General features: G+C 66.6%; 50 protein-coding genes. 47 read left to right on the top strand and 3 right to left on the bottom strand.

The genetic code is table 11. The annotated features are described in order from the left end of the window. Positions 1-518 precede the first annotated feature (518 nt). The 29 genes from rpsJ (at position 519) to B1991_RS12795 (ending at position 16,720) form a co-directional block, all read left to right on the top strand. Positions 519-830, top strand: a complete 312-nt coding sequence (gene rpsJ, locus B1991_RS12935; protein WP_007082173.1) for a 30S ribosomal protein S10 — start codon at positions 519-521, stop codon at positions 828-830. Between the two features lie 20 nt (positions 831-850). Next, a complete protein-coding gene (gene rplC, locus B1991_RS12930) occupies positions 851-1,492 on the top strand; it encodes a 50S ribosomal protein L3 (protein ID WP_136259093.1) in 642 nt (213 codons plus the stop codon). An 11-nt stretch (positions 1,493-1,503) separates the two neighbouring features. After that, positions 1,504-2,106 carry a 50S ribosomal protein L4 gene (gene rplD / locus B1991_RS12925; RefSeq protein WP_136259092.1) on the top strand — a complete coding sequence of 201 codons (603 nt, stop codon included), beginning with the start codon at positions 1,504-1,506 and terminating at the stop codon, positions 2,104-2,106. Next, complete coding sequence (gene rplW / locus B1991_RS12920) at positions 2,103-2,396, top strand: 50S ribosomal protein L23 (RefSeq protein ID WP_136259091.1); 294 nt, start codon at positions 2,103-2,105, stop codon at positions 2,394-2,396. Before rplD ends, rplW begins: the two co-directional genes overlap by 4 nt. A 17-nt stretch (positions 2,397-2,413) precedes the next feature. Next, a complete protein-coding gene (gene rplB / locus B1991_RS12915; RefSeq protein WP_136259090.1) occupies positions 2,414-3,238 on the top strand; it encodes a 50S ribosomal protein L2 in 825 nt (274 codons plus the stop codon). Between the two features lie 12 nt (positions 3,239-3,250). Then, positions 3,251-3,523, top strand: a complete 273-nt coding sequence (gene rpsS, locus B1991_RS12910) for a 30S ribosomal protein S19 (protein ID WP_108473256.1) — start codon at positions 3,251-3,253, stop codon at positions 3,521-3,523. Beyond that, positions 3,523-3,858 carry a 50S ribosomal protein L22 gene (gene rplV, locus B1991_RS12905; protein ID WP_007082179.1) on the top strand — a complete coding sequence of 112 codons (336 nt, stop codon included), beginning with the start codon at positions 3,523-3,525 and terminating at the stop codon, positions 3,856-3,858. The genes rpsS and rplV overlap by 1 nt, the downstream gene beginning before the upstream one ends. A 15-nt stretch (positions 3,859-3,873) precedes the next feature. Continuing rightward, positions 3,874-4,626: a 30S ribosomal protein S3 gene (rpsC, locus tag B1991_RS12900; protein ID WP_136259089.1), complete on the top strand. Its 753-nt coding sequence runs from the start codon at positions 3,874-3,876 to the stop codon at positions 4,624-4,626. A 12-nt stretch (positions 4,627-4,638) separates the two neighbouring features. Beyond that, on the top strand, positions 4,639-5,052 hold the full coding sequence (gene rplP / locus B1991_RS12895) for a 50S ribosomal protein L16 (RefSeq protein ID WP_136259088.1): 414 nt from the start codon (positions 4,639-4,641) through the stop codon (positions 5,050-5,052). Beyond that, complete coding sequence (gene rpmC / locus B1991_RS12890) at positions 5,052-5,237, top strand: 50S ribosomal protein L29 (RefSeq protein ID WP_136259087.1); 186 nt, start codon at positions 5,052-5,054, stop codon at positions 5,235-5,237. The genes rplP and rpmC overlap by 1 nt, the downstream gene beginning before the upstream one ends. 12 nt (positions 5,238-5,249) lie before the next feature. Continuing rightward, entirely contained in the window at positions 5,250-5,510 is a 261-nt protein-coding gene (gene rpsQ, locus B1991_RS12885; RefSeq protein ID WP_136259086.1) for a 30S ribosomal protein S17, read from the top strand. Positions 5,511-5,523: 13 nt separating this feature from the next. After that, positions 5,524-5,892: a 50S ribosomal protein L14 gene (gene rplN, locus B1991_RS12880; protein WP_136259085.1), complete on the top strand. Its 369-nt coding sequence runs from the start codon at positions 5,524-5,526 to the stop codon at positions 5,890-5,892. Between the two features lie 15 nt (positions 5,893-5,907). Continuing rightward, positions 5,908-6,222 (top strand): 50S ribosomal protein L24, encoded by a 315-nt coding sequence (gene rplX, locus B1991_RS12875; RefSeq protein WP_136259084.1) that lies wholly within the window; start codon positions 5,908-5,910, stop codon positions 6,220-6,222. An 8-nt stretch (positions 6,223-6,230) separates the two neighbouring features. Continuing rightward, on the top strand, positions 6,231-6,773 hold the full coding sequence (rplE, locus tag B1991_RS12870; RefSeq protein WP_210772131.1) for a 50S ribosomal protein L5: 543 nt from the start codon (positions 6,231-6,233) through the stop codon (positions 6,771-6,773). Positions 6,774-6,836: 63 nt separating this feature from the next. Continuing rightward, positions 6,837-7,142, top strand: a complete 306-nt coding sequence (gene rpsN, locus B1991_RS12865) for a 30S ribosomal protein S14 (RefSeq protein WP_136259082.1) — start codon at positions 6,837-6,839, stop codon at positions 7,140-7,142. A gap of 224 nt (positions 7,143-7,366) precedes the next feature. Next, a complete protein-coding gene (rpsH, locus tag B1991_RS12860; protein WP_136259081.1) occupies positions 7,367-7,762 on the top strand; it encodes a 30S ribosomal protein S8 in 396 nt (131 codons plus the stop codon). 11 nt (positions 7,763-7,773) lie between these two features. Then, positions 7,774-8,301, top strand: coding sequence for a 50S ribosomal protein L6 (gene rplF, locus B1991_RS12855; RefSeq protein ID WP_136259080.1), 528 nt, complete (start codon positions 7,774-7,776; stop codon positions 8,299-8,301). A 102-nt stretch (positions 8,302-8,403) separates the two neighbouring features. Next, positions 8,404-8,757 (top strand): 50S ribosomal protein L18, encoded by a 354-nt coding sequence (rplR, locus tag B1991_RS12850; RefSeq protein WP_136259079.1) that lies wholly within the window; start codon positions 8,404-8,406, stop codon positions 8,755-8,757. A 151-nt stretch (positions 8,758-8,908) separates the two neighbouring features. Beyond that, the gene (gene rpsE, locus B1991_RS12845; RefSeq protein ID WP_136259078.1) at positions 8,909-9,418 is read left to right on the top strand and encodes a 30S ribosomal protein S5; all 510 of its coding nucleotides are present in this window, start codon (positions 8,909-8,911) and stop codon (positions 9,416-9,418) included. Further along, on the top strand, positions 9,411-9,608 hold the full coding sequence (rpmD, locus tag B1991_RS12840; protein ID WP_136259077.1) for a 50S ribosomal protein L30: 198 nt from the start codon (positions 9,411-9,413) through the stop codon (positions 9,606-9,608). Before rpsE ends, rpmD begins: the two co-directional genes overlap by 8 nt. Continuing rightward, positions 9,608-10,045, top strand: a complete 438-nt coding sequence (gene rplO, locus B1991_RS12835) for a 50S ribosomal protein L15 (RefSeq protein WP_210772130.1) — start codon at positions 9,608-9,610, stop codon at positions 10,043-10,045. Before rpmD ends, rplO begins: the two co-directional genes overlap by 1 nt. A 4-nt stretch (positions 10,046-10,049) precedes the next feature. Further along, positions 10,050-11,372 carry a preprotein translocase subunit SecY gene (secY, locus tag B1991_RS12830; RefSeq protein ID WP_136259075.1) on the top strand — a complete coding sequence of 441 codons (1,323 nt, stop codon included), beginning with the start codon at positions 10,050-10,052 and terminating at the stop codon, positions 11,370-11,372. A gap of 126 nt (positions 11,373-11,498) precedes the next feature. Further along, positions 11,499-11,855 carry a 30S ribosomal protein S13 gene (gene rpsM, locus B1991_RS12825; protein WP_136259074.1) on the top strand — a complete coding sequence of 119 codons (357 nt, stop codon included), beginning with the start codon at positions 11,499-11,501 and terminating at the stop codon, positions 11,853-11,855. 90 nt (positions 11,856-11,945) lie between these two features. Further along, positions 11,946-12,332 (top strand): 30S ribosomal protein S11, encoded by a 387-nt coding sequence (gene rpsK / locus B1991_RS12820; RefSeq protein ID WP_007513384.1) that lies wholly within the window; start codon positions 11,946-11,948, stop codon positions 12,330-12,332. A gap of 67 nt (positions 12,333-12,399) precedes the next feature. Next, positions 12,400-13,026, top strand: a complete 627-nt coding sequence (gene rpsD / locus B1991_RS12815) for a 30S ribosomal protein S4 (RefSeq protein WP_136259073.1) — start codon at positions 12,400-12,402, stop codon at positions 13,024-13,026. Between the two features lie 16 nt (positions 13,027-13,042). Further along, complete coding sequence (locus tag B1991_RS12810; RefSeq protein ID WP_136259072.1) at positions 13,043-14,041, top strand: DNA-directed RNA polymerase subunit alpha; 999 nt, start codon at positions 13,043-13,045, stop codon at positions 14,039-14,041. A gap of 209 nt (positions 14,042-14,250) precedes the next feature. Further along, positions 14,251-14,634: a 50S ribosomal protein L17 gene (rplQ, locus tag B1991_RS12805; protein ID WP_136259071.1), complete on the top strand. Its 384-nt coding sequence runs from the start codon at positions 14,251-14,253 to the stop codon at positions 14,632-14,634. Positions 14,635-14,810: 176 nt separating this feature from the next. Then, positions 14,811-15,314: a disulfide bond formation protein B gene (locus tag B1991_RS12800; protein ID WP_136259070.1), complete on the top strand. Its 504-nt coding sequence runs from the start codon at positions 14,811-14,813 to the stop codon at positions 15,312-15,314. Continuing rightward, entirely contained in the window at positions 15,311-16,720 is a 1,410-nt protein-coding gene (locus B1991_RS12795; protein ID WP_210772129.1) for a class II 3-deoxy-7-phosphoheptulonate synthase, read from the top strand. The genes B1991_RS12800 and B1991_RS12795 overlap by 4 nt, the downstream gene beginning before the upstream one ends. Positions 16,721-16,732: 12 nt before the next feature. Here B1991_RS12795 and B1991_RS12790 read toward each other — a convergent pair whose 3' ends face one another. Continuing rightward, positions 16,733-18,334, bottom strand: a complete 1,602-nt coding sequence (locus B1991_RS12790; RefSeq protein WP_136259069.1) for an amidase — start codon at positions 18,332-18,334, stop codon at positions 16,733-16,735. Positions 18,335-18,430: 96 nt separating this feature from the next. Here B1991_RS12790 and B1991_RS12785 point away from each other — a divergent pair, with 96 nt between their 5' ends. Next, on the top strand, positions 18,431-19,201 hold the full coding sequence (locus B1991_RS12785) for a c-type cytochrome (RefSeq protein ID WP_136259068.1): 771 nt from the start codon (positions 18,431-18,433) through the stop codon (positions 19,199-19,201). A 13-nt stretch (positions 19,202-19,214) separates the two neighbouring features. Here the strand turns inward: B1991_RS12785 and B1991_RS12780 are convergent, their stop codons facing one another. After that, complete coding sequence (locus tag B1991_RS12780) at positions 19,215-19,730, bottom strand: mismatch-specific DNA-glycosylase (protein ID WP_136259067.1); 516 nt, start codon at positions 19,728-19,730, stop codon at positions 19,215-19,217. After that, a complete protein-coding gene (locus tag B1991_RS12775; protein WP_136259066.1) occupies positions 19,714-20,406 on the bottom strand; it encodes a Dph6-related ATP pyrophosphatase in 693 nt (230 codons plus the stop codon). Before B1991_RS12775 ends, B1991_RS12780 begins: the two co-directional genes overlap by 17 nt. 262 nt (positions 20,407-20,668) lie before the next feature. Here B1991_RS12775 and rng point away from each other — a divergent pair, with 262 nt between their 5' ends. From rng to B1991_RS18865, 17 genes are all read left to right on the top strand, one after another. Further along, positions 20,669-22,168: a ribonuclease G gene (rng, locus tag B1991_RS12770; protein WP_136259065.1), complete on the top strand. Its 1,500-nt coding sequence runs from the start codon at positions 20,669-20,671 to the stop codon at positions 22,166-22,168. A gap of 21 nt (positions 22,169-22,189) precedes the next feature. Then, positions 22,190-26,143: a YhdP family protein gene (locus tag B1991_RS12765; protein WP_136259064.1), complete on the top strand. Its 3,954-nt coding sequence runs from the start codon at positions 22,190-22,192 to the stop codon at positions 26,141-26,143. A 76-nt stretch (positions 26,144-26,219) separates the two neighbouring features. Beyond that, entirely contained in the window at positions 26,220-27,659 is a 1,440-nt protein-coding gene (tldD, locus tag B1991_RS12760) for a metalloprotease TldD (protein ID WP_136259063.1), read from the top strand. A gap of 86 nt (positions 27,660-27,745) precedes the next feature. Beyond that, complete coding sequence (locus B1991_RS12755; protein ID WP_136259062.1) at positions 27,746-28,033, top strand: PAAR domain-containing protein; 288 nt, start codon at positions 27,746-27,748, stop codon at positions 28,031-28,033. Between the two features lie 167 nt (positions 28,034-28,200). Then, positions 28,201-29,502 carry a tetratricopeptide repeat protein gene (locus B1991_RS12750; protein WP_136259061.1) on the top strand — a complete coding sequence of 434 codons (1,302 nt, stop codon included), beginning with the start codon at positions 28,201-28,203 and terminating at the stop codon, positions 29,500-29,502. A 113-nt stretch (positions 29,503-29,615) separates the two neighbouring features. Continuing rightward, complete coding sequence (locus B1991_RS12745; protein ID WP_136259060.1) at positions 29,616-31,577, top strand: type VI secretion system Vgr family protein; 1,962 nt, start codon at positions 29,616-29,618, stop codon at positions 31,575-31,577. Positions 31,578-31,589: 12 nt separating this feature from the next. Continuing rightward, a complete protein-coding gene (locus B1991_RS12740; RefSeq protein ID WP_168709640.1) occupies positions 31,590-32,132 on the top strand; it encodes a DUF6931 family protein in 543 nt (180 codons plus the stop codon). 272 nt (positions 32,133-32,404) lie between these two features. Continuing rightward, the gene (gene tagH / locus B1991_RS12735; RefSeq protein WP_136259059.1) at positions 32,405-33,739 is read left to right on the top strand and encodes a type VI secretion system-associated FHA domain protein TagH; all 1,335 of its coding nucleotides are present in this window, start codon (positions 32,405-32,407) and stop codon (positions 33,737-33,739) included. 209 nt (positions 33,740-33,948) lie between these two features. Continuing rightward, on the top strand, positions 33,949-35,283 hold the full coding sequence (gene tssK / locus B1991_RS12730; RefSeq protein WP_136259058.1) for a type VI secretion system baseplate subunit TssK: 1,335 nt from the start codon (positions 33,949-33,951) through the stop codon (positions 35,281-35,283). Positions 35,284-35,287: 4 nt separating this feature from the next. Further along, entirely contained in the window at positions 35,288-36,658 is a 1,371-nt protein-coding gene (gene icmH, locus B1991_RS12725; protein WP_136259057.1) for a type IVB secretion system protein IcmH/DotU, read from the top strand. Between the two features lie 5 nt (positions 36,659-36,663). After that, complete coding sequence (tssM, locus tag B1991_RS12720) at positions 36,664-40,191, top strand: type VI secretion system membrane subunit TssM (RefSeq protein WP_136259056.1); 3,528 nt, start codon at positions 36,664-36,666, stop codon at positions 40,189-40,191. Between the two features lie 4 nt (positions 40,192-40,195). Then, positions 40,196-41,779 (top strand): type VI secretion system-associated protein TagF, encoded by a 1,584-nt coding sequence (tagF, locus tag B1991_RS12715; RefSeq protein ID WP_168709639.1) that lies wholly within the window; start codon positions 40,196-40,198, stop codon positions 41,777-41,779. Continuing rightward, positions 41,776-42,492 (top strand): PP2C family protein-serine/threonine phosphatase, encoded by a 717-nt coding sequence (locus B1991_RS12710; protein WP_136259054.1) that lies wholly within the window; start codon positions 41,776-41,778, stop codon positions 42,490-42,492. Before tagF ends, B1991_RS12710 begins: the two co-directional genes overlap by 4 nt. 16 nt (positions 42,493-42,508) lie before the next feature. Continuing rightward, positions 42,509-46,909: a bifunctional serine/threonine-protein kinase/formylglycine-generating enzyme family protein gene (locus B1991_RS12705; RefSeq protein ID WP_136259053.1), complete on the top strand. Its 4,401-nt coding sequence runs from the start codon at positions 42,509-42,511 to the stop codon at positions 46,907-46,909. Beyond that, the gene (locus B1991_RS12700; protein WP_136259052.1) at positions 46,906-47,274 is read left to right on the top strand and encodes a hypothetical protein; all 369 of its coding nucleotides are present in this window, start codon (positions 46,906-46,908) and stop codon (positions 47,272-47,274) included. The genes B1991_RS12705 and B1991_RS12700 overlap by 4 nt, the downstream gene beginning before the upstream one ends. Positions 47,275-47,600: 326 nt before the next feature. Then, a complete protein-coding gene (locus tag B1991_RS12695; protein ID WP_425466688.1) occupies positions 47,601-49,286 on the top strand; it encodes a ShlB/FhaC/HecB family hemolysin secretion/activation protein in 1,686 nt (561 codons plus the stop codon). Positions 49,287-49,300: 14 nt separating this feature from the next. After that, positions 49,301-52,279, top strand: a 2,979-nt coding sequence (locus B1991_RS18865) for a two-partner secretion domain-containing protein (RefSeq protein WP_342773783.1), incomplete at its 3' end; no start/stop codon positions are given.

Here is a 52,279-nt window from a genome sequence, read left to right as displayed (position 1 = left end):
GTGGCCAAGGTCATCAAGTAATAGCTCTTGTGAGAAGTCCGGCATGGATGCCGGTTTGATCTTTGCCATCAGGGAGGATGGCTGAAGTAAAGGTCACCGGGCGAACGGAGCCGCACGCTGCCGGGATAACTCCCGCCGTTGAGCCGGAACAAGTCAAGGGCGATGTTGTTACGTACCCCTTCACTAATCCCGGATTTGCCGGTATACTTCGCAGCTCACTTGTCGGACAGATGTATTTCTGGACGACCAACCGCGAAATGAGGCGCAGGACGTGCTTCGAGTTCGCTGGCCGTGGATCGGCCTTCGCAAGTCGACGTGATCGCGGGGTTAGCCCTGTTGGCACGTCGTTTTGCGCGAGATTCGGATTGTGCCAGGCGAGCGGATCGATGCTCGCCTGGTGTTTTTCAAAGGGGCTGCCGGATCGTTGAAGGCCCCGGACAAGTGGCAAAAGGGCAGTGCGGCGTGGTGAGAAGCCACTCCGGCATCACAGAACGTTCTTTCGACAACAGGACACGGTTATGGCGAACCAGAAGATTCGCATTCGGCTGAAGGCATACGATCATCGACTGATCGACCGCTCCGCCAGCGAAATCGTCGAGACGGCTAAGCGCACGGGTGCCACGGTACTCGGCCCGATCCCGCTCCCGACCAAGATCGAGCGTTACACCATTCTGACGTCGCCGCACGTCGACAAGGATGCACGCGACCAGTACGAGACCCGTACGCACAAGCGTGTACTCGACATCGTCGACCCGAACGACAAGACCGTGGACGCGCTCATGAAGCTTGATCTCGCCGCTGGCGTCGATGTTCAGATCAAGCTCGGTTGAGCGACAGACAGGATACGAAGATGAGTATCGGATTGGTTGGCCGCAAATGCGGCATGAGCCGACTCTTCACTGAAGACGGCCGCTCGATTCCGGTGACGCTGATTGAAGCGACGCCGAACCGCGTGACCCAGGTGAAGACGGACGACAACGATGGCTACAGTGCCGTCCAGGTTTCCGCGGGCAGCAAGCGCGCGAACCTGCTGACGCAGCCGCTGAAGGGTCATTACGCGAAGGCCAAGGTCGAGCCGGGCCGTGGTTTGTGGGAATTCCGCGTGGCTGCCGAGGATCTCGGCAAGTACGAAGTGGGCGCCGAGATCAAGGCGGACGACGTGTTCTCCGTCGGCCAGATCGTCGATGTCGCCGGCGTGTCGAAGGGCAAGGGCTTCCAGGGCACGATCAAGCGCTGGAACTTCAAGATGGGTGACGCCACCCACGGCAACTCGCTGTCGCACCGCGCGCCGGGCTCGATCGGTCAGCGCCAGACGCCGGGTCGCGTGTTCCCCGGCAAGAAGATGGCCGGCCAGATGGGTAACGTGAATCGTACCCAGCAGGGCCTGGAAGTGGTCAAGGTCGACGCCGAGCGTCACCTCATCGCGGTGAAGGGTGCGGTACCGGGCGCCACCGGTGGCGACGTCATCATCCGCCCGACGACCAAGAGCTGAGGAGAGACACCATGGAACTCAATGTCATTGGTGCCAAGCCGCTCAGCGTGTCGGACGACGTGTTCGGCGGCGAGTACAAGAAGGCCCTGGTTCACCAGGTCGTGGTTGCCTACCAGGCCGCCGGCCGCGCCGGTACCAAGGCGCAGCTGTCGCGCGGCGAGATGTCCGGCACCACCAAGAAGTTCAAGAAGCAGAAGGGCGGCGGTGCCCGCCACGGTGACTACCGCGCCCCGATCTTCGTCGGTGGTGGTGTCACGTTCGCCGCCAAGCCGCGCAGCTACGAGCAGAAGGTCAACCGCAAGGCCTACCGTGTGGCGATCCGCTCGATCTTTTCCGAGCTGGTCCGCCAGGGTCGCCTGAAGGTGGTTGAGAGCTTCGGCATCGAAGCACCCAAGACCAAGGCGATGGTTGCCAAGCTCGCCGAGCTTGGGGTGTCCGGTCGCGTGTTGCTGGTGTCCGAGGACGCCTCCGAGTCCGTGTTCCTGGCCGCGCGCAACATTCCCTACATCCACGTGCTGGATGTGATGGGCCTGAACCCCGTCAGTCTCGTCGGCTCCGACCACGTGGTGGTCACGGTCGACGCGGTGAAGAAGATCGAGGAGTGGCTGGCATGAGCAACGAACGCATTCTCGACACGCTGCGTGCGCCGCATATCTCCGAGAAGTCGGCGCGCCTCGCCGAGCACAACCAGTATGTGTTCCTGGTCGCCCCCGCGGCGACCAAGGCCGATGTCCGTGATGCGGTGGAGAAGCTGTTCGACGTCAAGGTCGAGCAGGTGAACCTCGTCAACGTCAAGGGCAAGGTCAAGTCCTTCCGTTTCCGCGCTGGCAATCGCCAGGGCAAGCGCAAGGCCTACGTGCGTCTTGCCGATGGCCAAGCCATCGACGTATCCGCCAAGGCCTGAGCCAGGAGTTCTGTGAAATGGCACTAATCAACCACAAGCCGACCTCGCCGGGCCGTCGCGACGCCGTCAGCGTCCGCACGGAAGGCCTGTACAAGGGCGCGCCCTATGCGCCGTTGACCGAGGCGCAGTCCCGCACCGGTGGCCGCAATCACCATGGCCGGATCACCACCCGTCATCGTGGCGGCGGTCACAAGCAGCATTACCGCATCATCGATTTCAAGCGCGACAAGGAAGGCATCGCCGCCCGCGTCGAGCGCATCGAGTACGATCCCAACCGCACCGCGCACATCGCGCTGCTGTGCTACGCCGACGGCGAGCGTCGTTACATCATCGCGCCGAAGGGCGTGCAGGTGGACGACCGCCTGGTGTCGGGCCGCGAGGCACCGATCAAGGCCGGCAACTGCCTGCAGCTGCGCAACATCCCGATGGGCAGCACGATCCACTGCGTGGAGCTGCGCCCCGGCAAGGGCGCGCAGATCGCCCGCAGCGCCGGCGCCTCGGTGCAGCTGGTCGCCCGCGAGTCCGGTTACGCCACGTTGCGCCTTCGCTCCGGCGAGATGCGCCGCGTCTCCGTCGATTGCCGCGCCACCATCGGCGAAGTCGGCAACGGCGAGCACAGCCTGAAGAAGCTGGGCAAGGCCGGTGCCAAGCGCTGGGTAGGCATTCGCCCGACCGTTCGCGGCGTGGTGATGAACCCGGTTGACCATCCGCACGGCGGTGGTGAAGGCAAGACCTCTGGCGGTCGTCATCCGGTCAGCCCGTGGGGCACGCCGGCCAAGGGCTACAAGACCCGCAACAACAAGCGCACGCAGCAGTTCATCGTGCGTCGTCGTACCAAGTAACAGGAAGCCGACATGCCTCGTTCTTTGAAGAAAGGTCCCTTCGTCGACCTTCACCTCGCGAAGAAGGTGGAAGCTGCGGTTTCCGCCAACAACAAGCGCCCGATCAAGACCTGGTCGCGCCGCTCGATGATCCTGCCGGAAATGGTCGGCTTGACCATCGCCATCCACAACGGCCGTCAGCACGTGCCCGTCCTGATCAACGAGAACATGGTCGGGCACAAGCTCGGCGAGTTCGCGGTGACACGCACGTTCAAAGGCCATGTCGGCGACAAGAAGGGCAAGTGATGAGCACTGAAGCCAAAGCGATCCTGCGCGGCGCCCGCATTTCGGCGCAAAAGGCACGCCTGGTGGCCGACCTCGTCCGCGGGCTTCCCGTGGGCCGGGCCAGCGACGTGCTCACCTACACCAACAAGAAGGCTGCGCACCTGGTTCGCAAGGTGCTGCTGTCGGCCGTCGCCAATGCCGAGAACAATCTCGGCGCCGACGTCGACGAGTTGAAGGTGTCAAGCATCTTCGTCGACGAAGGTCCGGCGATGAAGCGCATGTATGCCCGTGCCAAGGGCCGCGGTTCGCGCATCCTGAAACGTACCAGCCACATCACTGTGGTTGTCGGCAACTGACTGAGGATATAGACGATGGGTCATAAAGTTCATCCCACCGGTATCCGCCTCGGCATTGCCAAGGACTGGAACGCGAAGTGGTTCGCCAACAAGGGCGATTACGCCAAGTATCTCGTGGCCGACATCAAGGTCCGCGACATGCTGAAGAAGAAGCTGGCCGCCGCCGGCATCTCGAAGATCCAGATCGAGCGCCCGGCCAAGACCGCGCGCGTGACGATCCACACCGCCCGTCCGGGCGTGGTGATCGGCAAGAAGGGCGAGGACATCGAGAAGCTGCGCAAGGAAGTCAGCGACATGATGGGCGTCCCGACGCACATCAACGTCAACGAGGTGCGCAAGCCGGAGCTGGACGCGCAGTTGGTGGCCGAGTCGATCGCGCAGCAGCTGGAACGCCGCATCATGTTCCGCCGCGCGATGAAGCGCTCGGTCGGCAATGCGATGCGCCTGGGCGCGCTGGGCATCAAGATCAACGTCTCCGGTCGCCTGAACGGCGCCGAGATCGCCCGCTCCGAGTGGAGTCGCGAAGGTCGCGTGCCGCTGCATACGCTGCGCGCCGATATCGACTACGGTTTCGCCGAGGCGAGCACCACCTACGGCATCATCGGCATCAAGGTCTGGGTGTACAAGGGCGAGATCTTCGATCTGGCCGCCGCCAGCCAGGAGTCGAAGGACGAACCGTCGCCGTCGCGCCGTGAAGGTGGCGAAGGCCGTCGTAATGATTCGCGTCGCGAGGCCGGTGAAGGCCGTCGCGAGCGGTCTGCGAAGTAAGGGAGAGTTGCCATGTTGCAACCCAAGCGAACCAAATACCGCAAGCAGTTCAAAGGCCGCAACGACGGTCTGGCCCAGTGCTCCAACCTCGTCAGTTTCGGCGAGTACGGCCTGAAGGCGACCACGCATGGCGCGCTCACCGCGCGCCAGATCGAGGCGGCCCGTCGTTGCATCACCCGCTTCGTCAAGCGCGGCGGCAAGCTGTGGATCCGCGTGTTCCCGGACAAGCCGATCACCAAGAAGCCGATCGAAGTGCGCATGGGCGCGGGCAAGGGCGGCGTCGAGTTCTGGGTCGCTCCGATCCAGCCTGGCCGCATGCTGTATGAAATCGAGGGCGTCGACGAGACGACGGCACGCGAGGCGTTCCGCCTGGCTGCCGCCAAGCTCTCGGTGCAGACCCAGTTTGTGACACGGGCGGTGATGTGATGGCCAGCAAAGATATCAACAACCAGTCGGCCGACGAGCTGAACCAGCATCTGCTGGACCTGCGCAAGGAGCAGTTCAACCTGCGCATGCAGAAGGGTTCCGGCCAGCTCACCCAGCCGCACCAGCTTCGCCGCGTTCGGCGTGACATCGCCCGCACGAAATTCGTGCTCGGCAGCAAGAAGTAAGGGACGGCCGAGATGAGCGAGAACCAGAAGAAGGCACGCACCCTCGAGGGTCGCGTCACCAGCAACAAGATGGACAAGACGGTCACCGTCCTGGTCGAGCGCCAGGAGCAGCATTGGCTGCTGGGCAAGACCATCCGTCGGTCGACCAAGCTGCATGCGCAGGATGACCTCGGTGCAAACGAGGGTGATCTCGTGCGCATTGCCGAGTGCCGTCCGTTGTCCAAGACCAAACATCACCGCGTGGTTGAAATCATCACGCGCGCCAACGTCTGAGGAGGGTGCAGCCATGATCCAGATGCAAAGCACGCTTTCCGCAGCGGACAACAGCGGTGCCAAGGAAGTGATATGCATCAAGGTGCTCGGCGGCTCCAAGCGCCGGTACGCCTCGATCGGTGACGTGATCAAGGTCACCGTGAAGGATGCCATTCCCCGCGGCAAGGTGAAGAAGGGCGAGGTGTACAACGCCGTGGTGGTCCGTACCGCCAAGGGCGTGCGCCGTCCCGACGGCTCGCTGATCCGTTTCGACGGCAATGCAGCGGTCCTCCTCAACAACAAGCTCGAGCCGATCGGTACCCGTATCTTCGGGCCGGTTACCCGCGAGTTGCGCAACGAGAAGTTCATGAAGATCGTCTCGCTCGCGCCCGAAGTGCTCTGAAGCGGAGTCAAGACAATGAACCGTATCCGCAAGGGTGATCAGGTCCTGGTGATCACCGGCAAGAACAAGGGTCAGCGCGGCGACGTGCTGCGTGTTGCAGGCGATCGCGTATTCGTCTCCAACGTGAATCTGGTCAAGCGTCACACCAAGCCGAACCCGCAGGCCAACCAGGCTGGCGGCATCGTCGAGCGTGAAGCCTCGATCCATCTCTCCAATGTGCAGCTGTTCAACCCCGCCACGAACAAGGGTGAACGCGTCGGTTCCAAAACGCTCGCTGATGGGCGCAAGGTCCGCGTGTTCCGTTCGAATGGCGAGGTCGTGGACGCGTAAGGAACACGATCATGACGCGCCTTGAAAAATTCTACAAAGACCAGGTAATCGGCAAGCTCACCGAGCAGTTCGGCTACCAGAACGTGATGCAGGTTCCCCGCATCACCAAGATCACGCTGAACATGGGCGTGGGCGAAGCGGCGGGCAACAAGAAAGTGCTCGAGAACGCCGTGGCCGACATGGCCAAGATCGCCGGCCAGAAGCCGATCACCACGAAGGCCCGGGTTTCGGTGGCTTCGTTCAAGATCCGCGATGGCTGGCCGATCGGCTGCAAGGTCACTCTGCGCCGTGCGCAGATGTGGGAGTTCCTTGATCGCCTGATCAACATCTCGCTGCCGCGCGTGCGCGACTTCCGCGGTGTCTCGGCCAAGGCGTTCGACGGTCGTGGCAACTACAACTTCGGCATCAAGGAACAGATCATCTTCCCGGAGATCGATTTCGACCAGGTCGATGCGTTGCGCGGCATGGATATCTCCATCACCACGACGGCGCAGACCGACAACGAGGCGAAGGCCCTGTTGACGGCCTTCAGCTTCCCGTTCCGGAACTGAGCGATCATCCTTGATGAACCTGGCCATTCGTGGCCGGACTCTTTGAAAGAGCAGCGATAAATTATGGCCAAGAAATCAATGGTGAACCGCGACGTCAAGCGGGCCAAGCTGATCCAGAAGTACGCCGGCAAGCGCGCCGAGCTGAAAGCGATCGTGCTCAACCCGGCGGCTTCGTACGACGAGAAGATGGAAGCGCAGGCGAGCCTGCAGAAGCTTCCGCGCGATGCCAGCCCGGTGCGCGTGCGTACGCGTTGCGCCCTGACCGGTCGCCCGCGCGCCGTGTATGCGAAGTTCGGCCTGGGGCGCAACAAGCTGCGCGAAGCCACCATGCGCGGCGACGTGCCGGGCCTGCGCAAGGCCAGCTGGTAATCCACAACCTGCAGAATCGGCGCGCCGGCTGTTCCGGCGCACCGATTCGACCGGTGGCGCCGCATGCTGCCGGTGGATGCGACTAACGCATCCGATGTTCGCCAAAACCCGAAATTGCTGCTATAGTCGGCGGTCTGCGCAACGCAGGCTGGCTTCTTTGCCGGCTCACAATCTGATTGATTTCCGGTTTTATCGGATATCGGTGCACTCTGAAGGATGTTTTCATGAGCATGACTGATCCCATCGCCGATCTGTTCACGCGCGTCCGCAATGCCCAGGCTACGGGCAAGCCGGTCGTGCGTATGCCGTCGTCGAAACTGAAGGTGGCCATCGCCAACCTTCTCAAGAACGAGGGCTACATCCTCGACGCCAAGACTTCCGTCGAGGAAGGCAAGCCGGTGCTCGAGATCAAGCTCAAGTATTTCGACGGCCAGCCCGCCATCGAGAACATTTCCCGGGTCAGCCGTTCCGGCCTGCGCGTTTACCGCGGCAAGGACGAGCTGCCGAAGGTCCTCGGCGGCCTGGGCATTTCGATCATCTCGACTTCCGCTGGTCTGTTGACCGATGCGCAGGCCCGCGCCAAGGGCCTGGGCGGCGAAGTCATCGGCCAAGTGGCATAAGGAGTCTTGCAATGTCACGTGTAGCCAAACAACCCATTTCCCTGCCGAAGGGCGTCGAGCTGACGACCGCTGGAGGCAACATCTCGGTGAAGGGCCCGAAGGGCACCTTGTCCGTGCATCAGCTGCCGGGCGTCACGGTCGCCATCGACGGCGGCGTGGCGAATATCACGCTGGGCGAAGGCGTGGACGACAAGTTCGGCGGTACGGCGCGTGCGCTGATCGCCAACATGGTCACCGGCGTCTCGCAGGGTTACGAGCGCAAGCTTGAGCTGGTTGGCGTCGGTTATCGCGCCGCCATGCAGGGCAAGGCCCTGAGCCTCAGTCTGGGCTTCTCCCATCCGGTGGTGTTCGATGCGCCAGAGGGCATCAGCATCGAGACGCCGACCCAGACCGAAGTGCTGATCAAGGGCACCGACAAGCAGGTCGTCGGCCAGGTCGCAGCCAAGATTCGCGGCTTCCGCCCACCCGAACCCTACAAGGGCAAGGGCGTGCGCTATGCCGGCGAGAAGATCACCCTGAAGGAAGCCAAGAAGGCGTAAGTGCGCTGTCCCTGCGCGTAGAGACTGGCCATCCATGGCCAGACTTTTCACAAAGAGCAGATGACAGCCCATCAAGCCGATCCGCTTTCGAGGAATTGAGAGATGAACAAGAACGAAAATCGCCTGCGTCGCGCCAAGTCCACCCGCAGCCACATCCGCAAGCTGGGCGTGGCTCGCCTGTCGGTGCATCGCACCGGGCAACACCTGTATGCGCAGGTGTTCGATGCCTCCGGCAAGAACGTGGTGGCAGCTGCCTCCACCGTGCAGAAGTCGGTCGCCGAAGGCCTGAAGGGCACCAAGAACCTGGCTGCCGCCGCGGCGGTGGGCAAGGCCGTGGCCGAGCGCGCGAAGGCTGCAGGCGTGGAATCGGTGGCGTTCGACCGCTCCGGTTTCCGCTATCACGGCCGCATCAAGGCGCTGGCCGAGGCCGCCCGCGAAGCTGGCTTGAAGTTCTGAGGAGCCGGGGCACGGAGTTCAGGCTGCGGAGTCGAAAGAATCCGCCACGCGAATCCCGGGTCCCGTCTGCCGCATCCCGGCAACACCAACAACTACAAGCGGCCAAGCCGCAAGCAAAAGTCCCGGATGGTCCGGGCACACGGAATAGAACATGTCTTCTAACGATCGCGAAAATTCGGACGGCCTGCTCGAGAAGCTGATTGCCGTCAACCGGGTGGCCAAGACCGTCAAGGGCGGCCGCCAGATGAGCTTCACCGCACTGACCGTGGTCGGTGACGGCGAGGGCAAGGTCGGCTTCGGCTATGGCAAGGCGCGTGAAGTGCCGGTGGCCATTTCCAAGGCGATGGAGCGTGCCCGTCGCCAGATGGTCAACATCGAACTGAACAACGGCACCCTCTGGTACGCCATCAAGGCGAACCACGGTGCGGCCCGCGTCTACATGCAGCCGGCTTCCGAAGGTACCGGCGTGATCGCCGGCGGCGCCATGCGTGCGGTGCTGGAAGTGGTCGGCGTCAAGAACGTGCTGGCCAAGGCCGTCGGTTCGCGCAATCCGATCAACCTGGTGCGCGCCACCATCAAGGGTCTGCAGGCGGTTGCCTCGCCCAAGAAGATCGCCGCCAAGCGGGGCAAGAGTCTGGAAGAGGTGCTGGGCAATGGCTAAGAAGAACGAATCCGCTGCTACCGTGCGCGTGCGCCTGGTCAAGGGCCTGCGCGGCGTGCAGGCGCGCCATCGCCTCAGCGTCAAGGCGTTGGGTCTGGGCAAGGTCAACGACGTGCGCGAGCTGAAGGACAGCCCGCAGGTGCGTGGGCTGATCAACACGGTCTACTACCTGGTCCGGGTCGAGGAGTAATCATCATGCGTCTGAATGACATCAAGCCGACCGCCGGTTCCCGCAAGACCCGCCTGCGCGTGGGTCGCGGCATCGGTTCGGGCCTGGGCAAGACGGCCGGTCGCGGCCACAAGGGCCAGCACGCCCGCGCGGGCGGCACCCACAAGTTCGGTTTCGAAGGCGGCCAGATGCCGCTGAACCGGCGGTTGCCGAAGATCGGTTTCCGCTCGAAGCTGAAGGCGCAGAGCCAGGAAGTGTTCCTGTACCAGCTGGCCAACCTCAAGGGCGACGTGATCGACGTGGTGGCGCTGCATCAGGCTGGCCTGATCGACAGCCGCGCCAAGAAGGTCAAGGTGGTGCTGAAGGGCGAGATCGGTCGCGCGGTGAAGTTGTCCGGTCTGCTGGCCACGGCGGGCGCGAAGGCGGCCATCGAGGCAGCCGGCGGAAGCGTGGAGTAAGACGGTGGCCGTAGCCAAGGGCAACGCACTGGGCAAACTCGGCAAGCTGACGGAGCTGCGTCAGCGCATCCTGTTCGTGGTGGGTGCGCTGATGGTATTCCGTCTCGGCTCGTTCATTCCGGTCCCGGGCGTCAACCCGGAGGCGATGACGAACCTGGTCAACGGCAATGGCCTGATGGACATGTTCAACATGTTCTCGGGCGGAGCGCTGGAGCGGTTCTCGGTCTTCGCGCTCGGCGTGATCCCGTACATCTCGGCCTCGATCGTGTTCCAGATGATGGGCGCGGTGGTGCCGAGTCTGCAGGCCCTGCGCAAGGAGGGCGAGGCCGGCAAGCGCAAGATGACGGCTTATACCCGTTACGCGACGGTGTTGCTGGCGGGGTTCCAGTCCTTCGGCATCGCGGTGGCCCTGCAGGGTCAGGTGGCCGCAGGAGGCGCTCCGGTGGTGTATACGCCGGGCTTCGGCTTCATATTTTCGTCCGTGGTCGGCCTGACCGCCGGCACCATGTTCCTGATGTGGCTGGGCGAACAGATGACCGAGCGCGGTATCGGCAACGGCATCTCGCTGCTGATCTTCGCCGGTATCGTGGCCGGCTTGCCCGGCGCGGTGGTGCACACGCTGGGCATGGCCAACAACGGCGAGTTGTCGCTGCTCATGCTGCTGGTGGTGTTCGGTCTGGTGCTGGCCGTGACCGCCTTCGTGGTGTTCGTGGAACGCGCCCAGCGGCGCATCACGGTGAACTACGCACGGCGCTCAGGCGGGCAGAAGGCATACCAGAACCAGAGCTCCAGCCTGCCGTTGAAGATCAACATGTCGGGCGTGATCCCGCCGATCTTCGCGTCGAGCTTGCTGATGTTCCCGGCCACCGCGGTGAGCTGGTTCAGCACGGGCCATCAGTCGCGTTGGCTGCAGGATCTGACGCAGTCGTTGAGCCCCGGCAACCCGTTGTATGAAATCACTTTTTCCGTGCTGGTGATCGGTTTTGCGTTCTTCTACACGGCGATTGTGTTCAACGCGGAAGAGACGGCGGACAATCTGAAGCGCTCGGGCGCCCTGATTCCCGGCATTCGCCCGGGCAAGGCCACGGGCAGCTACATCGACGCGGTGATGACACGCCTGACGGCGGTTGGTGCGATCTACCTGGTGCTGGTCTGCCTGGTGCCGTCGTTCATGCAGCAGGCGTGGCACGTACCGTTCTATTTCGGCGGCACGTCGCTGCTGATCGTGGTGGTGGTGGTGATGGACTTCACGGCGCAGATCCAGGCGCATCTGGTCAGTCACCAGTACGAGAGTCTGCTCAAGAAGGCCAATCTCCGCCGCAGTTGAGGCAGCGGGAAGAGGCTCAAGGTCGGAGAGTTGCGGTGCCTCGGCGCCGCAGGGCTTTCCTGTTCGGGTAATTCAGGTTAAAATTGCGCGTTTACCGCGCACGAAACGCATTCGGAGAGAGTACTCATGGCGCGCATTGCGGGTGTCAATTTGCCGGTCCAGAAGCACGTCTGGGTAGGTCTGCAGAGCATTTACGGTATCGGCCGCAGCCGCGCCAAGCAGGTTTGCGTGGACGCGGGCGTGGTCCCGACCACCCAGATCAAGTCGCTGAGCGAAGGCGAAGTGGAAAAGATCCGCCTGGAAATCGCCAAGTACACCGTCGAAGGCGATCTGCGCCGCGAGGTGGGCATGGCGATCAAGCGGCTGATGGACCTGGGCTGCTATCGCGGCCTGCGTCATCGTCGCGGCCTGCCGGTGCGCGGGCAGCGCACCCGTACCAACGCGCGTACCCGCAAGGGCCCGCGTCGCGCAATCAAGAAGTGATTGCCTCTGGATTTGTGCGGTCGTCCGTGACCGCGAAGATCAAAAAAGCGGCCATCCGTGGCCGCACTCATCGAGAAGAGCCTTCAAACCATGGCTAAGCCGGTCAAGACCAAGAAGAAGATCAAGCGCGTTGTCACGGATGCCGTGGCCCACGTGCAGGCCTCCTTCAACAACACCATCGTTACCATCACCGATCGCCAGGGCAATGCCCTGTCGTGGGCGACTGCCGGCGGTGCCGGTTTCCGCGGTTCGCGCAAGTCCACCCCGTTCGCTGCGCAGGTCGCCGCCGAGAAGGCTGGCCGCGCCGCTGGCGACTACGGCGTGAAGACGGTGGAAGTGCGCATCAAGGGCCCCGGCCCGGGTCGCGAGTCGGCGGTGCGTTCGCTGAATGCGCTGGGCTACAAGGTGCTCAACATCATCGACGTCACGCCGATCCCGCACAACGGCTGCCGTCCCCCCAAGAAGCGGCGTGTCTGAGGGCGGTCGTTTTCGATCGCGAGAATCAAGCACCGGCCGCGGCCGGACTATCTGAAAGAGAAGAAACATGGCCCGTTATCGTGGAGCTACCTGCAAACTCGCCCGGCGCGAAGGTGCGGATCTCAGCCTGAAGAGCCCGGCGCGCGCGCTGGATTCCAAGTGCAAACTGGAAAACAAGCCCGGCCAGCATGGCGCGAACAAGCGCATGCGCATGTCCGACTACGCCGTCCAGCTGCGTGAGAAGCAGAAGGTCAAGCGCATCTACGGCGTGCTCGAGCGCCAGTTCAGCAACTACTACACCAAGGCGACCACGCTCAAGGGCAATACCGGCGAGAACCTGCTGCGCCTGCTCGAGAGCCGCCTGGACAATGTCGTGTTCCGCATGGGCTTCGCGGTCACCCGCGCCCAGGCCCGCCAGCTGGTCGCCCACAAGGCGGTGCTGGTCAATGGCAAGAAGGTGAACATTCCTTCCTACCAGGTGCGCCCGGGCGACGCGATCGCGCTGACCGAGAAGGCGCGCAGCCAGCTGCGCGTGCAGGAAGCGGCCACCGTGTTCGACACCATGGACCTGCGTCCGGTCTGGGTCGAAGTGGATTCCAAGAAGTTCGAAGGCACGTTCAAGTCGGTGCCGGATCGCGGCGACCTGCCGTCCGACATCAATGAAGCATTGATCATCGAGCTTTACTCGAAGTAATTAACCGGAGCTCTGCATGGCAGTTTCGTCAACTAGTGTGCTGCGGCCGCGTGGCCTCAGCGTCGAACAGCTCGGAGCCAACCGCGCCAAGGTGGTGGTCGAGCCGCTCGAGCGTGGCTTTGGCCATACCCTGGGCAACGCGCTGCGCCGCGTGCTGCTCTCCTCGATCCCTGGCAGCGCCATCGTCGAGGTTGAAATCGATGGCGTGCTGCACGAGTACACCACCCTGGAAGGCCTGCAGGAGGACGTGATCGAAGTCCTGCTCAACCTCAAGGACGTGGCGATTCGTCAGCATTCGGGCGATGAAGTGATGCTGACCTTGTCCAAGAAGGGCAAGGGCGTGGTGACCGCCGGCGACATCGTGGTCGACCACACGGTGGAGATCGTCAACCCCGAACACGTCCTGTGCCACCTGACCAAGGACATCGCGCTCAACATGCGCCTGAAGGTGCGTCGCGGCGTCGGCTACCAGCCGGCCAGCGCGCGCCAGCATCCGGACGACGAAGCGCGCCCGATCGGCCGCCTGCAGCTGGATGCCTCGTTCGCTCCCGTGTTGCGGGTGGCCTACGAAGTGGACGCTGCGCGCGTCGAGCAGCGCACCAACCTGGACAAGCTGGTGCTGGACGTCGAGACCAACGGCACCATCGACGCCGAGGAAGCGGTGCGCAAGGCGGCGGAGATCATCAACGACCAGCTGTCGGTGTTCGGTGATTTCTCGCGTCGCGAGAGCGCCACGGACAAGGCCGAGAAGAGCGGTTTCGAGCCGCTGCTGCTGCGTCCGATCGACGATCTGGAGCTGACCGTGCGTTCGGCGAACTGCCTGAAGGCCGAGAGCATCTACTACATCGGCGACCTGGTGCAGAAGACCGAGGTCGAGCTGCTGAAGACGCCGAACCTCGGCAAGAAGTCGCTGACCGAAATCAAGGATGTCCTGGGCGGGCGCAGCCTGTCGCTGGGCACCAAGCTTGAGAACTGGCCGCCGCCGGGGTTGTCGCACGGCATGCAGCTGGGTTGATGGTTGTATTCGTGCGATCTCCTTGATCGCCGCAGCAGCAAGACATCGGTCAAGGTGCGTATCGCGCCTTGACCGAGCGCCAAAGGCGGCCATCCACGGCCGCACTCTTCACAAGAGCCTGCTCCGAAGGGGCTCACACAAGCGGGTAACCGCGGGAAGCCGGACGCAGGTGCCGGCTTTTCATAACAACAGACCAGAGAGTATTTGCCATGCGCCACCAGAAATCCGGACGCAAGCTCAACCGCACCAGCAGCCACCGCGAGGCGATGTTCAAGAACATGGCCTCGTCGCTGTTCAAGCATGAGCTGATCCGCACCACCCTGCCGAAGGCGAAGGAACTTCGCCGCGTCGCCGAACCGCTGATCACGCTGGCCAAGACCGACGGCGTCGCCAACCGCCGCCTCGCTTTCTCGCGCCTGCGCGACAAGGAAGCGGTGGGCAAGCTGTTCGTCGAGCTGGGCCCGCGTTACAAGGAGCGTCCCGGCGGTTACCTGCGCATCCTCAAGTGCGGCTTCCGCGACGGCGACAATGCGCCGATGGCTTATGTCGAACTGGTGGGGCGCCCGCAGGTCGAGTCCGTCGACGCGGAATGAGGTGCCGGCCGGACGACTTGATAGTCGCCCGCAGCGTCACGCAAACCCGGCCTCGTGCCGGGTTTTGCTTTTTCTGATCCGGCACCGGTCCGTCTTCGCGGTTGCTGCAGCATCGCGTGCTGACAGCGCTGCGCCGAACGGGTAATGTCATATTCCCGCAACGCAACAAAACCCTTATGAATCCATTGCGCTGGTCGTACCGTTTCAGCTTCGCTGTCGGCTTCCTGGTGTGCGCCGCCCTGATGGGCTTCGCGCTGTACGCCGAATATGTCTGGGAGATGACGCCTTGCCCGCTGTGCATCTTCCAGCGCGTCGGCTTCATCGTGATGGGCGTGTTCTTCCTGCTCGGCGCGTTGCATGCGCCGCGGGGCGGCGTGCGCTGGATCTATGCCGCGGGCGTCTGGCTCGGTGCGGCGTTCGGCATCGTGGTGGCGGGGCGGCACCTGTGGATCCAGTCGCTGCCCGCCGACCAGATTCCGTCCTGCGGGCCGCCGCTGGATTACATGTTCAGCGCGTTCCCGTTCGCCAAGGTGCTGAGGATGGTCTTCACCGGTTCCGGCGAATGCGCCACGGTCGAACCGATTCTCGGCCTGCCGATGCCGGCGTGGACCTTGCTGTGGTTCGTGCTGCTCGCCGCGCTGACGGTGGTGGCGGTGCGGCGCAAGGCCTCGCGCGCATGAACAAGCGGCATGATTCCGGTGTCCGCGCCGTGGCCGCCCATGTGACCGATGCGGCCGGTGCCGATACGGCGCCGTGGACGCCGGGCTCCTGGCAGCGTCGCCCGGCCCTGCAGCAGCCGATCTACGACGATCCGATCGAGCTGGCCAGGGCGGGTGCGCACCTGGCCGAGTTGCCGCCGCTGGTCACCTCGTGGGAGGTGCTCGCGCTCAAGGATGCGGTGGCCGAGGCGCAGGAAGGAAAACGCTTCCTGCTGCAGGGCGGCGATTGCGCGGAAAGCTTTGCCGACTGCACCAGTCCGGTGATTTCCAACCGGCTGAAGGTGCTGCTGCAGATGAGCCTGGTGCTGGTGCATGGACTGAAGAAGCCGGTGCTGCGCGTCGGCCGCTTCGCCGGGCAATACGCCAAGCCGCGTTCGGCGGACAACGAGGTCCGCGACGGCGTGAGCCTGCCGAGCTTCCGCGGTGACGTGGTCAACAGTCAGGAGTTCACCGCCACTGCACGGCGACCCGATCCGCAGCGGCTCATCCAGGCGCATGCGCATTCCGCCCTGACGATGAATTTCGTGCGCGCATTGATCGACGGTGGTTTCGCCGATCTGCGTCATCCGGAGTACTGGGATCTGGCCTGGGTCGAGCATTCCCCGTTGGCTGCGGAATACCGGAAGATGGTCGCCGGGATCAGCGACTCGCTGCATTTCATGGAAACGCTGGCAGGGCCCATCGCCAGCTTCTCCAAGGTGGATTTCTTCACCTCGCACGAGGCGCTGCTGCTGCACTACGAACAGGCCCTGACCCGCCAGGTGCCGCGCAATCCGGGCTGGTTCAACCTGTCCACGCATTTCCCGTGGATCGGCATGCGCACCGCTGCACTGGATGGCGCGCACGTGGAGTATTTCCGAGGCATCCGCAATCCGGTCGCGGTCAAGATCGGTCCCTCGGTGACCGCCGATCAGCTGCTGCCCCTGATCGACGTGCTCGATCCCCATGCCGAGCCGGGCCGGCTGACCCTGATCCACCGGATGGGTCAGGCGAAGATCGCCGATGCGCTGCCGCCGCTGCTGGAAGCGGTCAAGCGCGAAGGTCGGCGCGTGCTGTGGGTGGCTGACCCCATGCACGGCAATACCGAGGGCACCTCGAACGGGCACAAGACGCGCCGCTTCGACAACATCCGCGGTGAACTCGACCAGGCCTTCGACATCCATGCCGCCGCCGGCACGCGGCTGGGCGGCGTGCACCTGGAGCTGACCGGCGAGGACGTGACCGAGTGCATCGGTGGCGCGCGCGATCTCAAGGAGGGCGACCTGGATCGCGCCTACAAGTCGATGGTCGATCCGCGCCTGAATTACGAGCAGTCGCTGGAGCTGGCGATGCTGATCGTGCGCAAGTCGACCGGCGGGGCGGGCTGACGCATTACATGCTCAGCGCGCGGACGCCGCTGGCGAATCGTCCACGGTAGGCAGAAACTGCGGCGCTTGCCACGCCTTGGCGTGATGCTCGAAGCCGTAGGCGATCGAGATCAGCGTCGGCTCGCTCCATTTCGCGCCGAACAGCACGATACCGACCGGCAGTCCGTGGGCGAAGCCGGCCGGCACGGTGATCGACGGATAACCGGCCACGGCCGCCGGCTGCGAGGCGCCGCCCACGGTGGGGTCGCCGCTGACGATGTGGTCGCCCAGCACCGGATCGGTGACGAAGGCCGGCCCCCACGACGGCGCCAGCAGCGCATCCAGGTGCTGTGCCTGCAGCGCCGCGTCGATGCCTTCCGGTCCGGACAAGTGTTTCGCCTTGGTCAGCGCGTCCGTATACGCCTTGTCGCTGAGCGGCCCCTTCTGCTCGGCCTGCTCGAACAACTCCTGGCCGAACCACGGCATCTCTTCGGTGGCATGCGCCTGGTTGAACGCGATCAGGTCGGCCAGCGTCTTCACCTTGAGGCCATGGCGGCTGGCCAGGTAAGCGTTGACGTCGTGCTTGAAGTCGTACAGCAACACGGTGATTTCCGGCTCGCCGAGATCGGCCAGGTGCGGCAGCTTGACCGGGTCGACGATGATCGCGCCCTGCGCCTTCATCAATGCGATCGACTGCGCCAGCACGCGGTCGGCGTTCGGTTCGGCGCCGGCGAGCTGGCGCACCACGCCGATGCGCTTGCCCTTGAGCCCGTTCGAGTCGAGGAACTTCGTGTAATCGGTGGCGTGCTTGTCTGCGTCGGCGGTGGCCGGATCGCGCGGGTCGCTGCCGGCGATCACGCTGAGCAGGGCCGTGGCATCGGCCACGCTGCGGGCCATCGGGCCGGCGGTGTCCTGGTTGTGGCTGATCGGCACGATGCCGCTGCGGCTGACCAGGCCAAGGGTAGGCTTGATGCCCACAATGCCGTTCATCGCCGCGGGGCAGATGATCGAGCCGTCCGTCTCGGTGCCGATCGCCACCGTGACCAACCCGGCCGCCACCGCAGCGCCGGAGCCAGCGCTGGAACCGCAGGGATTGCGATCGAGCACATAGGGATTCTTCGTCTGTCCGCCGCGCCCGCTCCAGCCGCTGCTGGCGTGGCTGGAACGGAAGTTGGCCCATTCGCTCAGGTTGGTCTTGCCCAGCACCAACGCGCCGGCCTTGCGCAAGCGTTCGACCAGACCGGCGTCGCGCAAGGCCGGCGCATCGACAAGCGCGAGTGAGCCAGCGGTGGTGAGCATGCGGTCGCCGGTGTCGATGTTGTCCTTCAGCAGTACCGGGACGCCGTAGAGGGGGCCGTGGGTCTTGGTGCGCTTTGCGTCGAGTGCCCCGGCCAGTTCCAGCGCCTCGGGGTTCGTCTCGATCACTGCGTGCAGGGCGGGGCCGGAGCGATCGATGCGCTGGATGCGGTCGAGCAGCGCCCGGGTCAGCTGACGGCTGTCCAGCGTGCCGGCATCCATGCGCTGCTGCAGTTGCTCGATCGACGCGTAGGCGACCTGCGGCGGCGTGGCCGCCGGCGCAAGGCCGGTGGCAGAAGCCAGGAGCAGTGCGACGAAACAGACGGCTGGACGGTTCACGGTAACCCCCGGGTTCGACGATGCGGCGTGTGGTCGCCCGGCCAGCTTAGCGCCGGCGCAGTTTGGGCGCTGCGGTCGCCAGCGTACAATCGCCGGATGATTACAAACGCCAGCCTGCATCGTGCCAAGTCGTTCGAAGTGACCATCCTGTTCGCGGTCGCCCTGTGGTTCGGTACCGCCAGTCGTGCCGCCGACCATCCCGCGGTTCCCGATACCTTGCAGCAGCGCATCGCCGCCTGCACCACGTGCCACGGCGTGCAGGGTGAAGGGCGTGCCGCCAGCGGCTATTTCCCGCGCCTGGCAGGCAAGCCCGCGGCGTACCTGGCGCGGCAACTGCAGGACTTCCAGGACGGGCTGCGCAAGTACGCACCGATGGAGTACACCGTGCGCGAACTGGGGCCGACGTACATACGCGAAATCGCCGAATACTTCGCTGCCCAGCGCGTACCGTTCGAGCGCTCGCCGGCGCCAGCCGTGTCCAGCGCAGTACTGCAGCGCGGTGCGCAATTGCTGGAAGAGGGCGATCCGTCCCGGCGCATCCCCGCCTGTGCCAGTTGCCACGGCAGGCAGCTGACCGGCGTGGAACCCTCGATCCCCGGCCTGGTGGGACTGCCTTACGACTACGTCAGTGCGCAACTGGGTTCATGGCGCACGCACACCCGTGCCACGCTGGCGCCGGACTGCATGGCCGAGGTGGCCAGTCGGCTGAGCGATTCGGACATCAGCGCGGTGGCCGCGGCGCTGGCCAGCCGTGAGCTGCCGACGGATACCCATGCGCAACCGGCCGGTTCGGTGCAGCCGCCGCTGCGTTGCGGGGTACTGGATGCGGCGACCGAAGCGGCGCCACCGGCCACGACGGCCGGCTGAAGCTGCCGGCGCGTCAGCACCCGCCCTCGGCCCGGTACAACGCGCCCAGCGCCCGCCACGGCTGCGGGTTCCAGTGACCGCGCGCCTGGCCGGAGGGCGAGGGCAGCACGAACAAGCGCGTATCACCGAAGGTTTCGTCCTGCAGGCCATGGTCAACCGGGTGGCCAAGCGCCGCGCGGGCGGCGTTCTTGCTGGTGAAGGCGAGCAGGCGCGGCCGGCAGCGCCGGATCTTGCGGCGCAGTGCGGCGGCGTCGAAGGCGTCGCGGGGCAGCTCGGCGTCGTTGCCGCTGTGGCGCTTGGCCAGGTCGGTGAGTCCGATGCCGAGCTGCAGCAGCTCCGGAAAGTCTGCCGGTGCAAACTGCCGCGGGGTGAACCCGGCCTCGAACAGCGCAGGCCAGAACAGGTTGCCCGGGTGTGCGTAATAGGCGCCTTCCGCGGCCGAGCGAGCGCCGGCGGCGGTGCCGCAGAACACCAAGCGCAATCCGGGCGCCAGCAGGTCCGGCAGGATGAGGTCAGGCCGGGCCAGCATGCTTGTCGAGCAGGAAATCGGTGTACTGGAAACGCTCGTCGCGCAGCACCGATTCGCCGCGGCGCAGCCGCAGCGGGTGGCGGAACAGCGGGCCGGCGTAGCTCAGCGTGTGGAACTCGCCGCGTTCGCCGCACGGGTCCACCCCGGCCGGCAGGGCGTCGAGCAGACCTGCATCGTAGTCGCGGCCGCAGAAGTCGCCGTCCAGTTGCTGGGTGTCCACGCAGCACAGCACGGCACGATGGCCCTCGCCCACGAAACGTCGCGACAGCGCCGTCGTGTCTTCGCCCCACAGCGGGAACACCGCGCGCCAGTTTTCGCGGCCGAGCTGGCGCACGCGGTAGTCACGCACGTCCTCCAGGTACAGGTCGCCGAACGCGCAGTGGCGGATGCCGGGCCAGCGCATGCGGGCCTCGACCAGGGCGTTGGCGTGGGCTTTCTCGTAGGCTTCGTTGCTGCCGGGCCAGTCCAGCAGCACCTCGACCAGCGGCAGGCCGAGCGCGCTCGTCTGCGCCAGCAACACCTCGCGATGGACGCCGTGCATCGCCACGCGCTGGTAGTTGCGGTTGACCGTGGTCAGCAGCCCGACCACCTGCCAGGCCGGATCGGCCAGCAGTCGCTGCAGCGCCAGCAGGCAGTCCTTGCCACCGCTCCAGGCCAGCAGTATCGGGGTGGTCATGCGGCAGGCTCCAGGGTGGTGGGCGGGTCTCGGGGCTGGTGGAGAGAACCGCCGGCTGTGGATTCTTCGCGCGCGAACCGGGTGCCAGTTTGCCGGGGCCGGGTTCCGGGCCTGAAGAAACACGAGCTTCCGGGCGCGGCGGACGAGAGGAAAACGGACCCATTCTGCAGTATCGGTGCGGCCGGGTCGATTTCCCGTCGCCGTTCATCGACAGCCTGCATGGGCAACGGCTATAAAGATGCCTCGTGCCTGGGAGTGTGCGGTGAGTGAAGAAATACTGATCAACGTGACACCGCGTGAAACCCGGGTCGGCGTGGTCGAGAACGGCATGTTGCAGGAAGTGCACGTCGAACGGGCCTCGCGGCGTGGCTACGTCGGCAACATCTACAAGGGCCGCGTGCAGCGCGTGATGCCGGGCATGCAGGCGGCGTTTGTCGAGATCGGCCTGGAGCGGGCCGCGTTCCTGCATGCCTCGGACATCGTGCGCCCGGCGATCTCGTCGGTCGAGGAGGAGGAATCCGGCGGCAACGGCAACGGCCACGTGCCGTCGATCAGCGAACTGGTGCACGAGGGCCAGGAGATCGTGGTGCAGGTGGTGAAGGACCCGATCAGCACCAAGGGGGCGAGGTTGTCGGCGCACCTGTCGATCCCCTCGCGTTACCTGGTGCTGTTGCCGCATGCGCGCACGCTGGGCATCTCGGCCCGCATCGAGGACGAGGTCGAGCGCCAGCGCTTGCGCGAAGTGCTGGGCACGCTGATCGGCGCGGACGCGGTCGAAGGCAACCGTCTCGGCTACATCGTGCGCACCAATGCCGAGGGCCAGGGTGCGGAGTCGCTCGCGTTCGACGTGACCTACCTGGGCAAGGTGTGGCGCGTGGTGCAGGAGAACATCGCCAAGGCGCGCGTGGGCGAACGGGTCTACGAAGAGTTGTCGCTGCCGCTGCGCAGCCTGCGCGACATGCTCAACGAGGACATCGAGAAGGTGCGGGTCGATTCGCGCGAAACCTTCGAGCGGGTGGCCCGGTTCGTGCACAAGTTCATGCCGCAGCTGGACGACCGCGTAGAGCACTACGACGGCGAGCGCCCGATCTTCGACCTGTACGGCGTCGAGGACGAAATGCAGCGCGCGTTGAAGAAGGACGTGCCGCTCAAATCCGGCGGCTACCTGATCGTGGACCAGACCGAGGCGATGACCACGATCGACGTCAACACCGGCGCCTATCTCGGCACGCGCAATCTCGAGGAAACCGTCTACCGCACCAACCTGGAGGCGGCGCAGGCCGCGGCGCGCCAACTGCGGCTGCGCAACCTGGGCGGCATCATCATCATCGACTTCATCGACATGACCGATGAGGAGCACAAGCGCCAGGTGCTGCGCATGCTGGGCAAGGGACTGGCACGCGACCATGCCAAGACCACGGTGTACCCGATGTCCGCGCTGGGCCTGGTCGAGATGACCCGCAAGCGCACCACCGAGAGTCTGGCCCGCCAGCTGTGCGAACCGTGCCCGGCCTGCAACGGCCGCGGCATGCTGAAGACGGCCGAGACGGTGACCTACGAGATCTTTCGCGAGATCACCCGTGCCGTGCGCCAGTTCAACGCCGAGAAATTGCTGGTGATGGCCAGCCCTTCCGTGGTGAGCCGCATCCTGGAAGAGGAATCCGCCGCGGTCGCCGAGTTGGAGGAGTTCATCTCCAAGAGCATACGCTTCCAGGCGGAAGAGCATTATTCGCAGGAACAGTTCGATGTGGTCTTGCTGTAAGTCGACGCTGGCCAAGAGCGCATGAACAAGGTGTGGCGTCGTCGATTGCACGGTGGCGCGCGCGGCCTGGGTTGGGCTGCGGGCGTGCTGGTGATCCTGTTTGCCGTGCTGGCGGCGCTGGCGCAATTGCTGCTGCCGCTGCTGGCACGCCATCCGGAATGGGTGGCCGCCCAACTGAGCCAGCGCTTGCAGCGGCCGGTCGGCATCGCCTCGATGGTGGGGCGATGGACGCCGGGCGGTCCGGAATTCGTGCTGCAGGACGTGCGTATCGGTCCGGCCGCCGGGACGAATGGCGCGGCACTGCAGCTGCCGGAATCCCGCTTGAAACTGGACCTCGGTGGCTGGCTGCTGCCGTCGCGGCATCTGTTCAACGTGTATGCCCGCGGCCTGCAGCTCGACCTGCTGCACGATGGCAGCGGCTGGCGCGTCAGCGGGCTGGGCACCGGCGGCGGCACGGAGCAGCCGGCGCTGTCGCTGCGCCATTTGTCGGTGGACCTGTGGCTGGACGACCTGCGCGTGGTGGTGACCGATGCCACGCTGGGCAAGCACTACACCTTGTTGTCGCGGCAGTTGCGGGTCAGTTTGCAGGGTGATCGCATCCGCTTCGGCGGCAGTCTGCGGCGCGAAGGCGTGGCCGAGGCCAGCGTGCGCGCGGTGGGCGATCTGCGCCAGGACGAGCGATCCGGCAGGCTGTGGGTCAGCGCCGACGCGGCCCACCTGAAACCCTTGCTCGACGGCATCGACCTGCAAGGCTACGGGATCGAGCACGGCACCGGCCGCCTCAATGCATGGCTCGACTGGAACCAGGGCCAACTGGGCGACAGCGTGGTGCGCGTCGACCTGGACACGTTGTCGGTACGCGGGCCTGGCGGCGGCATGGCCGACGTGGCCTCGCTGCATGGCCTGGCCGGGATCCATGCCGAGGATGCCGGATACACGTTGCGCTGGGCCGGTGATGACGGCAGCGCCGCGGTGGTTGAACTGGAGCAGCCCGGCACGCCGCAGTTCCGCCTGGACGCCGCAGCACGCAAGCTGCAACTGGCGCCGCTGCTGCCGTGGCTTGGGCTGACGCCGGATCTGTCGCCGAGCCTGGCGCGCTGGATCGGCAGCGGACATCCGCACGGCGAACTCGAACAGCTGGCGCTGCACTGGACGCGGGCGGGCGGCTTGCAGCGCCTGGCGGTGGCGTTCGACAAACTCGGCATCGATCCGGTGGAAAAATCGCCGGGCCTGAGCAACCTGCGCGGCGTTGTGCGCGGCGATGCCGAGGCGTTCTCGCTGGAGCTTCCCGCGCAGGCCACCACGGTGACGTTCCCGCAGGTGTTCCGCCGCCCGTTCGTGTTGTCGAAGTTGTCCGGGACGCTGGCGTTCTGGCCGCAGGATGGCGGCTGGCACCTCGGCGCCGACAGCCTGGCCTTCGTCGGCGAGGGCTATGCCGGCAGCGCGCGCGGCGAGGCGGTGCTGCCCGCGGGCGGCGGTGCGCCCTGGCTGGGCCTGTACGCTTCGATCGAGCATGCCGACGTTCCCGCGGCCAAGCTGTTCTGGCCGGTCAACGTGATGCCGCCGGCGACCGTGGCGTGGCTGGATCGCGCGCTGGTGGCCGGCACCGTCGGGCAGGCGCAGGTGCTGGTGCGCGGCGACCTGGCGGACTGGCCGTTCCATCACAACGAGGGCCGCTTCGAAGCGCATGCCGAGATTCACGGGCTGACTCTCGACTACGGCGAGGAGTGGCCACAGGCCGAAGGTGTCGAGGCGGTGGCCAGCTTCGTCAATGGCGGCATGCTGGTGCAGGCCAGCGCGGGTCATTCGCTGGGCGTGAAAGTGGACAGCGCGGTGGCGTTGATCCCGGAATTCGGCCAGGCCCTGCTCGATCTCAACGTGCGCGGCAACGGCAGCGGCGCGAGCCTGCTGAACTTCGCACGCAGGAGTCCGGTTGCCAGCCGGGCCTCCGATACGCTGGCCAAGCTCAGGCTGGGGGGGCGCGGCACGTTCGATTTCCACCTGAGCCTGCCCTTGACCGACGTCGCGGGCGCACAACTCGATGGCACCGCGCAGTTGCGCGATGCCGACCTCACGGCGCCCGACTGGCAGCTGGCGCTGGGCGACATCACCGGTCCGTTGCGCTTCGATCTGCGCGGTCTGCAGGGCGGACCGCTGGATACCGTGTTCCATGGCAAACCCGCACGACTGCAGCTGGCGATCGCCGGCGCCAACGCCGACCCGGACACCGTGTTCCGGGCCAGCTTGCAGGGCAACTACCAGGTCGCCGAACTGGTCCAGGGATATCCATCGCTGACATGGCTGGGCGAGCTCGCGCAGGGGCGCAGCCCGTTCGGCATCGGGTTCACGCTCGCCCATCGACCGGGCAGCGATGATCTCGCGCAGATGCTCAGCATCGATTCTTCGCTCCGCGGCACCGCCCTGGCGCTGCCCGCACCGCTGGACAAATCCGCTGCGGACAGCCTGCCGCTGCATCTGCAGATGAGCCTGCCGACCGCGGGAAGCAACCTGCAACTGGAACTGGGGCAATTGCTGCGCGGCCACCTGCGCCTGGCCGATGACGCGGCCGGTCGCCCGCTGTCCGGCACCCTGGCGTTCGGCAGCCAGATGCCGCAGACGCTACCCGCGCGGGGCTTGCGCATCCGCGGCCATGCGGCGCGGCTGGACGTTGCCGGGTGGGTTCAGCGCACGGTCGCAGGTGCCGGCGGCGACGGCCCGGAACTGGAAAGCATCGACGTCAGCACCGACCAGGCGATGGGTTTCGACCGTCCGCTCGGCGCGCTCACGGTGCGCGCCACGCCGCAGCCCGACGTGCTCAGCGTGGACGTGGACGGCCCGGCCATGGCCGGCAACATCAAGGTACCGACCGACGAGCTGGACAAGCGCGGTGTCACCGCGCGCATGGAGCATCTGCACTGGCCGCGGCAGCCCGGCGCGACCGCAGCATCGACCAGCGCGGCGAGTGCACCCGCCGTCGCGGCGACCGTGACCGCCACCCAGCCGGCACCGGTCGCACTCGCCGATGACCCGGCGAACACCGGCATCAATCCCGCGGCCCTGCCGCCGCTCCACCTGTGGGTGCGGGACCTGCGCCTGGGCGATGCCAAATTGGGCGAAGCGCGGCTGGAGACCTGGCCCACGCCCAGGGGCATGCACATCGAGCAACTGCGCGCGCTGTCCCCGCGCGTGCAGGTCACCGCCAGCGGCGACTGGGAGGGCACCGCGACCGACAGCCGCACGCACATGCGGATCAGTTTCTCCGCCGAGGATCTCGGCGCGATGCTCTCGGCATTCGGCTACGACGGGCTGGTCGATGGCGGCCGGACCCGCGACGAACTCGATGCCAGCTGGCCCGGCAGCCCTACGGCGCTGTCGCTGGCCACGATGGACGGCACGCTCAAGGTGCAGGTCAATGATGGCCGCATCCCCGAAGCCAGCTCGCCTGGCATGGGGCGCCTGCTGGGTCTGGTCTCGCTCGCCGACCTGCCGCGGCGGCTCACGCTGGATTTCGGTGACGTGTTCGGCAAGGGGCTGGGTTTCGATTCGATCAGCGGCGATTTCCGCCTGGCCAACGGCAACGCCATCACCGACAACCTGGTGATCAGGGGGCCGGCGGCCAACATCAGCGTCACCGGCCGCACCGGCCTGCGTGCCCGCGACTACGACCAGCAGATGATCGTGGTGCCGCACGTCGGCAACAGCCTGCCGGTGGTGGGGGCGGTGGTCGGCGGTCCACTCGGTGCGGCGGCCGGCTTCGCGGTGCAGGGGCTGCTCGGCAAGGGCCTGAACAAGGCAGCCAGCGCGCGCTACCGGATCACCGGCAGCTGGGATGACCCGAAGATGACCCTGGTCGAGAAGCACGACGTGGTGGTGCCGCCGAGCCTGTTGCTCGAACCCGCGCCGGCTTCGTCCGGCAGCGCGGCGCCGGCCAGCTCAGCGCTGGCGCCCGCCAGCGCCCGGTCTTCGGGGCCGTGAAGCGGGGCGTCGACTTTAAAGCCGGCTCCGCCAGCCCCATGTGGGACAGTACCGGATCGACCACAGGCAAGCCTCCATGGATTCACTGATCGCCCTCGCCGAAAGCAAGCTGCTGTCCCCCGGAGGCATTGCCACCGGCGACCTCGACCGCGTGTTCGGTCAGCTGATGGGGCCGTCGATCGACGCCGCCGATCTCTACTTCCAGCATTCGCGCAGCGAGTCGTGGACGCTGGAGGAGGGCATCGTCAAGGACGGCAGCCACTCGATCGAGCAGGGCGTGGGCGTGCGCGCGATGTCCGGCGAGAAGACCGGCTTCGCCTATTCCGACGAGATCGTCTTGCCGCAATTGCTGGAAGCGTCGAAAGCCGCCCGCGCGATCGCGCACGGCGGCAACGGAGCAGGCAAACCGCTGGCGCTGCACGACGCGCGCGCGCTGTATCCGGCGATCGATCCGGTCGAGAGTCTGCCCAATCCCGACAAGATCGCGCTGCTGCGCGAGGTCGATGCGTACGCGCGCTCGCGTGATCCACGCATCAAGCAGGTCATCGTCAGCCTGGCCGCGACGATGGACACCATCCTCATCGCCGCCTCCGACGGCACCCTGGCCGCCGACGTGCGGCCGCTGGTGCGCATCAACGTGCAGGTGATCGCCGAGGCCAACGGCCGCCGCGAGCAGGGCTACGCTGGCGGTGGCGGCCGCTACGGCTATCGCGAACTGCTCGAGAACGGCCGCGCCTTGCGTTTCGCCGACGAGGCCGTGCGTCAGGCACTGGTCAACCTCGATTCCGTCGACGCGCCCGCTGGCCAGATGACCGTGGTGCTCGGCCCCGGCTGGCCGGGCGTGCTGCTGCACGAAGCGATCGGCCACGGCCTGGAAGGCGACTTCAACCGCAAGGGCAGCTCCGCCTTCGCCGGCCGCCTCGGCCAGCGCGTGGCGGCGAAGGGCGTCACCATCGTCGACGACGGCACCCTGGCCGGCCGCCGGGGCTCGCTCAGCATCGACGACGAAGGCACGCCGACCGAGTGCACCACGCTGATCGAGGACGGCATCCTGAAGGGCTACATGCAGGACAAGCTCAACGCGCGCCTGATGGGCATGGCGCCGACCGGCAACGGCCGCCGCGAATCATTCACCGCGCTGCCGATGCCGCGCATGACCAACACCTACATGCTGGCCGGCGGGCACGATCCGGCCGAGATCATCCGCTCGGTGAAGAAAGGCCTGTATGCGCCGAACTTCGGCGGCGGCCAGGTCGACATCACCAACGGCAAGTTCACCTTCTCCGCCTCCGAGGCGTACCTGATCGAGGACGGAAAAATCACCCGCCCGGTGAAGGGCGCCACGCTGATCGGCAGCGGCCCCGAGGTGCTCAATCGCGTCTCGATGATCGGCAACGATCTGGCGCTGGATGACGGCGTGGGCGTGTGCGGCAAGGATGGGCAGAGCGTGCCGGTGGGCGTGGGCCAGCCGACATTGAAGATCGACTCGATGACGGTTGGCGGTACGGCCTCGTAGTCCGGGCGCGGCAGCGCGGCTGACTCGGCGTACCGATCTGGCGTACCATCCGGGCGAGCGATGCCCATCGAGCCACGGAGTTCGTCATGCCTCCCGCCGCACGCCTTACCGACATGCATGTATGCCCGATGGTGACCGGCGTGGTGCCGCACGTAGGCGGCCCGATCCTGTCGCCGGGTGCGCCCAAGGTGCTGATCGGCGGCTTGCCGGCGGCGCGGATGAGCGACATGGTCACCTGCGTCGGACCACCGGATACCATCGTCATGGGCGCGCCCAAGGTGTTGATCGGAGGCCTGCCGGCGGCGCGGCTGGGCGACAGTACCGCCCACGGCGGCAGCATCGTGCTGGGTTGCTTCACCGTCATCATCAACTAGCGCGACGCGGGTCGTTCGATCCGGTTTTGCCGCACGCGGCAGATGAGGGGAACCGGGGTCGTGCCGCACGCCGCAGCGCATGGCAAGGGGGCCGCTTGAAACGTGCTTCGCCCGCCAGAACCGGACGTCGGTCGCAGGCTGCGCTGGCTGCCACCGTGCAGGCCCTCATGGGCGAGGCCATCGCCGCACATCGAGATGGCCGGCTGGATGCAGCCGAGGCGCTCTATGGCAAGGTCCTGCAACGACAGTCGGGACACCCCGATGCACTGCATTTCCTCGGTGTGCTGTGCCACCAGCGCAAGCGCAGCGAAGATGGCATCCGGCTGGTTCGGCTGGCGCTGCGCGCCACTCCGCGGCACGCCGACGCGCACAACAACCTGGGCAACATCCACAAGGAGTGCGGCGAACTGGCCGAGGCCGAAGCCTGCTATCGGCGCGCGCTCAGCCATCAGCCTGGGCACCACGACGCGCTGAGCAACCTGGCCCTGGTGCTGGACGTGCAGGGCCGCGTGGACGAGGCCGGCGAGGTCTATGCCCGCTTCCTGGCGCAGGAACCGCAGTTGGGGCAGGCGCATTACCTGATGGGCATGTTCCGGCGTCGGCACGTCAACGAAATCGAGGACGTGGAAGAGGCTGCACGCTGCTTCGCCAACGCCTGCCGCCTCGATCCGCAGAACGTGCGCGCACGTGATGCGCTCGGCGTGGCGCTGTACATGCTCGGCCGCAGCAGCGAGGCGGTCGAGGTCTATCGCGACTGGATGGCGCGCGATCCCGGCAATCCGGTGCCGCGCCACATGCTTGCCGCCTGCGGCGGCGAGCCGGCGCCCGCGCGTGCAGCGGACGACTATGTCCGAAAAGTGTTCGACGGTTTTGCCGCGAGCTTCGACGAGATGCTGCTGAAGAACCTCCATTACCGCGCGCCGCAGGTTCTCGTGGCGGCCCTGGTGGATCGACTTGGTATACCGCAGGCTTCACTGGATGTGCTGGATGCCGGTTGCGGCACCGGCTTGTGCGGACCGCTGATCGGACCGCATGCGAGAAACCTGGTGGGCGTGGATCTGTCCGGCGGCATGCTGGAGAAAGCGCGCCAGCGCGGTGACTACGACGAACTGGTGGAGGCGGAACTGGCCGGCTGGCTGCAGACCCGTCCATCTGCCTGGGACGTGGTGCTGTCCGCCGACACCTTGAACTACTTCGGTGACCTGCTGCCGGTGTTGTCGGCAGCCGGCAACGCGTTGCGAGAAGGTGGCTGGCTCGCTTTCACGCTGGAGGTGCTCGATGGCGACGAAGATCGCGTCGAGCTGTCCGCCAGCGGGCGCTATCGGCACAGCCGCGCCTGCATCGAGCGCGTGCTGGAGGACGCCGGGTTCTCCGATCCGTCGATCACCGTGGACTCGCTGCGCAAGGAACTGGGCAAGCCGGTGCGCGGTTGGGTCGTGCTGGTGCAAAAACGCGGGACGGGCGACTGAAGCGTCGCGCAGCCGATGCGGGGTCGCCAATGGACTCCCCAAACGGGGCAGACGTATGATAAACAGACTGGTTTGCCGGCCCATGCCGTCGGGACCGCTGGGGGAGGACGGACATGCCGCACCAAATGACGCTGAAGTCCGATCTCGGTGACAAGCTGCAGCCTGCCAGCTTTTCGGGCAGCGAGCAGTTGGGGCAGCTGTTCTCGTACCACCTCAAGGTATTCAGCGGCGACAGCGAGGTCGAACTGCGGCCATTGCTGGGCAGTTCCATGACGGTGACGTTCGGCACCGACGACTACACCCGGCATTTCAACGGCATCGTGGCGGAGATTTCGCAGACGGGGTTCGAGAGTTTTTCCGGCAAGCGCCAGGCGGAATACGCCCTGACCCTGGTGCCCAAGCCCTGGTTGCTGCTGCACAAGGTCGATTGCCGCATCTACCTGAAGAAGTCCGTGCCGGACATCGTCAAGGAGGTGCTGGCCGAGATCGGCTACAGCGACGTCAAGCTGAGCCTCAGCGGCAGCTACGAGAAACGCGAATATTGCGTGCAGTACCGCGAGAGCTATTTCAACTTCATCAGCCGGCTGATGGAGCAGGAGGGCATCTACTACTTCTTCCAGCATCGGGAGGGCGTGCACACGATGGTGCTGGCCGACGCGCTGGGTGCGCACGCGGCCACCGATGGCTATGCCGAGCTGCCGTACCAGCCGCAGAGCGATGCCAGCAAGGCGTCGACCGAAGCTGCGATCACCGAGTTCGCCACCGCGCGTTCGGTGCAGACGATCAAGTACTCGCTGACCGACTACGATCCGATGAGCCCGAAGAAGTCGCTGCTTGCTCTCGACTCGATCAGCAATGCCGACGGCAATCACCCGGTGCCCAAGCTCGATTCGTTCGACTACCCCGGTGACCACCTGAGCACCGATGCCGGCAAGCATTACGCACAGGTGCGGCTGGAAGCGAGCAACGTCGCGCAGTCACTTTGTACCGGGGCGACCAATATCTGCGGCGTGCTGACCGGCGCGCTGTTCAAGCTGACCAAGTTTCCGCGCAAGGAGTTGAACCAGGAGTACCTCGTGGTCGGCTCCACCGTGCACATCGAGAACGCCGCGGAGGTTTCCGGTCAGCAGGGCGGCGGCCAGTTCTTCTGTCATTTTTCGGTGATCCAGAGTCGCCAGCCGTTTCGCAGCATGCAAACGGCCGTGCGGCCGACCATTGCCGGCCTGCAGACGGCCGTGGTGTCCGGCAGCGACACGGCCGAGGACATCTCGGTGGACAAGTACGGCCGCATCCAGGTCACCTTCCACTGGAACAAGCCGGACAAGGAGAACTTCCACATCTCCTGCCCGGTGCGCGTGGCCTCCTCGTGGGCCGGCAAGAACTGGGGCGCAGTGAACATTCCGCGTGTCGGCCAGGAAGTGGTGGTGAGTTTCCTGGAGGGCGATCCGGACCGCCCGCTGGTCATTGGCAGTGTCTACAACGCCGACAACATGCCGCCGTATGCCTTGCCCGACAACAAGACGCAGAGCGGCATCAAGAGCCGCAGCCACCAGGGCGGTGGCGCCGACGACTTCAACGAGCTGCGCTTCGAGGACAAGAAGGGCAGCGAGGATTTTTTCATGCATGCACAGAAGGACATGCATGTGGAAGTCGAGAACGACCGCGTCGTCGCGGTGGACAACGACGAGAAGATGACCGTCAAGAACGACCAGACCGAGGACGTCAAGGGCAAGCGCACGACCACGGTAGGCAAGGACGACAAGCTCGACGTCACCGGCAACGGCACCACCACGATCGGCCAGAAGTTCAAGCTCAGCGCCGGCACCGAGATCCAGCTGGTGACCGGGGCGGCGAGCATCGTGATGAAGTCCTCCGGCGACATCGACATCAAGGGTGTGAGCGTCAACATCAAGGGCGTCAACGTGAAGATCGACGGCGATGCCACGGTGGCGGCCAAGGGCGGCGCCTCGGCGGAGCTTTCCAGCAGCGGTTCGACCACGGTCAAGGGTTCCATGCTCTCGCTCAAGGGCGACGGCATGGCGCAGTTGTCCGGCGGCATCATCATGATTGGCTAGGGGAACACGCAGATGTCATCCGTGATGCAGGCGTCGATCCAGATGGAGTTGTCCGAACCGGCCAGCGCGTTGCTGCGGCCGGAGATGACCGCACAGGCGGCCGTGCAGGCGCTGGCCGATGCAGGCCAGGTGCAGGATGCGTTGAAACTGCTGGCGCGCCTGTTGCCCAAGCGTTACGCGGTGGCCTGGCTGTGCCAGTGCGCGCGCGACCAGGCGCTGGATCCGGAGGATCGCGCCGGTGCATCGCTGGCCGAGAAGTGGGTGCGCGAACCGAACGAGAGCAACCGCCGCGCCGCGTTTGAATTCGCCACCGCCGGCGGCTACAAGTCCGCCGGCGCATGGGTCGCCGCTGCCGCAGGATGGTCCGGCGGCAGTCTCGCGCCAGCCTCTCAGGAAACGCCGGTGCCGCCGGCCGATCATCTGACGGCATGCGCCGTGGTGGCCGCGATCAACATGCTGGCGGCGCTGGATGTCGACACCTTCGCCACCCGTCGCGCCGCCTTCATCAAGCCGGCCATGAACCTGCTCAACGGCGAGGGCGCAACCGGCGCCTGACGTGCCCGGCCGGGCGCACTCGGCTTGCCCGCTGCACGGATGGACGATACGATGGCCGCGGTCGGTTTCCGCGCGTCAGTTTGGCCATGTCGGCAGCCTCGATACCGCGTTTCGCGCACGAGGCAATGACCGATCCACGGGGGCCGCAGTTTTTTTGCGAACAGTCAGGCAGCCAGCTCGGGTCGCGCACTTCGGTCCGGTCGGAACGTGGACGCGATCCATCGTGCATGATGCCGGCTGATCCATCTTGACCAGGGAATCCGAGCATACCGATGTCGCAGAGCCTGATCCTCGCCGTTGCCGGTCATCAGGCTGCCCAGTTCGGCAGCCGCAGCAGCGGGACGTTCGCGGCCGTCGGCGGGAGCATCGGCCGCTCCGAGGACTGCGACTGGGTGCTCGGCGCGTCGGGCGTGTCGCGCGTGCACGCCATGGTGCGTTACCTCAACGGCATCTATTTCATCGAGGATCGCAGCACCAACGGCATGCTGCTCAACGGTGCGCCACTGGTCAAGGGAGAACCCTCTGCGCTGACCGATGGCGACCGTCTGCTGATCGACACGTTCGAAGTCGAGGTGCACCTGCGCGATGCCGGTGCCGCGGCGCCGGTGCCGGATCTGCTGGCACCCGCGGCTCCCGCGGCGGTGGATGTCGACATCGATCCGCTGGATTTCGGGCTGTCGCCGCCGGCGGCGCCGCTGCCGGCGCGCCCGTCGCCGGTCACGATTCCGGCCGATGCCGGGCTGATCCCCGACGCGGTCGGTGCTGGTGGTGCCGGCGCGCTGGATCCGCTGAGTTTCCTGGGGCCCGGCGATCCCGATTCCGACCTGCTGTCCGGCGCCACGACCGGCAATTCCAGTTCCAGCTGGAACCACACGGCCGGTACGCAGGATCATTTCCATCCGCCGATGACCAACGAACAACGGCAGGCCAACCAGCTCCCGGAGAACTGGGACCTGACCATGGGGGACTTCTCCCCGCCCGCGGCGGCGCCGACCGTCGCGCCGCCGCGCGCCGTGCCGGCGGCGCCGATGCCGATGGCTGCAGCGGAGCGGGCCGAGACCACCGGTCCGCAACTGCTTCCGGGCAATGTGGACGAGATCTTCCGCGTCGTGGTCGATGGCGTGATGGACGTGCTGCGCGCGCGCGCCGAGATCAAGAACACGTTCCGGCTGCCGGTCACCATCATCCAGCGCTCGGAGAACAATCCGCTGAAGTTCGCGCCCAACCCGGAGGAGGCGCTGCAGAAGATCATGACGCCCAGCGGCGGCGCCTTCATGTCCGGCACGGCGGCGTTCGAGGATGCCTTCGACGACATTCGCTGCCACCAGATGGCGATGCTGGCGGGCGTGCGCGCGGCGTTCGAATCCTTGCTGGTGCATTTCAATCCGGATCGTTTCGAGCAGGAAGCCGACGGCGGCTCCAAGCGCTCGGCGTTCGCCGGCAAGGGCAAGTACTGGGAAAGGTACCGCGAGCATTTCGAGGGCTTGAACAAGGATCCCGACGATTGCTTCCGGCGGCTGTTCGGCGACGAGTTCGCGCGCGCCTACGAGGAACAGTTGTCACGCCTGAAGTCGGCGCGGAGAATGCGACAGGCAACGCATCACTGACGGACACTGCGCTTGCACGGTTGCGAACGCATCGCCGTGCTCGACGGGTTCCAGGAAGGGCAGGGCTGCCCTTTCTCGATGGATTTCCGGGCGCCGGGGGCGCCGCGGATGCGGATGTTTTTCCATGAAGCGTCGGCCCGCCGAGGCAGGCCAACGTGGCATATCCCGGCAGCGCGATCGGGAAACTTCTGACAGGGGCAGCGCGACGCATGGAAAACAACAAGGTCGTCTGGAGTGAAGGGCTGTTCCTGCGCCCGCAGCATCTGCAGCAGCAGGAGCGCTATCTGGAGCGCTTCGTCGAACTGCGCGCCGGCAGCCTGCGCCCGTACACCTGGGGCTTCTCCGAACTGGAACTGGAAACCGACCTGCTGGCGATCGGCAAGTTGGGCATCAAGCGTGCGCGCGGCGTGTTCCCCGACGGCACACCCTTCGCCATGCCCGGCGACGACCCGTTGCCGCTGGCGCTGGATGTCGACGACAACTGGCGCGACCAGACCGTCTTCCTGACTCTGCCCTTGCGCTCGCCCGCGCAGCCGGACAGCGGCCGGCCCGAGGCGCCGGCGGAGAAGCTGTTCCGTTTCCGCGTGCGCGAGACCGAGGTGCGCGATGCCTCCGGCAGCGTCGACGGGCTCACCGTGCTGGAGGTGGGCGGGCTCAACAGCCGGCTGTTGCCGCAGTCGCAACCGCTCGAGGGTCTGGCGCAGATCCCGGTGGCGCGCATCGTCGAATGCCGCTCCGACCGGCGGGTGATCCTGGAAGAGGCGTTCATGCCGACCGTGCTGAGCTGCCAGGCGGCGCCGCGGTTGAGCACCTTCCTGTCCGAACTGCTGGGCCTGCTGCACCAGCGCGGCGAGGCGCTGGCCAGCCGCGTGGCGGTCACCGACCGCGGCGGCGCCGCCGAGATCGCCGACTTCCTGCTGCTGCAGGTGGTCAACCGTTATCAGCCGTTGATCGCACATCTCACTGCCGCGCCGGTCCTGCATCCCGAGGATCTCTACCGCGTGCTGGCCGAGATGGCCGGTGAGCTGTCCACCTTCACCAGCACCGGCAAACGACCGCCGGCGTTTCCGGCCTATCGCCACGAGGCGTTGTACCCGAGCTTCGAGCCGTTGATCGCGGCATTGCGTACCAGCCTCAGCGCGGTGATGGAGCAGACCGCGATCCCGATTCCGATGCAGCAACGCAAGTTCGGCGTGTGGGTGGCCGTGGTGCCGGACCTGAGCCTGATCGATACCGCCGCCTTCGTGCTGGCAGCCAAGGCCGATCTCAAGTCCGAAGACCTGCGCCGCCAGCTGCCGGCGCAGTCGAAGATCGGCCCGGTGGAGAAGATCCGCGACCTGGTGAACCTGCAACTGCCGGGCATCCCGGTGGCACCGATGCCGGTGGCGCCGCGGCAGATTCCGTACAACTCCGGCTACCTGTATTTCGAGTTCGACAAGAATTCGCCGATGTGGCGGAGCCTGAAGACGTCAGGCGGCATCGCATTCCATTTTGGCGGCGAGTTCGCCGGTCTCGACCTGCAACTCTGGGCGATCCGAGGTTGAGCGCATGAGCAGCAACGGCCCCCATGACGACGACCCGCAGCAGGACCGGACCATAGTCCGTCCACGTGGTGCCCCAGCAACTGCCGCCCCCGTCCCTGCACCCGCTCCCGCTCCTGCACCGCTTCCGGCTGCCAGGCCGGCGGCGGCACGGCCCGTGGCGGGTCGGGACCAGGCGCCCGCGGCGGCGATCGGCGATTTCCTCGGCGCCGGCCTCAACACCCTGGTGCAGGCGGCCAGCCCCTTGCTGCTGTTGTCGGTGCAGTTGCGCAACAGTGCTTCGCAGCCCGACGCGGCGCGCCTGCGCGAGCAGGTCATCGCCCAGGTGCGCCAGTTCGAGAGCAATGCGCAGGCCGCCGGTATCGCGGCACAGACCATCACCGCCGCACGTTACGTGCTGTGCACCACGCTCGACGAGGCGGTGATGAACACGCCGTGGGGCGGACAGAGCGGCTGGGCGGCCAAGACCCTGCTGGTCGCGTTTCATGGCGAGTCGTACGGTGGCGAGAAGTTCTTCCTGATCCTGGACCGCCTGTGCGCGGATTTCTCGCGCCACATCGACCTGATCGAACTGATGTACATCTGCCTCACGCTCGGTTTCGGCGGGCGTTACCAGATCGAGGCCGACGGCCGCGCCAAGCTGGCCGATATCCAGGAGGAGCTCTACCGGCGCATCAAGGCGCAGCGTCCGCCCGCGGCGGATGAACTGGCGCCGCATTGGAAAGGCCTCGAGGATCGGCGCAACCCGCTGGTGCGCTACGTGCCGCTGTGGGTGATCGTGGCGGCCGGCGCCTGCATCCTGCTGGGCGCGTTCCTGTACTTCTACACGCGCTTGAACGAACTGTCCTCGCCGGTCAGCGCGCAGGTGGCGCAGATCGGCCTGCGCAGTGCGGTGCCGCCGGACGAGTCGCGGTTGCGCCAGACCCAGCCCAAGGTCGAGCGCAAGAGCCTCAAGCAACTGCTCGCGCCGGAGGAACAGGCCGGCGCGCTGACCGTGGAGGAGAAGCCCGACGGCTCGGCGCTGGTGCGGCTGGATGCGCCGGCGATGTTCGCCTCCGGCGGCACCGAGGTGGCGGCGCGGCAGATCCCGATGCTGCACGCGATCACCGCGGCGCTGAACCAGGTGCCGGGCCGGGTGGTGGTGGTCGGTCACACCGACGATCAACCCGTGCACTCGCTGAAGTTCAAGGACAACTACGCGTTGTCGGCGGCGCGCGCGCGTTCCGTGGTGCAGATCCTCAGCGAGGGCATCGACAACGCCGGGCGACTCGAATCCAGCGGAGCCGGTTCGTCGCAGCCGATCGCGCTGCCGCCGGATCTGCCAGCCAACCGGGCGCGCAACCGTCGCGTCGAAATTCTCTACAGCCCGGAGGACTGAACATCGTGGGCAAGCTTCTTGCGCTGTTCAAATCCCGCCTGTTCATCACCCTCGTCGGCCTGCTGCTGCTGGGTTTGCTGATCTGGTTCGGCGGCCCCTACCTCGGCTTCGGCGAGGCGCATCCGCTGGAGAGTCCGATCGTTCGCCTGCTGGTGATCCTGGTGATCGTGGTGATCTGGGCCGTGTGGATGCAGGTGTGGCAGATGCGCGTGCGCGGCAAGGCGCGGCAGATGGCCAGCGACCTCAGCGAGCAGGGCGCACCGGCCGCGGGTGGTACCGACGATCGCGCCGCCAACGAACGCGCGCAATTGCAGGGGCGCTTCCAGGAAGCGGTGGATACCTTGCGCAAGAACCGCAGCGGCGGCACCAATCTGTACGCGCTGCCGTGGTATGTGGTGATCGGTCCGCCGGGCTCGGGCAAGAGCACCCTGCTGCAGAATTCCGGGCTCAACTTCCCGCTGTCGAACAAGTTCGGCAAGGAAGCGATCCGCGGCGTCGGCGGCACCCGCAACTGCGACTGGTGGTTCACCGACGAGGCGGTTTTCCTGGACACCGCCGGGCGTTACACCACGCAGGATTCCGACCGCGGCGCGGATGCGTCGGCGTGGACGGAGTTCCTCAACCTGCTACGCAAGTACCGCAAGCGGCGGCCGATCAATGGCGTGATCGTGGCGATGAGCCTGTCCGACCTGCTCACCCTCGACGAAGCGGGGCGGCAGCAGCACATCATGGCGGTGCGGCAGCGGCTGGACGAACTGGCCAAGCACCTGCGCATCGGCGTGCCAGCCTACCTCGTGTTCACCAAGTGCGACCTGGTCGCCGGCTTCACCGAGTTCTTCGACGACCTCACGCCGGAGCTGCGCAGCCAGGTCTGGGGCATGTCGTTCCCGGTCGACCAGACCATGGCCGGCACCGCGGCCAAGCAGTTCCTGGCGGAGTTCAACCTGCTGCTGGAGCGGCTCAACACGCGCATCCTCGATCGCCTGCACCGCGAACGCGATCGCCTGCGTCGCGCGGCCATCCTGTCGTTCCCGCAGCAACTCGGCGCCTTGCGCGAGATCACCCGGCAATTCGTCGAGGGCGTGTTCACCGGTCACCAGTACGACGCGCCACTGCTGCTGCGCGGCGCGTATTTCACCTCCGGTACCCAGGAAGGCACGCCGATCGACCGCATGATGGGTGCGGTGGCGCGCACCTTCGGACTGGATGCTTCGCGCCTGCATGTGCCGGGCGCGCAAAGCCGCACCTTCTTCGTCGAACGCCTGCTCAAGGACGTGCTGTTCCGCGAATCGGGTTTCGCCGGTACCGACCCCAAGCTGGAGCGCCAGAAGGTGCTGCTGCAGGCGGCCTGCTACGTCGGCGTGCTGCTCGCCTGCGGTCTGCTGGTGTTCGGCCTGGCCACCAGCTATCGGCGCAACGGCAACTACCTGGCCGACGTGCACACGGCGCTGGCCAAGTATCCGGGGCAGAGCGATCTCTCGCTGGCGCCGAACCAGCAGGCGTATTTCGCGCTGGTGCTGGAGCGGCTGGAGGCGCTGTCCGCGGCGGTCGACGTGGCCGACCAGCACCAGGGCGACGTGCCGCTGTCGATGCGCTTCGGTCTGTACCAGGGCAATGCGGTGGGCGACGAAGTGCGCGATGCGTACTATCGCGAGCTAAACGCGATCCTGCTGCCTGGCGTGGCCTCGCAGTTCCGCGCCGGCCTGGCCGCCAACGCCGGCGACCCGCAGATGCTTTATTACTATCTGAAGGGTTACCTGATGCTGGGCGAGCCCAGGCATCTGGACCACGACCAGATCGTGGCGCTGGCCGGAGTCGAATGGCAGCGCCTGTTTCCGAATGATCCGGTGCTGCAGAAGGCGCTGAGCAAGCACTTCGATGCGCTGGTCGCGCACGAGGGGCGCCTGCGTCCGCTGAGCCTGGACGACAACCTGGTCGAGCAGGCGCGCAGCACACTGCGTACCGCCGACCTGGCCACCCTGATCTACGGCAACCTCAAGCTCACCGCCGGCAGCGGCAACTACCCGCCGCTGCGGCTGGACAAGGAGTTGGGCCTGCTCGGCAACGTGTACCAGCGTCGCAGCGGCAAGCCGCTGTCTGATCCGATCCCCGCGCTGTTCACCCAACCGGTGTTCAAGCATGAGGTGGACAAGGGCATCGAGCAGTCGGTGGCGCAGTTCGCCGCGGATGACTGGGTCTTCGGCGCCAACAAGATCGACGCGGTGCAGAAGGCTCAGCTCGCGCAACAGGTGCTCGGGCTTTATGAGCAGGACTACATCAAGGCGTGGGACGAAGTTCTCGCTGACCTGCAACTGCAGCCGATCAACAACATCCAGGACGCCAGCGCCATCGCCGCCAAGCTGGCCGGTCCCAACTCGCCGCTGAAGCTGCTGCTCAAGGTGGTGCGTGACAACACCAGCGACCTGATGCGCGCGCCGCCCGGCGATGCCGCCGACAAGGCCGAGGACGTAGCCAAGAAGCTGGCGCAGAAACGCGCCACGCAGACTGCGCTGGCGCGGGCATTGGCGCAGGCCGGTGCCACCGGCGCGGCAGGTGGCGACGCGGCCAGCGAGAAGCCGGGCAAGGTCATCAGCGACCATTTCGCCGAGATCGACAAGCTCACCGAGGGCGCGCCCGGCGCGCAGCCGATCGACCAGACCCTGAAGACGCTGGACGACCTCAGCAAGACCTTGCTGACCATGGGCGATTTCAGCAACGCCGCCGGCCAGCCCAACCCGCAGTTGCTGCTGGCCCAGCAGGCCGCCGCGCAACTGCCGCCGCCGGCCTCCAACTGGTTTGCCGCACTCACCGGCAAGAGTCAGGCGCTGGTGGCCAGCGGCACCAAGAGCGCGCTGGACGACCAGTACCAGCAGGCGGTGGGCAAGGACTGCGCCGATTTCACCCGCGGTCGCTATCCGTTCTCTTCGTCGAGCAACAACGACATCCCGCTGCAGAACTTCGGCGAGCTGTTCGGCTACGGCGGGCGCTTCGACAGCTTCTACAACCAGACCGCCGGCAAGCTGATCGACGCCAGCGGCCACAACTGGCAGTGGAAGACCGGGCCCGGCGCGATCAGCGGCTCGGCCGGGATGCTGGGGCAATTGCAGGGCGCCGACCGGATCAAGCAGATGTTCTTCCGCAGCGGCAACCTGCCGGAGGTCGATTTCACCTGGCTCACCCCGGTGCTCGATGCCGGCATCGGCAAGCTGGTGATCGACGTCGACGGACAGAAGTACGAGTATCAGCCCGGTGGCGCCACCAACGTCAGCATGAAATGGCCCGGGCCGCAGCCTGGCCGCGTGTCCATCTCCGCCTACGACACTGCCGGCAACCTGCTCACCACGTTCGACTATCGCGGCGACTGGGCGTTCTTCCGCGCGCTGCAGGCGGCCAACCTGCAGAAGCAGTCCGACCTGCGCTTCGTGGCCAGTTTCAATTTCGGCGGCCACGTGGCGAAGGTGACGCTGCAGGCCAACAACCTGAAAAACCCGTTCCTCAGCAATGCCCTGTCCAGCTTCCGGTGCGGAGGCTGAGCGCGTGCCGACCGCGGCCGCAGGCTTCTTCGGCAAGCTGCCCTGCGCGGGTGACTTCGTGCAGCGACGGCTGCCGGCCAGCTTCGTCGATGCCTGGGACCGGCATTTCGAAACCGCCGTGGCGTACAGCCGCGATGCCTTGGGCGATGCCTGGCACGAGGCATTCCACGCCAGCCCGGTGTGGCATTTCGCGCTCGCGCCGGGCGTGTGCGGCGAGGCCGCGTGGGCCGGCGTGATGGGGCCGGGAGCCGACCGTGTCGGCCGCTGCTTTCCGATGGTGATCGCCGCGCCGCTGAACGACGCTGCTGCCTCCATCCGCGATGGCGCGGGATGGTTCGAACGCGCGGAGCAGTTGCACCGCGCGGTGCAGGCCGATGCAGGCATCGGCGTGGATGACTTCGACGCGCATGTCGCAGCCTTGGGCGGCCCGCTCGACGCCGGCCAGCCGCAGCCCGATCCGTGGCATGAGGTGGATTGGACGGCAGCCAGCCACTGGCGCCTGCCGTTGCCCGCGCATGCTGGCGCGACGGCGGCCCTGGTTGATCTGTGGACGCGCCTCAGCAGTGTTCCCGGGTGCTGGTGCCTGTGGTGGACCGATGGCGCGGGACGTGTTCCGGCCAGCGTGCTGGTGACCGATGGCCTGCCGCGCGCCGAGGCTTACGCCGGCTTGCTCGACGCGGGGCAGGGCGCAGCCGCCTGGCGGACGCTGGGCAGCTTCGGGGTGGCGGCTTCGCGCGCGCCCGCGGTGAAGGCGATGGACTTGCCACCGCCGGTGACCTCCATCGACTCCTGGTTGCCGGACGATCTCGACCTGCTCGCCGACCTGGGCGGCAGCTCGCCCGCCGCACCCACGGCCATGCCGCCGGCTGACGTGACCGTCGCCGCGGATGTCGCCGTGGCGCCGGGCACGCAGAACGGGGCGGTCGCCGGCCTTGCCGTGCTGCAGCGACCGGATGTCGGCCTGAGCCTGGTGGCCGCCGAGGTCGGCGTGGCCGATCCGCGCCAGCAGGCGGTGGCGGCGGTGGCGGCGATTGCCGGTGACATGCTCGGCGCGGAACTGATCGGCGGCATGCAGGTGTTGCGCACGCGCATCATGGCGTTGAACCCGCAGCTTCGGCAGTTCGGCGAGGATCTGGTCGATCCGGTGCCGGAGGATTGCGCCGTGATCGCCGCGCACGTGGCCAACGGCCAGGCCGCCTTGCTGCGCATCGGCGCGGCCGCGGGTTGGCACTGGCGCCATGGCAGGCTGCAGCCGTTCTTCGCGCGCAGCGATGCGCCGCCCGCGGCTACCACGAGCAGCAGCGGCGACGACCTCGACGACCTGTTGTTCAACCCCGTATCGCTGGCCGCTCCCGGCCTGGGTGCGACGGCGCAACCGACCTGTGGCGAAGTCAGCTGCGCGCTCCAGGCCGGCGACCGGCTGCTGCTGATGGCATCGCATCCATTGTTGCAGCTGCCACCCGAGCTGCTGGCGCGCAGTCTCGCCGCAGGTACATGCAGCGAGGCCCGCACGCGCATCGCCGCGGCGGCCGGATTGGGCACGAATCCCGACAGCTGGCCGCTGGCGGTCATCGAGGTGCACGCATGACCACCCGCTATGTTTCCGCCGGCCGCACGGTGACCGGCAAGGTGCGCAAGCACAACGAGGACGCCATCCTGGTGCGCGACGAAGTCGGCCTGTGGGTGGTGGCCGACGGCCTGGGCGGCCACGCCGCCGGCGACTACGCCAGCACGATGATCGTCGAGCGCCTCGGTGCGCTGCCAAGAACCGGCAGCGTCTTCGATTTCATCGAGTCGATCGAGGACGCCCTGGTCGGGATCAATGCGGAGCTGCTGCAGACCGCCGCCGCGCGCGGCGTGGACCTGATCGGGTCGACCGTGGTGGTGCTGGTGCGCGACACCGATTTCACCTTGTGTGGCTGGGTCGGCGACAGCCGGGCGTACTGCTACGAGGACGACCGGCTGAGCCAGATCACTCGCGACCACGTGCATGGCGGCGATGTCGACGTGACCCATTTCGGCGCCGCGCCGCCCCCCGCTGCCGGCTCAGGCGTGTTGACCCGTGCCGTGGGCGCCGAAGAGCAGCTGTTCGTCGACTGGGTCGTGGCGGGGAGCCGGCCCGGCACCTCGTTCGTGCTGTGCTCGGACGGCATCAACAAGGAAATGTCCGACAGCGAACTTCACGAGCAGTGTCGTGCCCATCCGCAGCCGGAAGATCTGGTGGAGAGCCTGTTCGAGCTGGCCCTGGGCCGCGCCGGACGCGACAACATTTCGGCCGTCGTCGTCGGCCTGCAAGCATGAAGACACCAACCAATCCATGAATCCCATCGCCGAACTGGTCAGTGCCTACCAGGCCGAAAAAATCAAGCTGCCCGCGCTGTTCGAAGCGCTGGGCGGGCTGCCGTCGTTGTCCGTCGACGAGCATCGCGCCGGCGTCGAATGGATCGGCCAGGAGCAGGCCGCGGGCCGGATCGATCCGCTGATCGCCAAGGCCTTGCTGGCCAAGCTGGCGACGCTGCAGCCGGGCCCGGCGAGTGCGGACGAAGACATCACCATGGTCAAGCCGACCACCCGTCGACCACCGCCATCGCCGTCCGCGGACGATGAGGCCACCCGCGTGGCGCCGCCCTCGCGCCCGCCGGCGCCGCCGCCGCTGGACGAGGCCACCGTGGTCAAGCCGACGTCGCGGCCACCGCAGCCGCCGACCGACGAGGCCACCATCGTCAAACCGGTATCCAGCGCGCCGTTGCCGCCGCGCGAGGGACAGACCACCAGCCATACCGGCACCCAGGGCACGCGTCAGGGCATGACCGGCACCAGTTCCAGCATGGGCAGCCAGTCCAGCTGGCAGCACATCGGCGACGCGGAGGCTACCGATTTCGTCGCAGTGGGCTCGCTGCTCAAGGGCCGCTTCTATCTCGAACGCGAGATCGGTCGCGGCGGCATGGGCGTGGTGTACAAGGCGCGCGACGAACGCAAGGTGGAGGCGCGCGATCGCGATCCGTACGTCGCGGTCAAGGTGCTGAACGACGAGTTCCGCCGCCATCCCGATTCGCTGATCTCGCTGCAGCGCGAGTCGCGCCGCTCGCAGCAGCTGGCGCACGACAACATCGTGCGCGTCTACGATTTCGACAAGGATCGCACCATCGTCTTCATGACGATGGAGTACGTCGACGGCTCCGACCTCAAGCAGCTGATCCGCGAAAAGGCGTACAACGGCATGCCGCTGGAGCAGGCGCGCCCGTTGATCGAAGGCATGGCGCACGCGCTCAGTCGCGCGCACGCCGCCGGCGTGGTGCACTCCGACTTCAAGCCTGCCAACGTGATGATCACCCGCGAAGGGGTGCCCAAGGTGTTCGACTTCGGCATCGCCCGTGCCGGCAAGCACATGGGCGATGCGGTGGGTGAGCAGACCGTGTTCGACGCCGGCACGCTGGGCGCGCTGACCCCGGCGTACGCCAGCCTGGAGATGATCCAGGGCAAGGACCCGGTACCCAGCGACGACGTCTACGCGCTCGGCTGCGTGGCGTTCGAACTGCTCACCGGTACCCACCCCTACGGCAAGGTCAGCGCCGAAGTGGCGATGCGCGAAGGGCGCAAGCCGCCGCCGGTGAAGGGCCTGACCAAGCAGCAGTACAAGACGCTGTGCGCCAGCGTGGCGTTCCGTGCCGAGGACCGTCTGAAGAGCGCCAACGAGCTGGTGGACGGCCTGCGCGACGTGAGCTTGCGCGAGCGTGCGCTGCCGTTCCTGATCTACGGCGTGCCGGCGGTGCTGATCGTCGCCGGCGGCGCGTGGGGCTGGATCACCTGGCGCCACGACCACCACGTCAATGAAGTGATCCAGCGTTTCACGTTGACCCGGCCGGATCGCTATGCCAGCGAATCGCAGGCGTTGCAGGCGCTGGACACACTCAGCGATGACGACCGCAAGCGCATCGTGGTCGACCAGGGCGACCTGATCCAGAAGTTCCTGCTCAGTCGGCTCGACGCGTACTGGAACCCGATCGAGGGCCGCTATGATTACGCGGGCACGCAGAAGGTGTTCAAGCTGCGCGACGACCTGAAACTGTATTCGCCCGCGCTGGACATCAAGCGCGGCGAAATCGAGAAACAGCGCAACGACCTGCTGAACTCGCTCGACACGCAACTCAGCCAGCAGATCGGCGCCGGGGCGATCTTCGAGAATCAGCCGGACAACGTGGTCGGCACGCTGGACAAGATCCGCGCCATCGACCCGACCAGCGCGCTGCTGAAGAACACCGAGCTGGAGCTCAAGTACGACGCGGCGATCGGCAAATCGCTGGATGCCGGGCAGGTCGACCAGGCCACGACCGAATTCAAGCTGGCCAGCCGCCTGTTCCCCGATTCGACGCGAATCAGGCAGCGCGGCGCGCAACTGGATGAACTGGGCAAGGCGCTGGCCGCGCAGCAACTGGCGCAACAGCAGGCCGCGCAGCTGCAGCAGCAGCGCGAGCAGAGCCTGCTTTCGCTCAGCGGCCTGCTCGATCATCCCGACAACAGCGACGACTGGCGCAACCGCGCCGCCACCGCTTACGAGGGCGCCGCCAAGCTGCTGGCCGACGACGCCCGCCTGCCGGCGCAGGCCGAGCGCCTCAAGCAGGCGCTGGCTGCCCAGGCCGCCGAACGCCAGGGCGCTGGCGATCTCGACGGCGCCATCGCCATCGCGGGTTTCGGCGTCAACCTGTTTCCCGGCGACGCCGACCTGTCCTCGACTCGCCAGAAACTGCTGGAACAGCAGAACCAGCTGGCGCAGAAGGCCGCCAGCGAAGCCCAACGCAATGCGCTGGCCAAGCGCCGTGTCGACGACCTGCTGGCCAAACCGCTGGGCACGGCTGTGTGGCTGCAGGATGTCAGCGGTGCGTTGGGCACTGCGCGCGAGCAGATGGGTGTCAGCGCACCGGGTTACGCCGAACTGCGCGGCAGCGTCGATGCCAGCCTGATCAAGCTGGCGCGCGAGCGGATCGCCGCCGGCGATCTCGATGACGCCCAGCGCATCGTCCAGGCCGGCCAGCGGATGGACTCGGCCGAAGGCGGCTACGTCACCGTGCAGGCCGAGGTCGCTGCGGCCCGCAACGCTGCCCAGGCGCGCCAGCTACAACAGCAGGCGCAAGCCATTGCCGCTGCCCGCGCCACACTGGCCGGTCTCGCCGCCAAGCCTTTGCTCACGCCCGACTGGCAACAGGCCGTGGCCAGCGCGATGGCCTCCCTCAGGGGCGATACCTCGCCGGAAACCACCCGGGCGGTCGGTGCACTGGCCAACTCGATTGCCAACGTGGCCGCCTCGCAGGCCGATCCGCAGCACCTGCCGCAGGCGCGCATGGCGGTGGATTTCGGCCTGAAATACGTGCCGCAGTCACCACGCCTGCTCGCCGAGAGCGTCAAGCTGGACGCGCTGCAGGCCGACCTGCAGGCGAAGGCGGCGCGCGAGAGCGCGGACGCGGAAGTGAAGTCGCGCATCGAGTCGATGCGCAGCGCCGCGGCGGCCGCCGACGTCGGCAAGGCGAGCCAGTCGCTGGCGCGGATCAAGGCGTTGCAGCCGGACAATCCGTTCCTGCAGAACGAGGGCCCGAAGCTGCTGGCCGATGCCTATCTCGGCCTGGGCCAGGAAACCTTCCAGAAGGGTCGCTACGAGAAGGCTGCCGAAGTGCTCGGGCAAGGCTTGCAGGTGCTCGGCGGCAATGCCCAGCTGCGTGCGGCGAAGGCACGTTACGACGTGGTGGCGGCGATCATGGCCGCGGCCCGGCAGCCGACCAGCACGGCCGATTACGCACGGTTGAAGCAGCAACTGGCGAGCGTGCGGCGCAGCGATCCGAAGGCGCTCGCCACGCTCGAGTCGGACATGCGCATTCGTGGCCAGTTGGCCGGCAAGACGCTGGAGGAGCAACTCGACCGGGTCAAGCCGAGTGCCGCGGCGGCGCCGGCGCCGGCACCCGTCACGCCCGTCGTGCCGACGCCGGCCGCGGAGCAGGGCGCCCTGCCGGGTCGGCCCGTACCGGTCCCCCGGCCCGGCGCGCCGACGCCGGCGCAGCCGGGCAAGGTCGCCAATGCGCCGAGCGGGCCGAGCGGTCCCGATCCATGCGCCAAAGCCGGGATGGCGGGGACCGGCAAGTTCTGCCGCGACAGCGTCGGAACGTCGTACGGCCCCTTCCTGGTGGTGGTGCCTGGTGCGAGCGGTGGACGGCCGTATGCAATGTCGCGGGCGGAGGTATCGATCAACGAGTTCAACGCGTTCTGCCGCGCGTCCGGCAAGTGCGCAGCCAAGTCGGTCAGCGATCCGGATCTCGGCAATGCGCCGATCACCAACATCCCGCTCAGCCAGGCGCAGGCCTATGCGCGATGGCTGAGCGACATCAGCGGCTTCAGCTATCGCCTGCCGACCGATGCCGAATGGCTCAATGCCGCCAGCGCCGGCGGCCGCTTCAAACAGGCCGAGGACAGCAACTGCGTGCCGCCGTCGGCTGGTGGCGGCGACGGCAGCGGCGCGCTGGTTTCCGCCCGCGGGCGTTCGCGCAATCCGTGGGGTCTGGTCAACATGACCGGCAACGCCTGGGAGTGGGTCGTGAGCGGCGGCAGCGTGGCCGTGCGCGGCGGCAGCTACACCAGCTACTGGTCCGACTGCAGCGTGGGTACCCAGCGCAGCGATGGCGGCTCGCCGCAGCGCGATGTCGGCTTCCGCATCCTCAGGGAGGTGAAATGATCGATCTCGCGGAACGCCGGCGCGCCGCCAACCAGGATCTGCGCGTCCTCGACGAAGCCCATCGGCTCGGCCGGATCACCCGCGCCGAATATCGCGCGCGGCGTCGGCGGTTGCTGGAAAGCCTGTACGACCCCAGCGCGGTGGTCACCGCCCGCAATACCCTGGTGCCGCCGGCGGCCACCACTACCCCGCGACCGCGCAGTGCGGCCCCGCCGCGTGACGATGCTTCCGCCGACTCGGCCAGTCATGCGCTGACCAGTCTGCTGGCGATGCGACCGGCCACGCGCTGGAAGTCGGTGGGGGTCGTCGTGCTGCTGCTCGTCATCGCATTGGGCGCGCTCGCCTACGGGTTGTTGCACGGCTAGCTTGCGCCGGGCTGTCGGTTCACCGGCATCGGCTGCTGCGACGCGTCACGAGGGTGAGACGGAGGGCGAAAAAATCGCTCGCCAAATCGCCGTGTGCAAGTCCATGGTGACTGGTTCCGCGACGCGACGAGGGTGTATCCTGATCGGACGATCCAAGCCTGGGGGCAGCAATTGCCCCATCCGTGGGGGGCTTCGATTTCGCAGCCGGCACGCCTTCGATGTCCAGGTGCGCCGTCAATGGAAAGATGATGCAGCCGGGGGAGTGTATCGTGCGAATTGTCCGTCTCGCAGCAGCGTTGACATCGGCCTTGGCATTCACCGGCGGCGTGGTTCACGCCCAGGAAGCGGCGACGGCTGCGCCAGGCAAGACTCCACCCGCATCAACTTCGACTCCCGCACCGACGACGCCATCGCCGCCGCCGGGCGGCGTCGTTCCGCCGGTACGCGATCGCGATGCGGCGGCGGTGCAGACGGTCGCGGTGCGCGGCTTTCGCGTCAGCGGCGTCGGCAGCCATGCGCAACTCGGCATCACGCCGGCCAGCATCCAGCAACTGGCCGACGCGCAGTTCCGCGAGCTGGCCGCAGGTGCGGGCACGGCCGAGCTGAGCTTCGCCCAGATGCAGGGCGTCGCGGACAAGATCACCGAGCGTTATCGCACCGCCGGCTTCATCGTCTCCAACGCGTTCCTGCCGGCACAGACCATCGGCTCCGATCAGATCGTCGGCATCCAGGTGCTGGAAGGGCAGATCGGCAAGATCATCGTCAAGGGCACCAAGCGCTATCGGCCGGGCGTCATCTCGGCGGCAGCGCAGGAATTGCGCGGCAAGCCGCTGCTGAAGAGCGACGTCGATTCCGCCTTGCTGTATGCGCGCGACCTGCCCGGCGTCACCGTGGCCTCGACCTTCCAGCCCGGCGAGCAGACCGGCGACACCGACCTGATCATGATCGCCCACGAGAAGCGGCCGGTTCAGTTCACCCTCGGCGCCAACAACTACGGCACCGACCTGACCGGCAAGTACCGCGTGCAGGCCGGCATGGAGTGGGCGAACCCGTTGCACCTGGGCGACACTTTCACGGCCAACGTCGATTACGCGCTCGATCCCAGCGACAACATCTACGGTGCGCTGACCTACCGGGTGCCGGTGGGTACGCCGGGGCTGTCCGTGGTGGTGGGCGCGTCGCGCAACGAGCTGCAGATCAACACCGGCACCTTCGCCGCGCTCGACGTCAAGGGCCCCAGCTCGCTCTACTACGGTGGCCTCGACTGGAAATACATCAATCGCGACGACCTGCAGCACGTGGCCACCCTGCACGTGCTGAGGGAACGCTCCCAGCTCGACAGCCTGGGTTTCCACCTGTCCGACGAGAAGTTCACGGTGGCGGAAACCACCTGGGGCATGCTGCACACAGACCGTCGCTTCCACGGCGTGGATATCATGCAGGTGGGCCTGCGCAAGTCGATCAGGGATGATTCGCGCGAGCCCGACCTGATCAGCCCGCAGCATGACCGCAGCTTCCTCGTCGCGAAGCTCTCCTACACCCGGCTGCAGTTCCTGACCAAGTCGCAGCGCCTGAACTTCAAGTTCATCGGCCAATACACTCGCGATGCGCTGATCCCGCTGGAGCAGTTCGCGATGGGCGGCCCGGACAGCGTGCGCTCCTATCCGATCGCCGACGCCCTGCGCGACCGCGGCTTCTACACCGCGCTGGAATACCACGTCGACGCCCCCGGCTTCGGCGACAAGGTGTCGCCGTTCTATGGCCGGCCGTGGCGCGAGCTGCTGGAATTCGAGGTGTTCTACGACTACGCCAAGGGCTACTCGGCCGGCGCCAACCGCATGACCACGCCGGACAGCGCCGAGCTGAGCGGCGCCGGTGCGGGCTTCATCTTCCGCCTGCCGCGATTCAAGCAATTCGAGCTGCACTTCGACGCGGCCAAGACCACCAGTTCGCAGAACGCGTCCAACGGCAAGGGTTTCCACATCTATACCCGCTTCAGCTTCACGTTCTGAGGGATGACGACGACATGAGCAAGCACATCAGCACCCGGCGTGAATCGCGCAACGGCGCTTCCGTGGATCGGATCGCGCGCTTGCCATCCGGCAGCCTGCCGCTGCGCAGGACGTGGCCGATCAGCCTGTGCATCGGGCTTGCGATCGGCTCGATCGCCGTCAGCCCTGACGCCTTTGCCGGCGGCCCCACCGGCGGCACGGTGGTCGGCGGCACCGGCAGCATCACCCAGAGCGGCAACGAGACGGTGATCAACCAGATCTCGCAGCGACTGGCGCTGAACTGGGAAACGTTCAACCTCAAGGCCAACGAGTCGGTGCTGTTCAACCAGCCGGGGCGTTCGGCGGTGGCACTCAATCGCATCCTCGACCAGAACCCCAGCCAGATCTTCGGCAAGATCAATTCGAACGGCCAGGTGTTCCTGATCAACACCCACGGCATCATCTTCGGCGCCACGGCGCAGATGAACGTCGGTGGCCTGATGGCCAGCACGCTGGACCTCACCCCGAAGGATTTCCTTGCAGGCAACTACAGCCTCAACGCCGTCGGCGCCGGGGCGGGCATCGTCAACCACGGCCTGATCCAGGCCGCCAGCGGTGGCTCCGTCGCGCTGGTCGGCGGCAGCGTGGCCAACCACGGCGTGATCCTGGCCAATTACGGCAGCATCAACCTCGATGGCGCCGAGCATGCCGTGCTCGATTTCGACGGCAACGGCCTGATCAACATCCAGATCACCGGTGAACTGAAGCAGCGCCTGGACGCCAGGGAAACGGCAGTCAGCAACACCGGCACCCTCAAGGCCGAAGGCGGCACCGTGGTGCTCCAGGCCTCGGCAGCCAAGGACCTGTTCACCAACCTGGTCAACAATTCCGGGGTGATCGACGCCAGCGGCATCAGCACCGACGGCGGCGTGGTGCGGCTGGTGGGCAGCGGTGGCAACGTGGGCAGCAGCGGCAGCATCGCCACCACCGGAGACCACGGCGGCCGGATCGAATTGCTGTCGGACAAGGACGTGATGGTTACCGGCGGCATCCTGGATGCGTCCGGCCGGTCGGGTGGCGGCGCGATCCGTGTCGGTGGTGGCGTCCGGGGTGGCGAGGGCCTTCCGGTGGCCGCGCGCAGCTACGTTGCGTCGGGCGCATCGCTCAACGCCGATGCCACGGGCAAGGGCGACGGCGGCAGCATCGCGGTGTTCTCGCGTGACAACTCCGTCGTCGCCGGCAGCGTGTCCGCGCGTGGTGGCGTCGATGGCGGCAATGGCGGTTTCGTCGAGACATCGAGCCATGGGGCGCTCACGGTCACCGGTACGCCGCAGGTCACGGCGCGCCATGGCGGCGGGGCGGGCGGCAACTGGCTGGTCGATCCCAACAACATCGACATCGTCGCCGGCAACGGCAACACGAACATCAACGCCGCCGATCCCTTCGTTTCGACGGACGACGGGGCGTCGCTTGGCGTCGACCTGATCACCGAAGCGCTGGCCGGTGGCGCCAGCGTCACGATCACCACGGGGACCGGCGGCGCCAACACCGAACCGGGCGACATCACGCTGGACGCCGACCTCGATTACGACGGTACCGGAGCCGGCACCCTCACGTTGGATGCGGCCAACGACATCGTCATCAACAACTCGATCTCCGATTCGGACATCGCGACCGTCGACTCGCTGAACCTGTCGCTGCTCGCCGGCAACAACATCGTCCTCAACAACGACATCGCACTGGGTACCGGCTCGGCCACGCTGACCGCGACCGCCGGGAGCATCTCGCGCACCGCGGGCACGATCAGCGGCGATGCGTTGACTCTCACCGCGGGCGGTACCAACGGGTCGATCGGGGCGTCGGATGCCATCCGCACCAATGTCAGCAGCATAGTGTTCAGTGCGAACGGCAACGGCGCAGTCAACATCATCGAAGGCAACGGTGCGAACGTCAGCGGTACCGCCGGCGGCGGCAATGTTGCCATCACCAGCACCACGAGCGATCTCGGCGTGGTGGGTACGGGCATCGGCACCGCCGGCGGTGCGGTGACGCTCGAGGCCTCCGGGAGCGGCGCGCGCATCAACATCGGCGGAGGCGTCGCGGTCGATACCACCAATGGTGTTGCTGCCGGTGCAGACGTGACGCTGGTTGCGGACAATGCCGACATATTTGGAACCATCAATGCCGGCACCGCCGGCATTGCGACCATCCGGCAGGCTACCGCGGGAAGACCGATTTCGCTGGGCCCCGACGCCCCGGATCCGGCGCCGCCCCAACTGGGCGTGACTGCTGCCGAATTGGACCTGATCACCGCCAACACGATCGTGATCGGTGACGCCAATAGCGGCAACTTGAGCATCAATGAGGCCATCGCCCCGGCCCACGCCACCACCCTCTCGCTCAATACCGGAGGGTCCATCTCGCAGGTGACCGGGGCCGCCATCACGGTGGACACCCTGATCGGCAGTTCGGTCGGCGCCACTACGCTGGGGGAGGGCAACCACATCGGCAATCTCGGAGGGTTCACCGCCTCGAGCTTCAGTCTGGCCAATGCCGATCCCCTCACGCTCGTCGGTGATGTAACCACCGGCGGAGCGCAAACCTACGATGCGGCGATATTGCTGGGCAGCAATACCGTCCTGACTGCGACCAATGGCGCGGTGAGCTTCGCCGGCACGGTGGACAATGCGACGACCACCGCTCGTGCCCTGACCGTGAACGCAGGCAGCGGGGCGGTGACGTTCGGCGGGGCGGTAGGTAGCGATCCCACCAACGGTGCGCTGGGCGCGCTGATCGTGAACAGCACCGGCCTGACGAGCTTCGGCAACGTGGCGGCCGCCAGCCTGGCGACGAATGCCGGCGGCAGCACGCTGCTTGGCGGCAATATCACCACCAGCGGCACGCAGACCTACAACGACGTGGTGACGCTGGGCAGCAATGCCGTCCTGACCAAGACGAACAGTGCGGTGGATTTCGCCGGCACGGTGGACAATGCGAGGACCACCGCTCGTGCC

Origin of the sequence: Rhodanobacter lindaniclasticus (genome assembly GCF_004799035.1) — a bacterium.
GTDB lineage: Bacteria > Pseudomonadota > Gammaproteobacteria > Xanthomonadales > Rhodanobacteraceae > Rhodanobacter > Rhodanobacter lindaniclasticus.
This window is presented reverse-complemented; position numbering and strand designations above follow the sequence as displayed.

Bases quoted from the DNA above. Each gene is read 5' to 3' on its own strand.
- rpsJ (WP_007082173.1), top strand. From the start codon at position 519: ATGGCGAACCAGAAGATTCGCATTCGGCTGAAGGCATACGATCATCGA.
- rplC (WP_136259093.1), top strand. From the start codon at position 851: ATGAGTATCGGATTGGTTGGCCGCAAATGCGGCATGAGCCGACTCTTC.
- rplD (WP_136259092.1), top strand. From the start codon at position 1,504: ATGGAACTCAATGTCATTGGTGCCAAGCCGCTCAGCGTGTCGGACGAC.
- rplW (WP_136259091.1), top strand. From the start codon at position 2,103: ATGAGCAACGAACGCATTCTCGACACGCTGCGTGCGCCGCATATCTCC.
- rplB (WP_136259090.1), top strand. From the start codon at position 2,414: ATGGCACTAATCAACCACAAGCCGACCTCGCCGGGCCGTCGCGACGCC.
- rpsS (WP_108473256.1), top strand. From the start codon at position 3,251: ATGCCTCGTTCTTTGAAGAAAGGTCCCTTCGTCGACCTTCACCTCGCG.
- rplV (WP_007082179.1), top strand. From the start codon at position 3,523: ATGAGCACTGAAGCCAAAGCGATCCTGCGCGGCGCCCGCATTTCGGCG.
- rpsC (WP_136259089.1), top strand. From the start codon at position 3,874: ATGGGTCATAAAGTTCATCCCACCGGTATCCGCCTCGGCATTGCCAAG.
- rplP (WP_136259088.1), top strand. From the start codon at position 4,639: ATGTTGCAACCCAAGCGAACCAAATACCGCAAGCAGTTCAAAGGCCGC.
- rpmC (WP_136259087.1), top strand. From the start codon at position 5,052: ATGGCCAGCAAAGATATCAACAACCAGTCGGCCGACGAGCTGAACCAG.
- rpsQ (WP_136259086.1), top strand. From the start codon at position 5,250: ATGAGCGAGAACCAGAAGAAGGCACGCACCCTCGAGGGTCGCGTCACC.
- rplN (WP_136259085.1), top strand. From the start codon at position 5,524: ATGATCCAGATGCAAAGCACGCTTTCCGCAGCGGACAACAGCGGTGCC.
- rplX (WP_136259084.1), top strand. From the start codon at position 5,908: ATGAACCGTATCCGCAAGGGTGATCAGGTCCTGGTGATCACCGGCAAG.
- rpsN (WP_136259082.1), top strand. From the start codon at position 6,837: ATGGCCAAGAAATCAATGGTGAACCGCGACGTCAAGCGGGCCAAGCTG.
- rpsH (WP_136259081.1), top strand. From the start codon at position 7,367: ATGAGCATGACTGATCCCATCGCCGATCTGTTCACGCGCGTCCGCAAT.
- rplF (WP_136259080.1), top strand. From the start codon at position 7,774: ATGTCACGTGTAGCCAAACAACCCATTTCCCTGCCGAAGGGCGTCGAG.
- rplR (WP_136259079.1), top strand. From the start codon at position 8,404: ATGAACAAGAACGAAAATCGCCTGCGTCGCGCCAAGTCCACCCGCAGC.
- rpsE (WP_136259078.1), top strand. From the start codon at position 8,909: ATGTCTTCTAACGATCGCGAAAATTCGGACGGCCTGCTCGAGAAGCTG.
- rpmD (WP_136259077.1), top strand. From the start codon at position 9,411: ATGGCTAAGAAGAACGAATCCGCTGCTACCGTGCGCGTGCGCCTGGTC.
- rpsM (WP_136259074.1), top strand. From the start codon at position 11,499: ATGGCGCGCATTGCGGGTGTCAATTTGCCGGTCCAGAAGCACGTCTGG.
- rpsK (WP_007513384.1), top strand. From the start codon at position 11,946: ATGGCTAAGCCGGTCAAGACCAAGAAGAAGATCAAGCGCGTTGTCACG.
- rpsD (WP_136259073.1), top strand. From the start codon at position 12,400: ATGGCCCGTTATCGTGGAGCTACCTGCAAACTCGCCCGGCGCGAAGGT.
- B1991_RS12810 (WP_136259072.1), top strand. From the start codon at position 13,043: ATGGCAGTTTCGTCAACTAGTGTGCTGCGGCCGCGTGGCCTCAGCGTC.
- rplQ (WP_136259071.1), top strand. From the start codon at position 14,251: ATGCGCCACCAGAAATCCGGACGCAAGCTCAACCGCACCAGCAGCCAC.
- B1991_RS12800 (WP_136259070.1), top strand. From the start codon at position 14,811: ATGAATCCATTGCGCTGGTCGTACCGTTTCAGCTTCGCTGTCGGCTTC.
- B1991_RS12795 (WP_210772129.1), top strand. From the start codon at position 15,311: ATGAACAAGCGGCATGATTCCGGTGTCCGCGCCGTGGCCGCCCATGTG.
- B1991_RS12785 (WP_136259068.1), top strand. From the start codon at position 18,431: ATGATTACAAACGCCAGCCTGCATCGTGCCAAGTCGTTCGAAGTGACC.
- B1991_RS12780 (WP_136259067.1), bottom strand. From the start codon at position 19,730: ATGCTGGCCCGGCCTGACCTCATCCTGCCGGACCTGCTGGCGCCCGGA.
- B1991_RS12775 (WP_136259066.1), bottom strand. From the start codon at position 20,406: ATGACCACCCCGATACTGCTGGCCTGGAGCGGTGGCAAGGACTGCCTG.
- B1991_RS12765 (WP_136259064.1), top strand. From the start codon at position 22,190: ATGAACAAGGTGTGGCGTCGTCGATTGCACGGTGGCGCGCGCGGCCTG.
- tldD (WP_136259063.1), top strand. From the start codon at position 26,220: ATGGATTCACTGATCGCCCTCGCCGAAAGCAAGCTGCTGTCCCCCGGA.
- B1991_RS12755 (WP_136259062.1), top strand. From the start codon at position 27,746: ATGCCTCCCGCCGCACGCCTTACCGACATGCATGTATGCCCGATGGTG.
- B1991_RS12750 (WP_136259061.1), top strand. From the start codon at position 28,201: ATGGGCGAGGCCATCGCCGCACATCGAGATGGCCGGCTGGATGCAGCC.
- B1991_RS12745 (WP_136259060.1), top strand. From the start codon at position 29,616: ATGCCGCACCAAATGACGCTGAAGTCCGATCTCGGTGACAAGCTGCAG.
- B1991_RS12740 (WP_168709640.1), top strand. From the start codon at position 31,590: ATGTCATCCGTGATGCAGGCGTCGATCCAGATGGAGTTGTCCGAACCG.
- tagH (WP_136259059.1), top strand. From the start codon at position 32,405: ATGTCGCAGAGCCTGATCCTCGCCGTTGCCGGTCATCAGGCTGCCCAG.
- tssK (WP_136259058.1), top strand. From the start codon at position 33,949: ATGGAAAACAACAAGGTCGTCTGGAGTGAAGGGCTGTTCCTGCGCCCG.
- icmH (WP_136259057.1), top strand. From the start codon at position 35,288: ATGAGCAGCAACGGCCCCCATGACGACGACCCGCAGCAGGACCGGACC.
- B1991_RS12710 (WP_136259054.1), top strand. From the start codon at position 41,776: ATGACCACCCGCTATGTTTCCGCCGGCCGCACGGTGACCGGCAAGGTG.
- B1991_RS12705 (WP_136259053.1), top strand. From the start codon at position 42,509: ATGAATCCCATCGCCGAACTGGTCAGTGCCTACCAGGCCGAAAAAATC.
- B1991_RS12700 (WP_136259052.1), top strand. From the start codon at position 46,906: ATGATCGATCTCGCGGAACGCCGGCGCGCCGCCAACCAGGATCTGCGC.